Source organism: Methylobacterium sp. J-001, from assembly GCF_022829565.1.
Classification (GTDB): domain Bacteria; phylum Pseudomonadota; class Alphaproteobacteria; order Rhizobiales; family Beijerinckiaceae; genus Methylobacterium.
In genome coordinates this window covers 56,040-112,042 of sequence record NZ_JAKSYN010000200.1, presented here as the reverse complement: position 1 = coordinate 112,042, position 56,003 = coordinate 56,040, and the positions used below count along the sequence as shown (strand labels likewise).

Annotated in this window: 50 protein-coding genes, 1 pseudogene and 1 riboswitch (2 of these 52 cut by a window edge); of the genes and pseudogenes, 19 read left to right on the top strand and 32 right to left on the bottom strand. The window is 69.7% G+C overall.

The window, feature by feature from the left end; translation table 11 throughout:
- The 4 genes from MKK65_RS24845 to MKK65_RS24830 form a co-directional block, all read right to left on the bottom strand.
- Positions 1 to 1,341: the 5' portion of an RluA family pseudouridine synthase gene (locus MKK65_RS24845; protein ID WP_243960649.1), read on the bottom strand. Its footprint begins 72 nt before the window's first position; the window shows 1,341 of its 1,413 coding nt (coding positions 1-1,341); its start codon is at positions 1,339 to 1,341; the stop codon falls past the left edge of the window.
- Between the two features lie 299 nt (positions 1,342 to 1,640).
- Positions 1,641 to 2,102 (bottom strand): NUDIX hydrolase, encoded by a 462-nt coding sequence (locus tag MKK65_RS24840; protein WP_243960647.1) that lies wholly within the window; start codon positions 2,100 to 2,102, stop codon positions 1,641 to 1,643.
- Positions 2,103 to 2,206: 104 nt separating this feature from the next.
- Positions 2,207 to 2,584: a HigA family addiction module antitoxin gene (locus MKK65_RS24835; RefSeq protein ID WP_082643147.1), complete on the bottom strand. Its 378-nt coding sequence runs from the start codon at positions 2,582 to 2,584 to the stop codon at positions 2,207 to 2,209.
- Between the two features lie 899 nt (positions 2,585 to 3,483).
- On the bottom strand, positions 3,484 to 3,825 hold the full coding sequence (locus MKK65_RS24830) for a HigA family addiction module antitoxin (protein ID WP_313902061.1): 342 nt from the start codon (positions 3,823 to 3,825) through the stop codon (positions 3,484 to 3,486).
- Between the two features lie 455 nt (positions 3,826 to 4,280).
- A riboswitch (cobalamin riboswitch) is annotated at positions 4,281 to 4,477 on the top strand.
- A 292-nt stretch (positions 4,478 to 4,769) separates the two neighbouring features.
- On the opposite strand from MKK65_RS24830, the gene MKK65_RS24825 reads away from it, so the two are divergent.
- The gene (locus tag MKK65_RS24825) at positions 4,770 to 6,953 is read left to right on the top strand and encodes a TonB-dependent receptor (protein WP_243960643.1); all 2,184 of its coding nucleotides are present in this window, start codon (positions 4,770 to 4,772) and stop codon (positions 6,951 to 6,953) included.
- A complete protein-coding gene (locus MKK65_RS24820) occupies positions 6,950 to 8,455 on the top strand; it encodes a PepSY domain-containing protein (RefSeq protein ID WP_243960641.1) in 1,506 nt (501 codons plus the stop codon). The genes MKK65_RS24825 and MKK65_RS24820 overlap by 4 nt, the downstream gene beginning before the upstream one ends.
- On the opposite strand, the gene MKK65_RS24815 is transcribed toward MKK65_RS24820, so the two are convergent.
- The 5 genes from MKK65_RS24815 to MKK65_RS24795 all read right to left on the bottom strand — a co-directional run bounded on the left by MKK65_RS24815 (position 8,379) and on the right by MKK65_RS24795 (position 14,622).
- Positions 8,379 to 9,455, bottom strand: coding sequence for an oxidoreductase (locus MKK65_RS24815; protein WP_243960639.1), 1,077 nt, complete (start codon positions 9,453 to 9,455; stop codon positions 8,379 to 8,381). The two genes, MKK65_RS24820 and MKK65_RS24815, sit on opposite strands and share 77 nt — an antisense overlap.
- A 238-nt stretch (positions 9,456 to 9,693) precedes the next feature.
- Positions 9,694 to 11,835, bottom strand: a complete 2,142-nt coding sequence (locus tag MKK65_RS24810; protein ID WP_243960637.1) for a TonB-dependent receptor — start codon at positions 11,833 to 11,835, stop codon at positions 9,694 to 9,696.
- A gap of 284 nt (positions 11,836 to 12,119) precedes the next feature.
- Complete coding sequence (locus tag MKK65_RS24805) at positions 12,120 to 12,749, bottom strand: MarR family winged helix-turn-helix transcriptional regulator (protein WP_243960635.1); 630 nt, start codon at positions 12,747 to 12,749, stop codon at positions 12,120 to 12,122.
- Positions 12,750 to 12,834: 85 nt separating this feature from the next.
- Positions 12,835 to 13,224 carry a response regulator gene (locus MKK65_RS24800; protein WP_058191058.1) on the bottom strand — a complete coding sequence of 130 codons (390 nt, stop codon included), beginning with the start codon at positions 13,222 to 13,224 and terminating at the stop codon, positions 12,835 to 12,837.
- Positions 13,225 to 13,356: 132 nt separating this feature from the next.
- A complete protein-coding gene (locus MKK65_RS24795; protein WP_243960997.1) occupies positions 13,357 to 14,622 on the bottom strand; it encodes an adenosylmethionine--8-amino-7-oxononanoate transaminase in 1,266 nt (421 codons plus the stop codon).
- 126 nt (positions 14,623 to 14,748) lie between these two features.
- Between MKK65_RS24795 and MKK65_RS24790 the strand changes: the two genes are divergently transcribed.
- From MKK65_RS24790 to MKK65_RS24780, 3 genes are all read left to right on the top strand, one after another.
- Positions 14,749 to 15,882: an aminotransferase class I/II-fold pyridoxal phosphate-dependent enzyme gene (locus MKK65_RS24790; RefSeq protein ID WP_243960995.1), complete on the top strand. Its 1,134-nt coding sequence runs from the start codon at positions 14,749 to 14,751 to the stop codon at positions 15,880 to 15,882.
- Positions 15,883 to 15,960: 78 nt separating this feature from the next.
- Entirely contained in the window at positions 15,961 to 16,470 is a 510-nt protein-coding gene (locus MKK65_RS24785) for an OsmC family protein (RefSeq protein WP_243960633.1), read from the top strand.
- A gap of 12 nt (positions 16,471 to 16,482) precedes the next feature.
- A complete protein-coding gene (locus tag MKK65_RS24780) occupies positions 16,483 to 17,340 on the top strand; it encodes a class I SAM-dependent methyltransferase (protein WP_243960631.1) in 858 nt (285 codons plus the stop codon).
- A gap of 12 nt (positions 17,341 to 17,352) precedes the next feature.
- On the opposite strand, the gene MKK65_RS24775 is transcribed toward MKK65_RS24780, so the two are convergent.
- Positions 17,353 to 18,948, bottom strand: a complete 1,596-nt coding sequence (locus tag MKK65_RS24775) for a gamma-glutamyltransferase family protein (RefSeq protein ID WP_243960629.1) — start codon at positions 18,946 to 18,948, stop codon at positions 17,353 to 17,355.
- Positions 18,949 to 19,069: 121 nt separating this feature from the next.
- On the opposite strand from MKK65_RS24775, the gene MKK65_RS24770 reads away from it, so the two are divergent.
- Both MKK65_RS24770 and MKK65_RS24765 read left to right on the top strand, forming a co-directional pair.
- Positions 19,070 to 20,521, top strand: coding sequence for a carbohydrate porin (locus MKK65_RS24770; RefSeq protein WP_243960628.1), 1,452 nt, complete (start codon positions 19,070 to 19,072; stop codon positions 20,519 to 20,521).
- Positions 20,522 to 20,567: 46 nt separating this feature from the next.
- Positions 20,568 to 22,103, top strand: coding sequence for a cation:proton antiporter (locus MKK65_RS24765; RefSeq protein WP_243960626.1), 1,536 nt, complete (start codon positions 20,568 to 20,570; stop codon positions 22,101 to 22,103).
- Between the two features lie 24 nt (positions 22,104 to 22,127).
- On the opposite strand, the gene gshB is transcribed toward MKK65_RS24765, so the two are convergent.
- Positions 22,128 to 23,084, bottom strand: a complete 957-nt coding sequence (gshB, locus tag MKK65_RS24760; protein WP_147938168.1) for a glutathione synthase — start codon at positions 23,082 to 23,084, stop codon at positions 22,128 to 22,130.
- A 46-nt stretch (positions 23,085 to 23,130) separates the two neighbouring features.
- A complete protein-coding gene (locus tag MKK65_RS24755) occupies positions 23,131 to 23,424 on the bottom strand; it encodes a hypothetical protein (protein WP_007560002.1) in 294 nt (97 codons plus the stop codon).
- A 402-nt stretch (positions 23,425 to 23,826) separates the two neighbouring features.
- Between MKK65_RS24755 and MKK65_RS24750 the strand changes: the two genes are divergently transcribed.
- A complete protein-coding gene (locus MKK65_RS24750; RefSeq protein ID WP_058191065.1) occupies positions 23,827 to 24,039 on the top strand; it encodes a hypothetical protein in 213 nt (70 codons plus the stop codon).
- Positions 24,040 to 24,084: 45 nt separating this feature from the next.
- A complete protein-coding gene (locus tag MKK65_RS24745) occupies positions 24,085 to 24,930 on the top strand; it encodes a hypothetical protein (RefSeq protein ID WP_243960624.1) in 846 nt (281 codons plus the stop codon).
- 7 nt (positions 24,931 to 24,937) lie between these two features.
- Here MKK65_RS24745 and MKK65_RS24740 read toward each other — a convergent pair whose 3' ends face one another.
- Genes MKK65_RS24740 through MKK65_RS24730 form a run of 3 tightly spaced genes read right to left on the bottom strand, consistent with a single transcriptional unit; the run spans position 24,938 to position 28,561 of the window.
- Positions 24,938 to 25,564 carry a hypothetical protein gene (locus MKK65_RS24740; protein WP_243960622.1) on the bottom strand — a complete coding sequence of 209 codons (627 nt, stop codon included), beginning with the start codon at positions 25,562 to 25,564 and terminating at the stop codon, positions 24,938 to 24,940.
- A complete protein-coding gene (locus MKK65_RS24735; RefSeq protein WP_243960620.1) occupies positions 25,552 to 26,256 on the bottom strand; it encodes a DUF1214 domain-containing protein in 705 nt (234 codons plus the stop codon). Before MKK65_RS24735 ends, MKK65_RS24740 begins: the two co-directional genes overlap by 13 nt.
- 4 nt (positions 26,257 to 26,260) lie before the next feature.
- Positions 26,261 to 28,561: a transglycosylase domain-containing protein gene (locus MKK65_RS24730; RefSeq protein ID WP_243960618.1), complete on the bottom strand. Its 2,301-nt coding sequence runs from the start codon at positions 28,559 to 28,561 to the stop codon at positions 26,261 to 26,263.
- Positions 28,562 to 28,800: 239 nt separating this feature from the next.
- On the opposite strand from MKK65_RS24730, the gene MKK65_RS24725 reads away from it, so the two are divergent.
- Positions 28,801 to 29,292, top strand: a complete 492-nt coding sequence (locus MKK65_RS24725; RefSeq protein WP_243960617.1) for a YcgN family cysteine cluster protein — start codon at positions 28,801 to 28,803, stop codon at positions 29,290 to 29,292.
- A gap of 3 nt (positions 29,293 to 29,295) precedes the next feature.
- On the opposite strand, the gene MKK65_RS24720 is transcribed toward MKK65_RS24725, so the two are convergent.
- The 6 genes from MKK65_RS24720 to MKK65_RS24695 form a co-directional block, all read right to left on the bottom strand.
- Positions 29,296 to 29,952 carry an NrsF family protein gene (locus MKK65_RS24720; protein ID WP_243960615.1) on the bottom strand — a complete coding sequence of 219 codons (657 nt, stop codon included), beginning with the start codon at positions 29,950 to 29,952 and terminating at the stop codon, positions 29,296 to 29,298.
- Positions 29,952 to 30,623, bottom strand: a complete 672-nt coding sequence (locus MKK65_RS24715; RefSeq protein WP_243960613.1) for a sigma-70 family RNA polymerase sigma factor — start codon at positions 30,621 to 30,623, stop codon at positions 29,952 to 29,954. The genes MKK65_RS24720 and MKK65_RS24715 overlap by 1 nt, the downstream gene beginning before the upstream one ends.
- The gene (locus MKK65_RS24710) at positions 30,620 to 31,336 is read right to left on the bottom strand and encodes a DUF1223 domain-containing protein (RefSeq protein WP_243960611.1); all 717 of its coding nucleotides are present in this window, start codon (positions 31,334 to 31,336) and stop codon (positions 30,620 to 30,622) included. Before MKK65_RS24710 ends, MKK65_RS24715 begins: the two co-directional genes overlap by 4 nt.
- A 70-nt stretch (positions 31,337 to 31,406) precedes the next feature.
- The gene (locus tag MKK65_RS24705; protein WP_243960609.1) at positions 31,407 to 32,201 is read right to left on the bottom strand and encodes a creatininase family protein; all 795 of its coding nucleotides are present in this window, start codon (positions 32,199 to 32,201) and stop codon (positions 31,407 to 31,409) included.
- Between the two features lie 109 nt (positions 32,202 to 32,310).
- Complete coding sequence (locus MKK65_RS24700) at positions 32,311 to 32,844, bottom strand: protein phosphatase CheZ (RefSeq protein WP_058191072.1); 534 nt, start codon at positions 32,842 to 32,844, stop codon at positions 32,311 to 32,313.
- A 110-nt stretch (positions 32,845 to 32,954) separates the two neighbouring features.
- On the bottom strand, positions 32,955 to 33,338 hold the full coding sequence (locus MKK65_RS24695) for a response regulator (protein WP_007560016.1): 384 nt from the start codon (positions 33,336 to 33,338) through the stop codon (positions 32,955 to 32,957).
- A gap of 292 nt (positions 33,339 to 33,630) precedes the next feature.
- Here MKK65_RS24695 and MKK65_RS24690 point away from each other — a divergent pair, with 292 nt between their 5' ends.
- Positions 33,631 to 34,617: a bifunctional riboflavin kinase/FAD synthetase gene (locus MKK65_RS24690; protein WP_243960607.1), complete on the top strand. Its 987-nt coding sequence runs from the start codon at positions 33,631 to 33,633 to the stop codon at positions 34,615 to 34,617.
- Between the two features lie 52 nt (positions 34,618 to 34,669).
- Complete coding sequence (locus MKK65_RS24685) at positions 34,670 to 34,888, top strand: DUF2093 domain-containing protein (protein WP_058191074.1); 219 nt, start codon at positions 34,670 to 34,672, stop codon at positions 34,886 to 34,888.
- Here the strand turns inward: MKK65_RS24685 and lpxK are convergent.
- From lpxK to MKK65_RS24670, 3 genes are read right to left on the bottom strand one after another with little or no spacing between them, the layout of a single operon-like run.
- Positions 34,866 to 35,864, bottom strand: coding sequence for a tetraacyldisaccharide 4'-kinase (gene lpxK / locus MKK65_RS24680; protein ID WP_243960605.1), 999 nt, complete (start codon positions 35,862 to 35,864; stop codon positions 34,866 to 34,868). The two genes, MKK65_RS24685 and lpxK, sit on opposite strands and share 23 nt — an antisense overlap.
- The gene (locus tag MKK65_RS24675) at positions 35,864 to 37,195 is read right to left on the bottom strand and encodes a 3-deoxy-D-manno-octulosonic acid transferase (protein ID WP_243960604.1); all 1,332 of its coding nucleotides are present in this window, start codon (positions 37,193 to 37,195) and stop codon (positions 35,864 to 35,866) included. Before MKK65_RS24675 ends, lpxK begins: the two co-directional genes overlap by 1 nt.
- Positions 37,192 to 37,977 (bottom strand): lysophospholipid acyltransferase family protein, encoded by a 786-nt coding sequence (locus tag MKK65_RS24670; RefSeq protein ID WP_058191077.1) that lies wholly within the window; start codon positions 37,975 to 37,977, stop codon positions 37,192 to 37,194. Before MKK65_RS24670 ends, MKK65_RS24675 begins: the two co-directional genes overlap by 4 nt.
- 287 nt (positions 37,978 to 38,264) lie before the next feature.
- On the opposite strand from MKK65_RS24670, the pseudogene MKK65_RS24665 reads away from it, so the two are divergent.
- Positions 38,265 to 38,756, top strand: a pseudogene (locus MKK65_RS24665) (VIT1/CCC1 transporter family protein); the annotation flags it as partial.
- 65 nt (positions 38,757 to 38,821) lie between these two features.
- A complete protein-coding gene (locus MKK65_RS24660; protein WP_243960993.1) occupies positions 38,822 to 39,730 on the top strand; it encodes a metallophosphoesterase family protein in 909 nt (302 codons plus the stop codon).
- Positions 39,731 to 39,803: 73 nt separating this feature from the next.
- On the opposite strand, the gene MKK65_RS24655 is transcribed toward MKK65_RS24660, so the two are convergent.
- Positions 39,804 to 39,965, bottom strand: a complete 162-nt coding sequence (locus MKK65_RS24655; RefSeq protein WP_201025715.1) for a hypothetical protein — start codon at positions 39,963 to 39,965, stop codon at positions 39,804 to 39,806.
- 319 nt (positions 39,966 to 40,284) lie between these two features.
- Here MKK65_RS24655 and MKK65_RS24650 point away from each other — a divergent pair, with 319 nt between their 5' ends.
- Together MKK65_RS24650 and MKK65_RS24645 are read left to right on the top strand one after the other, a co-directional pair.
- Complete coding sequence (locus MKK65_RS24650) at positions 40,285 to 41,679, top strand: amidase family protein (RefSeq protein WP_243960602.1); 1,395 nt, start codon at positions 40,285 to 40,287, stop codon at positions 41,677 to 41,679.
- Between the two features lie 76 nt (positions 41,680 to 41,755).
- Complete coding sequence (locus MKK65_RS24645; protein WP_201025716.1) at positions 41,756 to 41,920, top strand: hypothetical protein; 165 nt, start codon at positions 41,756 to 41,758, stop codon at positions 41,918 to 41,920.
- A gap of 2 nt (positions 41,921 to 41,922) precedes the next feature.
- Here the strand turns inward: MKK65_RS24645 and MKK65_RS24640 are convergent, their stop codons facing one another.
- Genes MKK65_RS24640 through MKK65_RS24620 form a run of 5 tightly spaced genes read right to left on the bottom strand, consistent with a single transcriptional unit; the run spans position 41,923 to position 49,393 of the window.
- Positions 41,923 to 42,828: an NmrA family NAD(P)-binding protein gene (locus MKK65_RS24640; RefSeq protein ID WP_243960600.1), complete on the bottom strand. Its 906-nt coding sequence runs from the start codon at positions 42,826 to 42,828 to the stop codon at positions 41,923 to 41,925.
- A gap of 11 nt (positions 42,829 to 42,839) precedes the next feature.
- Positions 42,840 to 43,982, bottom strand: a complete 1,143-nt coding sequence (locus MKK65_RS24635; protein ID WP_243960599.1) for a M20/M25/M40 family metallo-hydrolase — start codon at positions 43,980 to 43,982, stop codon at positions 42,840 to 42,842.
- On the bottom strand, positions 43,979 to 45,460 hold the full coding sequence (locus MKK65_RS24630) for a M81 family metallopeptidase (protein WP_243960598.1): 1,482 nt from the start codon (positions 45,458 to 45,460) through the stop codon (positions 43,979 to 43,981). Before MKK65_RS24630 ends, MKK65_RS24635 begins: the two co-directional genes overlap by 4 nt.
- A gap of 34 nt (positions 45,461 to 45,494) precedes the next feature.
- Positions 45,495 to 47,852, bottom strand: coding sequence for a penicillin acylase family protein (locus MKK65_RS24625; protein ID WP_243960597.1), 2,358 nt, complete (start codon positions 47,850 to 47,852; stop codon positions 45,495 to 45,497).
- Positions 47,849 to 49,393, bottom strand: coding sequence for an acetolactate synthase large subunit (locus MKK65_RS24620; protein ID WP_243960991.1), 1,545 nt, complete (start codon positions 49,391 to 49,393; stop codon positions 47,849 to 47,851). The genes MKK65_RS24625 and MKK65_RS24620 overlap by 4 nt, the downstream gene beginning before the upstream one ends.
- Before the next feature lie 208 nt (positions 49,394 to 49,601).
- On the opposite strand from MKK65_RS24620, the gene MKK65_RS24615 reads away from it, so the two are divergent.
- Positions 49,602 to 51,203, top strand: a complete 1,602-nt coding sequence (locus MKK65_RS24615) for an ABC transporter substrate-binding protein (RefSeq protein WP_243960596.1) — start codon at positions 49,602 to 49,604, stop codon at positions 51,201 to 51,203.
- 5 nt (positions 51,204 to 51,208) lie between these two features.
- Entirely contained in the window at positions 51,209 to 52,600 is a 1,392-nt protein-coding gene (locus MKK65_RS24610) for an amidase (RefSeq protein WP_243960595.1), read from the top strand.
- A gap of 12 nt (positions 52,601 to 52,612) precedes the next feature.
- Here the strand turns inward: MKK65_RS24610 and MKK65_RS24605 are convergent, their stop codons facing one another.
- Positions 52,613 to 54,943 (bottom strand): FdhF/YdeP family oxidoreductase, encoded by a 2,331-nt coding sequence (locus MKK65_RS24605; protein WP_243960594.1) that lies wholly within the window; start codon positions 54,941 to 54,943, stop codon positions 52,613 to 52,615.
- Positions 54,944 to 55,062: 119 nt separating this feature from the next.
- Here MKK65_RS24605 and MKK65_RS24600 point away from each other — a divergent pair, with 119 nt between their 5' ends.
- Positions 55,063 to 55,311: a hypothetical protein gene (locus MKK65_RS24600; RefSeq protein ID WP_243960593.1), complete on the top strand. Its 249-nt coding sequence runs from the start codon at positions 55,063 to 55,065 to the stop codon at positions 55,309 to 55,311.
- Positions 55,312 to 55,417: 106 nt separating this feature from the next.
- On the opposite strand, the gene MKK65_RS24595 is transcribed toward MKK65_RS24600, so the two are convergent.
- On the bottom strand, positions 55,418 to 56,003 hold the 3' portion of the coding sequence (locus MKK65_RS24595; protein ID WP_058191087.1) for a sigma-70 family RNA polymerase sigma factor. Its footprint extends 116 nt past the window's final position; only the last 586 of its 702 coding nucleotides appear in the window; its start codon lies off the right edge, out of view; it ends in the stop codon at positions 55,418 to 55,420.

Sequence of the window (56,003 nt, the reverse complement as noted above, 5' to 3'; positions counted from 1 at the left end):
CATGTGAGGCGGCAGCGGCGCGCTGACATCCACGGGCCGGCCGGTGCGGGGATGCGGGATCACGATCCGGCGGGCGAGCAGGTGCAACCGGTTCTGGATGCCGCCGGGCAGCTCCCAGTTCTCCACGGAAAAATATTTCGGGTCGCCAACGATCGGGTGGCCGATATGGGCCGCGTGGGCGCGCAGCTGGTGGGTCCGCCCGGTCACCGGCTTGAACGACAGCCAGGACAGTTTCTGGGCGGCCTGATCGACCATGGCGTAATAGGTGAGGGCGTGGCTCGCGCCCTCGTCGCCGTGCTTGGCGACCCGCATGCGCGCATCGGCATCGGTCGGCTCGTCCTTGGCGAGGTAGGTCGAGATCCGGCCCTGCCGGACCCGCGGCACGCCCGCCGTGAGCGCCCAGTAGATTTTTCGCGCCGCCCGCGAGCGGAAGCTCTTCGCGAGCGTGGCTGCCGCCAGTCGGGTCTTGGCGACGATCAGGCAGCCGGCCGTATCCTTGTCCAGCCGGTGGACGAGGCGCGGCTTCTGCCCGTCCGGCGCGGTCAGCGCCGTGAGCAGCCCGTCGACGTGGCGGACCGTGCCCGACCCACCCTGGACCGCGAGGCCGAAAGGCTTGTTGAGGATCATCATGTCGGCGTCCTCATAGAGGATCAGCGAGCGGATGAACTCGGCGTCGTCCTGCTCCCGGGCGGCACTGCGCGGGCGCTCGGTCGGCTGGTCGAGGCGCAGGGGCGGCACGCGCACGCTCATGCCCGGCTCCAGCCGGTCGTTCGGCTTGGCGCGCTTGCCGTCGACCCGCAACTCGCCCTTGCGGACGATGCTCTGCACCCGGGTGAAGGGCAGCAGCGGGAAGCGGGCAGTGAGGAAGCGGTCGATGCGCATGCCCGCCTCGTCCGCCTCGACCGTCAGGGTCTGCACCCCGGAGGCAAGGGTCGCGGAGGCAGCGGCGCGCTGCTCGCGCCGGGTCGGGCCGGCGGGCGGTGCGGAGGTCTCCGGGCGCGACTCGACAGGCTTGCCGGTCTGGGTCTTCGCGGCCGGCCTGGTCGCGGGCCGGGGAGGCGCCTTGCGCGGGGGCGGAGCCTCGTCGCGCGCGACCCGTTCCGGCCGCGGCTTCGGCTTTGCGGCAGCGGCGGCGGCCGCCGCGACGGCGTGGGGCGTGCCCGGGGCGGTCCAGGGATCGCGGGTGCCGGCATCGTCGCCGCGGTTGCGCGCCGCGCGCTCGGCGGCGTCGCGGGCGCTGGTGCGCGGGCCGGTGCGGGCGCGCTCCCCATACGCCGGAAACTTACCGGACGGGGGCTTGCGTCCCTTCGGGCCGCCGCGTGGGGGTGGTCGTGTCGTCATGATTCCGCCAGCACCCGTCTCCGCTTCGGACGGAACGTCCGGGCGCATCGGCCGCGGCGTCGCGGAGGACCCGGACCGATGGGGTCACCCGGCTCTAGCATCGCGGGGGCGCAGCGGCAAAGGCGGGGATGGCCGACCCCACAACCCTCAGTACTTGAGCCCGGTGTCGCACAGTACCGTCACGGCAACCGCGTCGGCCGGCAGGCGACCGGAGGCGACCAGAGCCGCGGCCGCGCAGACATTGGCGGCAGCCGAGTAGCCGACATGCAGGCCCTCCCGCGTCGCGCTGGAGCTCGCGTCTACCTCCGCCCCTCGGCCAGCAGCCGCGCCTTGAGCCCGACCGGATAAAGCTCAGGCCCGCCGTCGCGATCGAGATCCTCGAGGTCATACCAGCGGGCCACGCAGGGCGCGCCGGAATCCTCGTGGAAGACGACAGACTCGAGCGTATCGAGTGGGCTGGGCGGCAGGGCGACGGGGAACAGGAACAACACCTCGTGCCCGGGGCTGCCCTCATGCACGTACAGATTCTCCATGATGAACGGCGCATCGAGAATCCGCACGGTGAGGCCGAGCTCCTCCTCGAATTCCCGCAGGAGCGCCTGCTCCGCCCGCTCGCCGAAGGCCACGCTGCCCCCGAGCGGCCGCACGCCCTTGAGGCGTCCGGCGTCGGTATAGACTTCGGCGACCAGCAGCCGAGGGCCCCGCCAGGGCAAGCCCAGCGCCTTCACGCGGATTTCCGGAGGGGGACGCCAGACATGCATGCGGTCTGGTAGTGCGCGGCTCGCAAACCGACAACGGCCCGGAATGCCGGCGCCGCGGCTTCCGGCGGATCGGATGCCCGGCCGCGATCCGCAGCGCCGGAACGTTACGCGAAGGCGTGCTTACGGTCCGGCACCTGAGCCCGTGTCTGGGCAACATGGAGCCGTGTCGCGGCGACCTGGGACCAGGCCGTGGCGACCGAGTCGTTCCGCACGTTTCGCTCGCGCCTGCGGACTGCGGCGATGTCGAACTGCTTCTGCATCTCCATCAGCATTTCCATGCTGTATCCGAACGCCTTCTCGATCTGAAAGGCCAAGTCGGCCGTCAAACCGGTCTTCTCGGTCAGAAAGTCCGAGAGCACGTGACGCGTGACACCCAGAAGGCCGGCCGCCTCCATGATCGTCAGGTTGCGCGGCTCGAAGACCTTGCGGCGGACGAACAAACCGGGATGGCACGGACTTGTCGCTTGATGGACAACGTTCACCTGGGTCTCCTTCACCAACGGATCGAGTCAAGGTCGCAACGGCGTTCAGGTCGACCGATCACCGCAGCGGCAGACCTGTCGCTCCACACGCGCGCAAGCAGCGCTCCGCCCGCGTGATCGGAACCAAACGATTAGCTTAGCCGGCCATGATCTGTTTAATTTTGCCGGTATAGAAACTGTATTGTCCAGCAATCAAGACGTAACGCCCATATCAACTGATTTGCCGGCCGTCAATCTTCGCCATGAACGGAGATTTTTCTTGAAAATCTTGTCTTTATTCTGAAAACCGTTGTAATATACATCGAGCTTGGTGCATATGTGTTGATCATCAGGCGATCGATACAACAATCGTCGCCGAGACAATAACAGGATCGTGTGCACGCGACGCCGTCCGTCGACGAAGAATGCCGGCCCGCTTCAGTCCGTAACAACCAACGGTATCGCGCGGCGATATCTGCTCCACTTGGCATCCCTGGCCCGGCATCGGCAGGAAGCACCGGGACGGTTTTCTCGGAACCGCAGCTTTCCGCGCGTCGGCAGCCGACGAGTCGTTTCTCGCCCGATCACGGCGGGGCGGGCCGGGACAGGTTACCCGGGCAGCGCGGCGGCTACGCGACGATGTGCCGGCCATCCGATCCGCCCCGGGCCGATGCGCCTTCATCCCGCGTCGCGCCCGGGAATACCATCCGCCTCGGCACGGCCGTCATGGGGCCAGGACAGGGATCGAATGTCACCGGGTCCGACTGAACCCTGGCACGTCTCAGGCGCGATAAGGCCCGGCATTCGCGCCGAATCATGGCAGAGGACGAACGGCAGCGGCGGAGGGACGAGACCTCTCGTCCCTCCGCCGCTCTGGTCCCGATGCGGCATCCCGGACGTTCGGTCACCGCGAACCGGCCTCACCCGAACGCGTAGAGGCGCTTGACGATGGCCAGAGTCCGTCGGGTCGGAGCCTGAACCTGAATCCGCGCCGCAAGCTCGCTCGCGATCTGCCGCTCGCGCTTCCGAGCGCGGGCGATATCGAAGCGGGTCTGCATCTCCATCAGGGTTTCCATGCGGCACCCGAAGGCTGTCTCGATACGCAGCGCCAGCTCGCCGGTGAGAGGCGACGTCTCATTGAGGAAGTCGGACAGAGTCTGGCGCGTTATGCCCAACTGGCTGGCCGCGGACATGACGGTCAGGTTGCGTGGCTCGAGGATATTACGACGGACGAACCCGCCAGGATGGCCGGGGTTCTCCAAAACATAATTCGTTCTCATTACGAACTCCTTCCTGGATATTGAACTTCGACAGGATACAATCCTGATCGAAGTCCGTTATTTTTGGAAGATACCACCTTCGTTCATCATTCTTCATGAAGGCTATCATGCTTACGCTCCAGATCACAAAAAGTTCCGCAGCCGTATTTTGCATGAGTTAGGCATACGCTTTGGCGTTATCACACCATTATTCGTCGATTTCGGCAGAATTTATTTTATTAGCCCGCAGATTAATTGCCATATCTCCCTGAATACCGCGGCGTCTGATCGAAAAATACCAAATTCATGGCCTATTTGGCCGTGCGATACGCAAGGCTCGGAGCATCCAGCAATGCGGTCCTCCCGCTGATGCCGGATTGCCGGAGGCCTTCGCGATCCCACGCGCGGTCCGCTCGCCGGACGAGATATCCACACGCTTGACGTTCAACTGGTCTACAGCCAAGCTATTCAGTGACGGTTCCCTTTGGGGATCAAAAGGGAACGCGGTGAGGGGTCTTTTCCCGAAACCGCGGCTGTCCCCGCAACTGTGAGCGGCGAGCCCTTCACCACCACGTCACTGGGCCTCGGCCCGGGAAGACGGTGCGAGGGCGGCGACCCGTGAGCCAGGAGACCTGCCGTCAGCCGTGGTCACACGCGAAACGCGCTGGGCGGGGTGTCCTGGCGGGTGTCGAGACGGTCGTTGCGCGAGCGCGGTCGGCGAGGCTTCGTTCGCGGTGACGTGCCACAGCAAGCGCGCCCGCGTTCCGGTTCCTGATGCTCTCTCTTGTCGTGCCGATCCCGGCCGCGCCTTCGCGCGGACCGATCCACCGCCCGGGCCACTGCGCCACGGCGGAGCGGATATCGGCACGAAACGGTAATTGTAATGTTATTACGTTGCTTGTAGAGCGTCCGGGCCGGTTGCCGCCGCGCATGGACCGTCTCCAACCATGTCCCTATCAAAACAACCGCTCTACAGCTGGAGCGTGCCGATCTGCGGCGCCCTGCTCACCGTGCTGGCGAGCCAGGCCGGGGCCCAGGACGTCGTCGCCCTCGACCAGCTCTCCGTCGAGGGGGAGGGCGGCGTCAGCCTGACCCGGGCCGCCCCGATCGGGCTGAACCTGCGTACCCCCGACCGGACCGCGAGCCGGCTCGGCCTGACACCGCTGGAGACGCCCGCGAGCGTCGACATCGTGTCCGGCGAGACCGCGCGGCTGCGCGGCCAGGACACGATCGCCGAGGCTGTGACCCAGGACGCCACCGGCATCACCACGATCGCGGCGCCGGGCAACGGCAACGGCGCGTTCACCTCCCGCGGCTTCGCGGGGCCGAACTCGATCCAGCAGCTCTATGACGGCACCCGCTTCTATGTCGGCGCCAACACGGTCACGTTCCCGTTCGACACCTGGAACGTCGAGCGCATCGAGGTGCTGCGCGGGCCGTCCTCGGTGCTCTACGGCGACGGCGCCATCGGCGGCGTGATCAACGTCGTGCCCAAGAAGCCGGTCTTCGTGCCGATCAACGTGGCGCGCGCGGTGATCGGCACCGACGGGGTCGCCCGGCTCGCGCTGGATTCGGGCGGGGCGCTCGGCCGGGAGGAATTCGGCGAGACCTTCGCGTATCGCCTGAACGTCAGCGGCAATCGCGCGGACGGCTGGATCCGGCCGGAGGGCGATTTCCGGAACCTCGCGGTCTCGGCCGCCCTCCTGTTCCAGCCGAGCCCGGACCTCGCCTTCACAATGAGCCACGATCTCGGCTACCAGGAACCGGCGCGCTACTGGGGCACGCCCCTGGTCGAGGGCAGGATCCCGGACCTGATCCGGTTCAACAACTACAACGTCCGCGACGCGAAGATCACCTGGGCGGATAACTGGACCCAGTTCAAGACCGAGTGGACGCCTTCGGCCGACATCATCGTGCGCAACACCGCGTACCGGCTCACCAGCCGGCGCCACTGGCTCGATACCGAGCAGTATATCTACAATCGCGGTACCGGACTGGTCGACCGCGGCGATTACCTCGAAATCTATCACAGCCAGGAACAGGTCGGGAATCGCCTGGACGCCAGCTTCAAGGGCAGCCTGTTCGGCCTGCCGAACGCGTTCGCGGTCGGGTTCGACGTGAACCACATCGACTTCCGCCACACGAACAATTTCTATTTCGACCAGACCACCAGCGTGCCGCTGACCGGCTACGATCCGGGCTACTTCCCGCAGAATGGTCGAGCGCGGCCGGCCTACGCCACACAGACCAGCCAAGCGTCGGTCTTCGCCGAGGACCGGGTGATCCTGTCGGAAAAACTCTCGTTCCTCACAGGGGTGCGGCTCGACGTGCCGACGCTCCATCGGCAGGACCTGCAGGCGGGCACGCAGTTCGAGAAGACCTATCAGGCGCTCGGCTACCGGTTCGGCCTCGTCTACAACTCGACGCCGGATAGTGCGCTCTACGCGCAGTACAGCTTCGCCACCGACCCGGTGAACAGTCTCATCACGCTGACGCAGTCGCTCTCCAACTTTCAGTTGGCCACCGGCACGCAGGTCGAGATCGGCGCCAAGGGGCTCGCCTTCGACGGCGCGCTCGAATGGACGGTGGCCGGCTACCGGATCGTCAAGGACAATCTGATCTCGGCGGTGCCGGGCCAGCCGACGCTGTCGACCCAGGTGGGGAGCCAATCCTCGCAGGGCTTCGAGCTGGCGCTGGGCTGGCAGTTCAGCCCGGGCTGGCGGCTCGACGGCAACCTCGCGCTGCTGCACGCGCAGTACGATGCCTTCGACCAGAACGTGAACGGCGCCACCGTCTCGTATGCCGGCAACCAGCCGATCGACGTGCCCGAGCGGATCGCCAATCTCTGGCTGACCTGGGATTTTTCGCGGGACTGGACCGCCCGTGCCGGGCTCCAGAACGTGGGGCAGGTCTATAGCGACTTTTCCAACACGGCCCGGCGCCCCGCCTACAACCTCGTCAGCCTCGTGCTCGACCATCAGGTCACGGCCGAGTCCCGGCTGAGCCTGCGGGTCTACAACCTGTTCGACAAGGTCTACGCGATCAGCGGCAATGCCGTGAACGGCGTCGGCACCAACTGGCTGCTGGGCCGGCCGCGCTCCGTGGAAGTCGCCTACACGGTGACGTGGTGAGGCGCTGGATCGGCAAGGCGGGCCGCCGCTGGCTGCTCCTGTTCCACCGCTGGGCCGGGATCGCCACGGGCCTGTTCTTCGCCCTGTGGATCGGCTCCGGGCTGGTGATGCTCTACGTGCCGTTCCCGGCGCTCACGCCGCCTGAGCGCCTCGCACGCCTGGCGCCGATCGCCTGGGATCAGTTCGGTGTTTCGCCGGATGCGGCGCTCGCGGCCGGCGGCGTCGCGGGCGTGCCGGCCGCGTTCGCCCTGGAGATGCGCGGCGACGAGCCGATCTACCGAATCACCGGGCGCGACGGCGCGCGGGCGACGGTCTCGGGCCGGAATGGCGCGCGGCTCGGCCCGGTCGACGCGGAGGCGGCCCTGCGGCTTGCCGCGGGAGATCGGCCGGGCGCCCGCGTCGAGCCGGTGGGGCGGGACCAGTGGACCGTCACCGCCCGCTACGACCCGCTGCGGCCGTTCCACAAGGTCGCCCTCGGCGATCCTGCGGGGACCGAGCTCTACGTCTCGCAGGTCACCGGCGAGATCGCGCTCGACACGACACGGTCCGAGCGTGCCTGGAACTGGCTCGGCTCGGTGCCGCACTGGATCTACCTGACGCCTTTGCGCACCCGGGCGGAGCTGTGGCGCACGGTGCTGCTGTGGCTCTCGGGCTTCGCCGCCCTCGGGGCGCTCAGCGGCCTCGCCATCGGGATCTGGCGCCTGCGCCTGCGCCACCGCTACGCCAGGGGCGCCGTGACGCCCTATCGCGGGCTGGCGCGCTGGCACCACCTGTTCGGCCTCGCGGGTGGGCTGGGGCTCGGGGCGTTCATCCTGAGCGGCTGGATTTCCATGAATCCGAACCGCTGGTTCGCGTCGAGCGCGCCGCCCTCCGGGCTGCGCGCGGCCTATACCGGAACGCCCGGACCGCTCGGCGTGGCAATCCATCAGATCCGCGATCGCGCCGGACCGGAAACCCGATCCGTGCGCTTCACCGTCATCGGTGGCCGCTGGTGGGTCTTTGCCGATGCACCGGACGGTCCATGCCCCGTCGTGGCGGACGGCAGCTCTTTTCCCGATACAAGCACCCTCGCGGCGGCCGCCGCCGCCGCGATCCCCGACGGACGCCTGCGGGCGACCCAGCATCTGGTTGCCTACGACGCCTATTGGTATCCGCACGGGACGGATCCGCGGCCCCTCCCGATCCTGCGTCTGCGCTTCGACGACCCGGCCGCCACCTGGCTCCATATCGACCCGCGCGACGGCACCATCCTGCAGCGGCTCGACCATTCCGGCCGCATCAACCGCTGGCTGTTCAACGCGCCCCACCGCCTCGATCTTCCGGTCCTGACCGGCCGACCGACCCTGCGCGCGGCGGCGCAATGGCTCCTGAACCTGCTTGCCGCCGGAATCGCGGTCACCGGGATCGTCGCGGGCTGGCGGCGCCTCAGCCGCAGCCCGAGGCGTCCCGTTCACCCGGCGTCAGCGTCAGTGCAACCGACGTCCCGGTCCGTGCCGCGATGAGGGCCGCCTCCAGGCAGGCCATCACGTGAAGCGCTTCCAGAGCCGCCGACGATTCGACTACGCCTTGGACAAGCTGTCGAGCCAGATCCGCATAGTAGCGCCGCTGGTCCCCGACCACCGCAGGCGCATGTGCCACGGCTCCGCTCCCGTCGTGGATGGCGATCCCGTCCGGGTCCTCGCCCCATCCCGGCGCCCCCGGAGCCATGCCGGCCAGGAGCTGCTGCTCCTGGATGTCGCTCCGCTCCTTGATGAGGCTGCCGGCCTCGCCGTGGACGACGAAGCGGGACGATCCGCCGGCGACCAGCATGCTGGCCTGCAGGACCACGCGCAGGTCCCGATACGCCAGCACGACGTGCGCCCAATCGTCGGACAGGGCGCCAGGGCGCAGCCGCGCCAGATTGGCCGTCACCCGGTCGGGCAGCCCGAACAGCTGGAGCGCCTGATCCACGAGGTGCGGGCCGAGATCGTACCAGATGCCGCCGCCGGGCCCGGCGCCCTCCCGCCATCGGTCACGGACCTGCGGGCGGAACCGGTCGAAATGCGCTTCGAAATGCCGGACCTTGCCGATGACGCCCTCGGCGATGGCCCGCCGGACACTCAGATAGTCGCTGTCCCAGCGCCGGTTGTGGAAGACGGACAGCATCCGGCTCTGGCGCCGCGCCAGCGCGACGAGCCCGCGCGCCTCGGCGAGATCGAGGGTGAAGGGCTTGTCGACGACCACGTGCTTGCCCGCCTCCAGGGCGATTTGAGCCAGCGGCGCATGCGTGTCGTTGGGGGATGCGATCACCAAGAGGTCGACACCATCCGAGGCGGCCACCGCGGCGGGATCGGCGACGACGTCCAGGCCGGGCAGGTCGGCCCAAACCTTGGCGGGGTCGCTTGAGGCGACCACCCGAAGGTCGAGCGCCGGAACCGCCCGGATCAGCGGGGCGTGGAAGGTCCTGCCGGCATAGCCGTAGCCGATCAGGCCGACACGGATCCGTGCAGGTGCGCTCGCCATGGTGGTGTCGTCCGGCCCGGCCATCGGGACGGCGTGACTATAGCGGCGTGAGCGTCGGTGTTCACCGCCTCCGCTGCCCCTCTCCGTCATCACGAGCGAAGCGAAGTGACCCAGGGCAGCACGACATCTTCGAGGCTGGCGCCGCACTGGGTTGCTTCGCTGCGCTCGCAATGACGGAGGGGCGCACAGGCCGGCGCATGAGAACCGTATCCGGCGCGTCCGCCGCCCAGGCCCGTCCCTAAAACCGCGCGGTCAGGAACAGCCGCACGTTCCGGCCCGGCAACAAAATCTCGTCCTTCTTGAACGAGGTCGAGTTGCGGATATCGTCGTCGAGCAGGTTCCGGCCCTGAACGCCCAAGGTGATCGCACTCGCCCCATAGATCGCTGGATCGATCGCCTGCGTGTAGCTCAGCTCGGCGCGCAGGTCGTTGTAACCAGGGGTCGGCGTCTCGAACAGGGCGGTCGCCTGGTGATCGAAGGCATGGAGCAGGTTCACCCGGGCGAACCAGCCATCCGCCCGCAGGTAGACGCCACCGCCGAGCCGGTAGGGCGGGATGCGCGGCACGTTGGTGCCGTTGTCGAACTGGGCGCGCACGAAATCGAACTGGGCCTCGACGCCGGCAAAGCCGTTGCCGACCGGCAGGACGTCATACTGGCCGATGATCTCGGCACCGTAGAAGGTGGCGTTCTGCTGCTGGTAGACGATCTGCCGGTTCTCGGTGCCGCCGCCGCAGGAGGCGAAGTCGTCGTCGCAAACCAACCCGGTGAAGTTGCGATAGATGAAGCCGGTATAGCGCGTGTAATACCCGGTGGCGTCGAGGCGCAGCGGGCCCTCGGCCCGCCGGATGCTGGCCTCCACGGTGCGGGCGCGCTCCTTCTTCAGGTCCGGATTGCCGATCTCGAACGTCGCGGTGGCATCGTGCGGCCCCTGCGAGAACAGCTCGTAGCCGGTGGGACCGCGCTCGACATAGGAACCGTTGAGGCTCGCCACGAAGCCGTAGGGCAGATCCTGGAGGGCGCCGATGCTGGCGCTCTTCGGGGCGAAGCGCCGCGTCCGGGCGTATTGGAACGGATCCTGTCCATCGACCGGGGCGTAGTCGGCGGGGAATTGCGCGGCCGTGCTCGACAGCCGGTCGACTTCGTAGCGGCCCGCCGCCTGCAGCCGCGTGCCGGGGCGCAGTTCCAGCTCCTCGAATAGGTAGACCGCGTTGGCGCGGGACTCGGTCTTGGGCAGGAACGATTCGAGCTGGGTGTTGATCACCCGCCGGTCCGACTGGAAGCCGAGCGCGCCGGTGAGCCGGCCGAACGCGGTGTCGACCGGGACGTGCTGGAGTTCCAGCCGCCCCTCCGCCTCGCGGTTCTTGAAGATCGCCTGGATGCCCTCGATCCCATCCTCGCCGATGCCGACCTCGTTGTGGCGGTAGACCGAATAGCCCGCCCAGTAGCGGATCACCTCGAAGGGGCCGTCCAGCGGCCGATATTCGCCCCGCGACAGCACTCGGTCCTGGTTCGGGGTCAGGCGGGTGCGGTCCTGCTCGGCGACGCCGCCCGGGATCGCGTAGATCGCGTCGTAGTGGCTGAACGAGAGGCCGACGAAGCCACGGTCGCCGATCGCCGAGATGCCGACCGCGCCGCCCTGCGACTCGTTGTAGGAGTTGCGCTGGATCCCGCCCGGGATCGCGTAGCTGTCGTTGGCGGTCTTGAACCCGTCGGCATGGACCGCGATCCCGTCGCCGCCGGCATCCACCGTGGCGGCGCCGAGCCGGCCGTTGTCGACGCTGGAGAAGCCGGTGGTGACCTGCCCCTGCACGCCGTTCGCCGGGATGAAGGTCGGCACCCGGTTGTTGTCGGCCGAGACCACGCCGCCGATGGCCCCGGAGCCGTAGCGCAGGGTAGCGGGACCGCGGATCACCTCGATCCGGTCGGCGACCAGCGGGTTCACCGGGACCGCGTGGTCCTCGCCGAGATCCGAGACGCCGCCGTTGACGATGCCGTTCTCCTGGATGCGCACCCGGGCATTGTCGAGGCCGCGGATGATCGGCCGCGAGGCCGCCCCCGGCGCGTAGGTGGTGGCTGAGATCCCCGGCCGGTCGAACAGGGCATCTCCCAGGGTCCGGGGCTGGTCGCGGGCGATCTGGTCCTGGGTCACCACGGTGACGGGCGAGAAGGTGTTGGTCGCCACCGGCAGGATGCCGGTCTGAAGCGGGGCCGCGGAACCGCCCGTGGGCCGGGTCGCCTGGATCGGGCTGGGACTGGTGACGCTGATCTCGTCGAGGGCCACGGATTGCTGCGCCTGCGCCGGAGCGGTGAGCAGGCCGGCGCTGAGGGGCGCCGACAGGATCGTGCCGGCCAGGAACGCGAGGCGAGGAGACGGGGTCATCGGGGCTCACACAGTGTTATATCGTTTCATTCGCGTGCCACGATGATGGGGCGCAAGGGCCGACCAAGGGATTGGAGCGGGAAAGAGGGCAACGTTACATCGTTGCAACATCCACGCGGATGCAGCGTGATGTTGCTGCGCGACCAGGCGCTCAACGCCTGTTCGAAGGCGTTCCTTCATCTGCACGCCGTCGTCGCGCGCGCGGCGTAGCAACCTCGGAAGACGCCGTCATCGGAGATCGCATGCCGCCCGACACGCTACGCTGCGCGCAAGGACGGATCGCGTCAGACCGCGATCGCCTCGGCCTCGTCCTCTTCCGCCTCGATCTCGGCATCGACCTCGGAGACCGGGCCGGAGGCGCCGGCCGCTTCAGCGAGACCGCGGGCGGCCTTGCGGAGGAGCTTGCGCAGTCGGCGACGGTCGGTCTTGTCGAGATGGTCGAGGAGTTCCGCCTCGACCTCCTCCTGGATCCGCTCGATCGCTTCGGCCTTGGCGAGTCCGGATTCAGTGAGTTGCACCCGCACCACCCGCCCGTCACCCGATTCGGCCCGACGCTCGACGATGCCGAGGGCTGCGAGCCGGGTCACCGTCTTCGAGGCGGTGGGGGGCCGCACCCGCAGGAGCGCGGCGAGATCGCCCATCGTCATGGTCCCGGCCGCGGCCAGGGCCTGCACCACCTGCTCCTGCCCGGCGAACAAGCCGAGCTTGGCGAGCCGGTCGCCGGTGCGGGCTCGGTGTAGGCGCGCGGCCTGCACCAGCGCCCAGCCCACGCTGCGCACGCCGGGCGGCCGCATCTTCTTGGCGGATCCCTCCGACGCGCCCGCGTCCTTGATCTCACGATCGCGTTTCTGCTTGTCGCCCACTGGAGCGCCCGCATCTATGCCGGCGGCCGCCGGACCATCCTGAAGCTGCACGATCCATCCCCGTCACACGGCCGCCCGGGATCCTGTGGCGCGGGTGGGTGACGCTGCGATGACGGGGGCCGACAAGGCTGCGCGTTCAGCACTGCATCAGGCGCTTGAGACGGTCCAGAATGTCCTCGCCGGTGCAGGGCCGGGCGATGAAGTCGGCATGGGACGGCATCCGCGCTGGATCGGGGGCCGCCCGCCCTGACACGATCAGAATTGGCAATTGCGGCCGAGCCTCGGCCACCGCGCTCGCCAAGTCGAAGCCGTCGGTCTTTCCCGAAAGCTGCACGTCCGTCACCAGCCCGCAGATATCCGGACGTGCCTGAAGGATGCTGAGCGCCCGCTCGGCGGAAGCACATTGCACCGTGTCGTAGCCACCATCCTCCAGCACGTCCCCGAGGTCCATGATCGTCAGCGCCTCGTCCTCGACGAGGAGGATCACCGGCCGATCGCCGCCCGAAACCGTCTGCTCGCTCGCCACTGTGTACTCCCTCCGGCAGCGTCCGGCCGCACGGGCCGCCGCACGCGATGTCAGCGTGAGCCCAACGGCAGAAACGGTTCCGGGTTGCAGGCCGAGGCAGCGGCGGCTCGCGCGATCGTGTAGCCGCGGCGCTCAGGACAGAGCCGCGGCCTGCCCGGGGATGACGGCGATGACGGACTCGATCAGGCGATCGAGATCCGCCGTCGGGATGGTCAGGGCGGGGGTGAGATAAGCGATGTCGCCGAACGGCCGCACCCAGACGCCCCGATCGAGGAAGGCCGCCTTGAGGGCGGCGAGGTCGGGTGTGCGGGCGAACTGCACCGCCCCGATGGCGCCGAGCACGCGCACATCCGCCACCCCGGGCAGGGTTTTCAGGCTGGCCAGCCCGTCCGCAAGGCGGCGCGCGATGGCTCGGGCCTGATCGAGGCGCGGCTCGGTCTCGAACAGATCGAGGCTGGCATTGGCAGCCGCGCAGGCGAGCGGATTGGCCATGAAGGTCGGGCCGTGCATCAGCGCGGCAGCCGGATCCTCGGACCAGAACGCCTCGAACACCTCCGTCCGGGCGACGGTCGCAGCCAGCGCCATGGTGCCGCCGGTGAGCGCCTTCGACAGGCAGAGGATGTCCGGCACGATCCCGGCCTGCTCGCAGGCGAACAAGCTGCCGGTGCGACCGAACCCGGTGAAGATCTCGTCGGCGATCAGCGGCAGGCCGTGACGGCGAGCGAGGCGCGCGATCGTCGCCAGCACCTCCGGCGGGTGCATCAGCATGCCGCCCGCGCCCTGGACGAGGGGCTCGACGATCACGGCGGCCAACGTCTCGCGGTGGGCCGCGAGAGTCGAGTCGAGCACCGCGACCTCGGCCGGGCTGCGCGGCAGGTCACAAAAAATCTGGCTCGGCAGGTAGGCTCCGAAGCGGCGATGCATGCCCTCCTCGGGGTCGCAGACGGACATCGCCCCCATCGTGTCGCCGTGGTAGCCGCCCCGGAAGGCCAGCACCCTGGTCCGGCCGCTCACCCCGCGATTGAGCCACATCTGGGCGGCCATCTTCAGCGCGACCTCGACGGCGACAGAGCCCGAATCGGTGAAGAAGACGTGGTCGAGATCCCCCGGCAACAAGGCGGCGAGCCGCGCCGCCAGCCGCTCGGCCGGGGCATGGGTCAGGCCACCGAACATCACGTGCGGCATCCGCGCCAGCTGATCCGCCACGGCTTGGGCCATGTGCGGGTGGTTGTAGCCATGCACCGCCGTCCACCAAGAAGAGATCCCGTCCACCAGCTCACGGCCATCGGCCAGCACGATACGGCTGCCGTGCGTCGCCACCGCCTCCAGGGGCGGCGGCGCCAGCCGCATCTGCGTGTAGGGCCGCCACAGGTTTTTTCGGGATAGGTCGGACGTCATGGCGGAGGGATGGGCGGTGGGGCGGGGGTGGTCAAGCGGGGCGCCGCTCAGCTCGCGCTCAGCGCGATGGCAGCCGATCGGCCCCACCTTGACATCCGCCGCGCCCGCGCCCCCATGACCCATCCGATGGACAGCCTCGACGCCTTCGCCCGGACCAAACTCGACACCCTGGAGGCCGGCAGCCTGCGGCGGCGGCTAACGCCCACCGAGCGGGGTGCCGAAGCCGCGGCGGTACGCCGGGGCCGGGCGCTCGTCTCGTTCTCGTGCAACGATTATCTCGGCCTGTCGCACCACCCCCGGGTGATCGTGGCCGCGCAAGCGGCGGTCGCGGCCTACGGGGCCGGGGCGGGCGGGTCGCGGCTGGTCACCGGCGACCATCCGGTGCTCGGGGCGCTGGAGAATCGGCTGTCGCGGTACAAGGGCACCGAGGGCGCCCTGGTCTTCGGCAGCGGCTATCTCGCCAATCTCGGGATCACCCCGGCGCTGGTGGGGCGCGGCGACCTCGTGGTGCTGGACGAGCTGTCCCATGCCTGCATGTGGGCCGGGGCGCGGCTGTCGGGCGCCAAGATCCTGACCTTCCGCCACAACGATCCGGGCGATCTGGCAAAGACGCTCGCGGAGCACCGCCCGCTCCATGCCCGCGCCCTGGTCCTGACCGAGCGGGTGTTCAGCATGGACGGCGACCGGGCGCCGCTGGGCGACATCCTGGGCGTCGCGGACCAGTTCGACGCCTGGACCCTGGTGGACGACGCCCACGGGATCGGCGTGGTCGAGGACGGGCCGCGGGCGCCGCTCGAGATGGGCACCCTGTCGAAGGCGCTCGGCTCCTATGGCGGCTATCTCTGCGCGTCGCGGCCGGTGATCGACCTGATGACCAGCCGCGCCCGGAGCTTCGTCTACACCACCGGCCTGCCGCCGGCCTCGGCCGCTGCGGCCCTCGAAGCCCTGGCGATCCTGGAGGCGGAGCCGGCGCGCCGCGCCCGGCCGCTAGCCCTCGCCCGGCGGTTCACGGCCCGCCTGGGCCTGCCGGAGGCCGAGAGCGCCGTGGTGCCGGTCCTGGTCGGCGACGCGCAGACGGCGCTCGACATCTCCGCGGCCCTGGAGGCTGAAGGCTTCCTGGTGGTGGCGATCCGCCCGCCGACCGTACCGGCCGGGTCCGCGCGGCTGCGCGTGGCCTTCTCGGCCGCCCACGCCGAGGCGCAGGTCGATGCCCTTGCCGACGCGGTGGCGGCGCTGACGGGCCGCGCTTCCCGTCCCTGAGCGCCGACCCTATACCTCGTCGCCGACGCTCCCGCCCAAGAGGGGCCCGGACCAGAGCAACCGAGAGGACGACGCCCGATGGACGCCAGCGCATTGCGAGCCCTCCAGGCTCCGATCAAGGACCAGTACCGCTCGGCCCCGGATTCGGCCGTGATCACCTTGAAGGCCCGGGGCACGCTCGACGACACCAAGATCGCCTGCAAGGTCGAGACCGGCCGCGCCATCGCGGAAGCCGGGCTGCACCCGGCCACCGGCGGCTCCGGACTGGAATTGTGCTCCGGCGACATGCTGCTCGAAGCCCTCGTGGCCTGCGCCGGCGTGACCCTGAAGGCGGTGGCGACGGCGCTGGAGATCCCGCTGCGCTCCGGCACGGTGAGCGCCGAGGGCGATCTCGATTTTCGCGGAACCCTCGGCGTCGACAAGGAGGCGCCGGTGGGATTCCGCAGCATCCGTCTGTTCTTCGCGCTGGATACGGACGCGCCGGAGGACAAGCTCGCGCAGTTGCTCAAGCTGACCGAGCGCTACTGCGTCGTGTTCCAGACCCTGAATCACAAGCCCGAATTGTCGGTCGCCACTACGACGGCCTGAAGGAGGACGGCCATGGCCAGCGGCATCACCCAGGCCGAGTACTGGAACGGCGAGGTCGGGACCCGCTGGGCCCGCAACCAGACAGTTCTCGATGCGGTGTTCGCACCGCTGACCGAGGCTCTGTTCGCCCGCGCGGCGCTGCGCACCGGCGAGTCCGTGCTCGATATCGGCTGCGGTTCCGGCGCCACGACCCTGGAGGCCGCCCGCAGGGTCGGTCCGGAGGGAGGCGTGACCGGTGCGGACATCTCAGTACCGCTGCTCGCGGTCGCCCGGGGCCGCGCCGAGGCGGAGGCGGCCGGGGCTGCGCCGATCCGGTTCGTCGAAGCGGATGTCGAGAGCGCGGATCTCGGGACCTATGGGCAGGCCCTGTCGCGGTTCGGCGTGATGTTCTTCCCGGATTCGGCCCGCGCCTTCGCCAATATCCGCCGGATGCTGCACCCGGAGGGCCAGCTGACGTTCCTGTGCTGGCGTGCTCTGGCGGAGAATCACTGGGTGACGGTTCCCCGCGAGGCGGTGGTCCCGCTGCTGCCCGAGATCCCGCAGCCGCCGCCAGCGGATACACCCGGCCCGTTCCGCTTCGCCGCAGCGGACCCGCTGGTCGCGTTGCTGCGCGGCGCGGGCTTCGGCACCGTGACTTGCGACGCGATCGACCGGGACGTGGAGCTCGGCCGCGGCGACACCGATGCGAAGGCCGCCGAGGCCGCCGCCCATGTGGCGCTCAATCTCGGGCCGACCGCGCATCTCGTACGCGAGGCCGAACCCGATCTGCGCGCCCGGGCCGCGACTGCGGTCACCGCCGCCCTGCGCCCGCACGCGACCGGCGGTTCCGTTCGCCTGCGCGCCGCCTGCTGGCTGGTTCAGGCCCGCTAGGGCAGAGCGACTTCAGAACCCCAGCGCCCCGCCGTCGGAGCGCGGGTCGTGCATCGCCTCGATCCGCCCGTCCCGGGCCCGGCGCACCAGCATGCCGGCATGGCCCAGCGTGTCGCTGTAGGGCACACCGACCGGCTCGATCTGGTGGCCCATGCGCTCCAGCGCAGACAGGATCGCCGGGTCGAACCGGTCCTCAACCTTCACGCTCAGCGACGGCGCGCCCCAGGTCCGGCCGTAGAGCAGCCGCGGCGCCTCCACCGCGCCAGCGACGGAAAAACCGTAATCGGCGTAGCGGCAGAAGATCTGGGCCTGGAATTGCGGCTGGCCGTCGCCGCCCATCGCGCCGTAGGCCATCACTCGGCCGTCGTCGAAGCAGGCCAGCGCCGGGATCAGGGTGTGGAACGGACGCCGCCCCGGCTCCAGCGGGTTCACGGCGGACGGGTCGAGGGAGAACGAGACGCCGCGGTTGAGCCAGTCGATCCCGGTCCGCGGCAGCACCACCCCGGAGCCGTATTCCCAGTAGACCGACTGGATGTAGGAGACGGCCAGCCCATCCCGGTCGATCGCCCCCATCCAGACCGTGTCGCCCGGGGAGTCGCGCAGCGGGACCGAAGCCGCCCGCTTCATGTCGATGCGGGCGGCTTCCGTGGCGAGGAACGCGGGGGCGAGGAAATCGTCCGGGTCGTGGCGCAGGCGGCCGAAATCGGTCACCACCCGGTCGCGGATCGCGAAGGCCCGCTTCGTCGCCTCGATCAGCCCGTGATAATGCGCCACGCTCTCCGGGGCTGCGATGGTCAGCCGGTCGAACAGGCCCAGGATGATCAGCGCCGCGAGCCCCTGGGTCGGAGGCGGGAAGTTGAACAGGGTGGCGTCGCGCCGGCGCAGGGCCAGCGGCCTGCGCTCGGCCGCCTGATAGGCCTTGAGGTCGGCCCGGGTCACCGGCGCGCCGAGGCGCTCCAGATCGGCGCCGATCTCGTGCGCGACGTCACCCCGGTAGAAATCGTCGAGCCCGGCATGGGCAAGCTGCTCCAGGGTCGCCGCGAGGGCCGACAGCTTGCGAATCTCGCCGGCCCGATAGGGCTTGCCATCCTTGAGGAAGGTCGCAGCGAAGTTCGGAGCCTCGTACAGGGTGTCGCCCGGCTGCGGCTTGTAGCGCTCCTCGCTGGCTGAGACCGGCACGCCGTCGCGGGCCTGGGTGATCGCGTCGGCGAGCAGCACCTCCAAGGGCAGGCGGCCGCCGAGCGCCTTGGACAACGCCAGCGCGAGCTCCCAGCCGCCGACCGCACCGGCCACCGTCACCATGGCGTCGGGGCCCCGCGACGGGATCGTGTCATAGCCCTTCTCGCGGTAGCGCTGGATCGTAGCGAGGCGCCCGGCCGGTCCGCAGGCCTCGATGCCGCGCACCCGCCCACCGCGCTCGCGCACCAACCAGAAGCCGTCGCCGCCGATGCTGTTCATGTGCGGGTAGACCACGGCGATCGAGGCCGCCATCGCCACCATCGCCTCGATGGCGTTGCCCCCCTGCGCCAGCACGGTCCGGCCGGCCGAGGCGGCGAGATGGTGAGGGGCGGCGACGGCGCTGTCGGAAAAGACGGGGGTCTCGGGCATCGACGATCCTGTGGTGTTCCGGTCGCAGCGTTAGGCAAGTGTGCGGCTGCTGCAAGGTCCCGCCGCTCGCCAGGGCTATGCCATGCTAGGAAGGCCGATGCCCGTCGCGCGGAAGCGGCCGATGTCGTTCAAGATTTGGCCTCGGTTGGCCATCGGCCTCACCCTGACTGCGGCCCCGGCCGCGGCGCAGCAGCGGGTACGGACCGTATACGAGGGCGCGGGGGCCGATCCGCGCATCTCGGTCGCGCAGCCGGAGAGCACCAGTCAAGCGTCCGGCGGCTACGTCCGGTCGATCGAGCCGTCCCTGGGCCCGCTCGGCGATCCCTTGGGCATCCGCCCCGGGCTGAAGGCCCGCGGCATCGAATACAGTCTGACCTATGTGGCCGATCTGCTCGGCAACCCGACCGGCGGAATCCGTCAGGGGGCGATCGTCGAGGACCGCCTGAATCTGCGGCTCAATCTCGATCTCGACCGGCTGGCAGGCTGGGAGGGCGCGACCATCCACGCCAACGCCTATTTCATCCACGGCACCGGTCTGTCGCGCTACTATGTCGGCGACCTGCTGACCACGAGCGTCATCGAGGCGCTGCCGTCGACCCGGCTCTACGTGCTGTGGTTCGATCAGAGTCTGATGGACGGGCAGCTCGGTCTCCGGATCGGCCAGCAGGCGGCCGATACGGAGTTCTTCGTCAGCCAGACCGCGACCCTGTTCGTGAACTCCACCTTCGGCTGGCCGGCGATCACCGGGCTCGACCTGCCGAGCGGCGGCCCGGCCTATCCGCTCTCGGCACCGGCGATCCGTGCGAAATATACGCCGGGCAACGGCGTCTCGCTCCAGGTCGGCCTCTATGACGGCGATCCGGCGGGTGCGAACCGGCCGGGCCAGGATCCGGAGGCGCAGCGGCTCAACCGCACCGGCACGAATTTTCGCACCAACGACCCGGCGCTCGTCGTCGCCGAGGCGACCTACGCGTACAACATCGAGCCGGGGGCCAAAGGCTTGCCCGGGGACATCACGCTGGGCGGCTGGCAGAATTTCGGCCGGTTCGACAGCCTGCGCTTCGACATCACCGGTGTGCCGCTGGCCGACCCGAATGCTACGGGGATCGGCCGCCCCCTGCGGGGCAATGCCGGCCTCTACGCGATCTACGACCAGACCCTGTTCCGGGAATCCGGGAAGGACGACGAGGGCCTCGGCTTCTTCGTACGCGCGGCCTATTCGCCGACCCGTTCCAGCCTGATCGAGTCCTATCTCGATACCGGCCTCGCCTATAAGGGGCTGTTCGAGGGTCGAAACGACGACACGATCGGCATCAGCCTCGCGCAGGCCCGGATCAGCGACGATGCCCGCCGGGCCGACCGGGACACGATTTTCTACACCGGCGTCCCGATGCCGCGACGGCGGGCCGAGACGGTGCTGGAGGCGACCTACCAGGCGGTCGTGGTTCCGGGCTTCACGGTGCAGCCCGACGTCCAATACGTGCTCCATCCGGGCGCCGGGGTGGCTGGCCCGGACGGGCGTCGCCTGCGCAATGCAGCGGTGCTCGGGGTGCGGGCGACCGTGCAGTACTGAGCCGGGCGCCCTGGAACGGTCACGGTGCCCGCCCTCTTTCCGCAGTATGGTGATCTTCGAGTGGGTTGTCGGCGTCCTGTTCGGCGCGGTCCTGTTGGCTGCGTTGGCGCGACGGCTTGGCGCGCCGTACCCGGCGTTCCTGGCCTTGGGCGGCGTCGGCCTCGCCTTCGTGCCCGGCGTGCCGAACCTGCGGCTCGATCCCGAGCTGGCGCTCGCCCTGTTCCTCGCCCCCGTCCTGCTCGATGCCGGCTTCGACGCCTCGATCCGGGACATGAAGGACAATTGGCGCGCGGTGTTCGGTCTCGCGGTCGGCGCCGTGGCGGTGACGACGCTCGCCGTCGCGTTCGTGGCGCATCTCATCGTGCCGGACATGCCGATCGCGGCCTGCATCGTGCTGGGCGCCGTGGTCGCGCCGCCCGATGCCGTGGCGGCCCTGGCCGTCCTCAAGCACGCGCCGATGCCGCACCGCCTCGCCACGATCCTGCGCGGCGAGAGCCTGCTCAACGACGCCGCCTCGCTGATCATCTACCGGCTGGCGGTGGCGGCCGCGATGGCGGACGGCTTCCATCCGGCCGAGGTGGCCCCCGCTTTCCTGCTCGGCGTCGTGGCGAGCCTGGCGGCCGGCCCCTGCCTCGGCCTCGCCTTCGTCGCCCTGACCCGCCGCGTCACCGATCCGGCGAGCACCATCGTAATGCAGTTCGTCGCCGCCTTCGGGATCTGGCTCGCGGCCGAAAAGCTGGAGATGTCGGGGGTGCTGACCATCGTGACCTTCGCGGTCACGGTCGCGCGCCGGGCGCCCGGGATCACGGCGCCGCGCACCCGGGTGATCTCTTACGCGGTCTGGGACACGGCGGTGTTCGTGCTCAATGTCCTGGCCTTCATCCTGATCGGCATCCAGATCGACCCGATCCAGGACCGGCTGACCGGTGCGGATGCCTGGCAGGCGGCGTTCCTGGCCGCCGCGATCTTCGCCACCGTGGTGGTGACGCGGCTCGCCTGGGTCCTGCCCACGACCGGCCTTAAGGGCCTCGGCCTGCGTCAGGCGGGCTCACGGGCGCGGTACGGCCCGGGGCTCGCTTTGTCCTGGGCCGGGATGCGCGGCATCGTCACGGTCGCAGCCGCCCTGGCGCTGCCGATGGAGTTCCCGCACCGGGACCTCGTGGTGTTCACCGCCTTCTTCACGGTGCTCGGGACGCTGATCGTCCAGGGCCTGACCCTGCGACCGCTGCTCGCCTACCTGAAGCTGGAGGATGACGATCCGGTCGGGCGCGAGGTCGGCTGGGCGCGGGCCGCCGCATACAAGGCCGCCCTCGAGAGCCTGTCCGAATCCGGGGACGAGCCGGCGATCGATACGTTGCGGGCGGAGTTCCGCTCGGCGCTCGAGGAGGCCGAGGCCCATGACGAGGGTCGCGCCCCCGAGAGCCTGCCTTCGGACGCCGCCCGTCGCCGCTCGGTGGAGGCCGCCCGCAACGCGGTCCTGACCCTGCGCCGCCAGGGCCGGATCGGCGATGACGCGTACTTCCTGCTGGAGGAGGAGTTCGACTGGGCCGAGCTCAACGCGACGCCGAAGGCCGAAACCTAAAGCTCAGCCGACCAACGCCCGTGTTCAGACGCCCTTGCGCGCCGCGACGCGGGACTCGATCGCATCCCACACGGCAACCGACAGGTCGGGACCGCCGAGACGCTGGATCGCCCGGATACCGGTGGGGGAGGTGACGTTGATCTCGGTCAGGTGACCGTCGATCACGTCGATCCCCACAAGGATCAGGCCGCGTCGGGCCAGCTCCGGTCCGATCGTCGCGCAGATCTCGCGCTCGCGCTCGGTCAGCTCGGAGGCCGAGGCGGCACCACCGCGGACCATGTTGGAGCGGATGTCGTTGGCCGCCGGCACGCGGTTGACCGCGCCCATCGCGACGCCGTCGACAAGGATGATGCGCTTGTCGCCCTCGGTCACCCGATCGAGATAGCGCTGGATCACCCAGGCCTCCCGGAAGGTGGTCGCGAACAGGTCGAACATCGAGCCGAAATTCGGGTCCGTCTCCGTGACCTTGAACACCGCCGCGCCGCCATGCCCGTGCAGCGGCTTCATCGCCACGGTGCCGTGCTCCAGCCGGAACGCCTCGATCTCCGCCTTGTCGCGGCTGATCAGGGTCGGCGGCATCAGCTCTGGGAAGTCGAGCACGAACAGCTTTTCGGGCGCGTTGCGCACCTCAAAGGGATCGTTGACCACCAGCGTTTCCGGGTGGATCCGCTGCAGCATGTGTGTGGCCGTGATGTAGGCCATGTCGAAGGGCGGATCCTGACGCATCAGCACCACGTCCGCCTCCGCGAGGTCGATCCGCTCCGGCGGCGTGAGGGTGAAATGCGCGCCCTCGACATCCTGTACGGTCAGTCGCTCGACGCGAGCGGTGACCCGCCGGCCCTGCATCGAGAGCCGGTCGGGTGTGTAATAGATCAGGTCATGGCCCCGCCGCTGCGCCTCGAGCAGCAACGCGAAGGTCGTGTCCCCCGCGATCCGGATATTCTGGATCGGGTCCATCTGGACGGCGACGGTCAAGCCCATCGGAAATGCCCTTCGCACACGGCGGGTGTCTCGACCGGACGGGTCTTCAATCGTCGGACAGCGACTTGCTGCCAGTGCGCTTGTCGTAATCGCCGATCGCCGAGCGGCACTCGGGCGAGAGACGCTTGCGGTTGCGCATCATGCACTTGTCGGCGTCCTGGCTGTTCGGATCGACACCGGCGCAGAGACGGAAATAGTCGTTCGCGCAGCCGAGCTGCAGGCCCTGGTCCTCGCGCTGAGCGTAGGCGGGGCCGGCAGCGAGCGTCACGAGCGCGAGGGCTGCAGCGGCGAGGCTGCGCCGACGGTAGGCGTGCAAGGTGCGTTCCGGAACGAGTCGCATTCAGCGGTGTCCTCAAATCTCGATCGCGCGGAAATTCGATGCGGCGGTATCCCGTCCGCTTGGGTCCGCCATATCGGTCGCGCGGGGCGGTAGGCAAGCGCCGCAGCTGCGCATGGGTTCCCCGCGCGGAACGCTGCGCCAACACCCTGCCCGGGTGTGTCTCAGGGGCCGCACGGAGCCGACGCTAAAAAAGGCCCCGTCCGCGATCGGACGGGGCCTCAGTCATAGGGAGGAAACGCCCGCCATGGGCGAAAACAGCGTCGCAATTCGCGCGCCACATACGCCGGATGGCCGGCAAGACTCCGTTAACCACGTCATGCTGAATGGTTTCTGTAGCCCTTGCCGACCCCCTCTGCAGGGCCCGGGCACTGACGCTCGAGCCGCCGACAGGAGCCGGAGACGATGACCCCATTCAAGCCGCAGGTGACCAGCGCGCTCCGACCGCCGATGCCCGCCAACGATGCGACGTACGACGCACGGCCGGACGCTTCCGCGATCCTGATCCCGTTCCCCGGCCAGGAGGCGCGGCGGACGCGCCGCCTGCCGCGTACGGAGGAGCAGCGCGGCGAAATCTTGTTCTTCCTCGGCGTGCGCTACGAGCGCCTCGCTTCCTGAACACGTCGACCGGCCCGGCCGCGCGACGTTTCCGACGGTTTGATCATGCCTGTCCCGGACCGCCATCGGCCGCCCCTCATCCATGACCGAGGCACGCGCGCGCGCCGCGCCCTCAAGGCTTCTCTTCTCCTGCCCACCGGAGCGGCCCTGGCGCTGCTCGCTGCCTGCACCCAAAGCGGCGATTTCGGACGGCCCCGGACCGGCGTCTGGAATGGCCTGATCGACACCACCGGCAGCTTCTCGGTGCGTGATCGGGGCCGCTTGCTTCTGGATTCCGGCCTGACCGACGACGAGCAGGCCCTGCGCGACCGCGCCTGGCGGTTCGTGCAGCCGGCCAGCACCTTCGCGGCCTTCCAGGATGCCCTGTTCGGGCTGGCCAGCGCGCACGCGACGCCGACTTGGCGGTTCGACGAGGTCGGGGCCTATTATGACGTGCTGACCGCCGAGCCCACGCGCTCTCCCGTGTCCCGCTACCGCCAACTCGCCGACGACGCCACGGCCGATGGCCGCCTGATCCCGATCTTCGTAGCGTTGGCAGCGCGGGTCATCGATGCGGATGCCGCGCGGCTGCGCAGCCTGCCCTTCGCCAAAACTCTCGACGACGCGGATATCCGTCTGGCCGCGCAGCGCGTCGCCGAGAACCGGTGCCTGATCGCCTGGGTGCGGATCGAGACCGGCCTTCGGCTTGCGCGCTATCGGTTCGCCCTGGAGCACCTCTTCGCCGCGGCTCCGTCGCCGGAATCCGTCTCGGCCGAGCGGTCTCTGGCCATGCTCGCCGCCCGCCGCAACCTGCTGGTGCCACTGCTGCCGCCGGATGCCGGGGCGCGCTGCGGCCTCGAAGCCGCCCTCGTGCCGGTTGCCGAAGCCCCGCCGCTCGTCGTCAAATACTGATGCGGCGCTACCGCCCCGCCGGCTTCGCGATGAGCTCCTTGCCGGCAGGCTCGTCCGCGGGCGTGTCGGTGGTGCAGGAGACCGCCTGGACCGCCGCGTTGGCGCCAGGCCGCTGACTCGGCAGGCCGGCGATCACCCGCACGACCACGACGCCGCGCGTGTCCGGCGCGACGATGCGCACGTCGCGGCTCGGATCGTTCTCGTCGTCGTCGGCCAGGGCCTCGTCGTATTGGGCGCGGGTCAGGATCACGAGGTCGAGGGCGCCACGCACGGCGGCTTGGTCGGTCACCGCGTAGAAGGCCCCGCGCCGGGCATGGGCGGCCAGTGACAGCGACAGCGGCCCTGTCCGGGCCGAGACGCGCATCGGGCCATCGGCGAGATCATAGGCACAGACGCCGACCGCCACGGCCGGGTCGGGGATCGGCAGCCACGCCTCGGGCGGGGAGGGGTCGTCGCCGGTCGCCACCGTGTAGATCGGCTGCGGGTGATCCAGGTTCTCGCTCGTCCGGGCGCGCGAGACGGCGTCCGTCTCGGACAGGCGCGGGATCGCGAGCACCGCCGCGATGTGCACCATCCCGGCGAGCACCAACCCGATCAGCGTGGCATAAACGAAGCGCAGGTTCACGATGCGCATCCCAGGCGGGTGATGGCCGGCACGGAATCCCGATCCAGCGATCCGACGCTGGCGGCGGCCGGCGTATCGTAGAGACGCAACGCCAGGCGCACCGGACCGCTGTCCCGGGGGCTCGGCAGCCAGTTCCCGGGCTGGACCTCGGGCGCGAGCACCACCAAGAACCGCCCGTCGGCCGCGCGCAGCACCTCCGTAGAGGTGAAGCCCTCGCGCACCGTCGGCCGGCCGGGCTCGCGGGCGCCGCGACCGGCGACCGTAAGGGTCCAGGCCCGGGCCGGCGGCGTCCCGCCGCCGATGCGATACGTACAGGTGGCGTCGAGCGCCTGCCCCTGGTCGTCGACTGCGGCGGTCAGCAGCAAGCCTTCGCCCACCGCCAGCGGGATCTCGCCGCGTCGGGCGTTGACGGCACGGGTATAGGGGTCGGCATTCGCAGAGCCAGCCCGAGGCCACGCCGTCCAGGCGCCGACCTGCACCCCGCCGAACGGGTAGCCGCCCCGCGTCGCCCAATCGGCGCTGGCGAGGCCGAGCACCCCGCCGAGCGCGAGGGCATAGACCGCGAGACCCGCGACCGAACTCTTGCGCCAGATACGCGCGAGGAGCCGCCCGGCACCGCTGAGGGAGCGTACCTCTGCCGCGGGTCGATCATCTCCGGCCGCGGATCTGCGGCCGGGGCTTCCAGGGATCGCGAGCCTCATCGGGTCACCGCAGCTCGATGCGGCCGCCGACAGACCGGGCGCCCTCGGCCACCTCCCGCGGCTGGGTCGGGGATGCTGCAGCCCGGTCGCCCGGCTTCCGGTCGGTCTTCTGCGTGGCCTTGTCCGCGCTGCCGGCGTCCGGCCGCGCCTCGCCCGCGGGGGCGCGCTCCACGGTGCGGAACAGCCCGTTGAGGCCGCCGATCACCTCGAAGGAGCGGCGCGAGAGCTTGCCGTAGGCGCTGGCATTGGGATCGATCGGGGCGGTGGGGCCGCCTGCGGCCTGCTGCTGGGCGGCGCGCGGGCTGTCCTTCAGGCCCGGCAGGCCCTTGATCTCGATGCCCTGGTGAGCCGGCTCCATCACGTCGTGCCAGAGCTGGGCCGGAAGTGAGCCGCCGGTCAGCTTGTTGGTCGAGGTGTGGTCGTCGTTCCCGAACCAGACCGCGCCGACGTAATTGCCCGTGTAGCCGACGAACCACGCGTCCCGGTACGCGTTGGTGGTGCCGGATTTGCCGGCCACCTTGACGCCCTCGAGTTGGGCGCGCTTACCGGTGCCCTCCTCGACGACCTTGTTGAGCATGAAGTTCATATCGGCGACGACCTGGGGCGGCAGCACCCGATCGGGCGCCTCGTCGGCATGGCGGTAGATCACCTCGCCGGACGAGTTCTTCACCTCCATGGCCGCGTAGGGCTTGGCCTTGAAGCCGCCATTGGCGAACACCGCGTAACCGGCCGCCTGGTCGATCACCGTCACCTCGTCGGAGCCGATCGGCATCGAGACCGTGTCGATCAGGTTCGAGGTGATGCCCATCTTGTGGGCCAAGTCGGTGATCTTCGCGCGGCCCGCCTTGGCCGCCCGGGCCTCGTGGCTGATGCCCATGGCCTTGCCCAGCGCGATCGAGATCTTGATCGGGATCGTGTTGATCGACTTCGCCACGGCGAGCCACATCGGAACGCGGCCGGCATAGGACCGGCCATAATTCTGCGGGCACCAGTTGCCGATGCAGACCGGGCTGTCGACCACCGCGGTCTCGGGCTTGAACAGGCCGGAGAGGAGGGCGGCGGAATAGACGTAGGGCTTGAACGACGAACCCGGCTGACGCAGCGCGTCGGTGGCGCGGTTGAACTGGCTCTCGCCGTAATCGGCGCCGCCGACCATGGCGCGCAGCGCGCCATCGGGATCGAGGATGACCATGGCGGCCTCATCGACGTCGAAGGCGTCGCCGGACTTGCGCAGGATGTCGGCGACAACCTCGTCGGCCCGCTTCTGGATCGCGAGGTCGAGGGGCGTCTTCACCGTCAGCACCCGGTCGCTGCGGAGCTTGCCCGCATCGGCCATGCCTTTGATCTCGCCGAAGGCCCAATCGAGGTAGTAATCGGCGGTGATGTCGCGGGTGCGGGTCACCGGGGTCGCCGGATTGCGCAGGGCCGTCTGGATCTGCCCCTCCGTGACGAAGCCGGCCTCGACCATGTTGTGCAGCACGTCCGCCGCGCGGGCGCGGGCTGCGGGCAGGTTGACGTGCGGCGCGTATTTCGTCGGCGCCTTGAACAGGCCCGCCAGCATGGCGGCTTCCGCGAGGCTGATGTCCTTGAGCGGCTTGCCGAAATAGTAATCGGCCGCCGCCACGGCGCCGAAGGTGCCGCCGCCCATATAGGCCCGGTCGAGATAGAGCTTCAGGATCTCGTTCTTGGTCAGGTGGCTCTCCAGCCACAGAGCCAGGAACGCCTCGTTGATCTTGCGCTCCAGCGACCGCTCGTTCGTCAGAAAGAGATTTTTCGCGAGCTGCTGCGTGATCGAGGAGCCGCCCTGCGTGCCGCCGCCGCCGCGCGAGTTGTTGACCAGCGCCCGCAGGGTGCCGATCGGGTCGATGCCCCAATGCTCATAGAAGCGCCGGTCCTCGGTGGAGACCAGTGCCTTGATCATGATGTCGGGAAACTCGTCGAGCTTGAGCGAGTCGTCGTGCTTGATGCCACGCCTTCCGACCTCGGTGCCGTACCGGTCCAGGAACGTGACGGCGAGGTCCTGCTGCTTCAGCCAATTCTCGCTGGTGAGCTGGAAGGCCGGCTGCGCGAAGGCGAGCATCAGCACCGCGCCGCCGGCCCCGAGGGTCACGGCCTCGCTGGTCAGATCGAGGGCGATCCGCTTCCAGCCATGCACGGCGAACCGGCTCATCACCCGCTGGAAACGCTCGTAGACCGCCCCGGTGGAGCGGCCGCTGTCGTAGAGGCCGGCATTGACCCAGGCGTCGAACGCCAGGGCGGCGCGCTCGATGCGGATCTTGATCTCGGTGAGCGTCGGCAGGCGCACGATGTCGGACCCGGCTTGTCGAGCGCCTCTGCGGCGAATCTTTGCGGCGGAGGATCGAGCGCCCGCGCCGCGGGCAAGGATCCCGCGGCCAAGACCCCGCGCGGCGTGTCCATCCTTAGCAGGATCTGCAACGGTCGGCGAGGCTCTGCGCAGTCTCGTGATTCGCCGCAGGGACTCCCGCTTGCCCCGCGGCGCCGGCTCGGGCAGACACACGCTCTTCCCGATCGTGAGATACCCCGATGTCCAAGCCCGAGGCGCTGCGCCGCGGGGTCGCCGAGCCGTTCTGGCGGACCAAGACCCTCGAAGCCATGACGCCGTCCGAGTGGGAGAGCCTCTGCGACGGGTGCGGCCGGTGCTGCCTGATCAAGCTCGAGGACGACGAGACCGGCGAGGTCCACCACACCGATATCGGCTGCACCCTGCTCGACGGCCTGACCTGCCGCTGCCGCGACTATGCCCGGCGCCAGAAGCGCGTGCCCGATTGCGTCCGGCTGACCCCGGAGGCAGTGCGCACGATCCCGTGGCTGCCGCCAACCTGCGCCTATCGCCTCGTCCGCGACGGCGAGCCGCTCTATCCGTGGCATCCCCTGGTCTCGGGCCGGGCTTCGAGCGTGCACGAGGCCGGCATCTCCATCCGCGGCCGGCTCGCCGGCAACGAGGAGGAATTTTCCGACGACGAGCTGCCGGACCGGATCGTGGCCTGGCCAGGCGCGGATCCGGACGCGCGCTGAAGACTAACCGATGCCGCGGCCGAGCAGCCGGCCGCCCGCAAGGCCGTTGAGGCCGATTACGCCGACCACCGCGACGGCGTGGATCAGCAGGTCCGACGCGGTCGCGTCGTGCGGGTGGAACGGCATCAGCAGCGCGGCGGCAGCGGCGGCCGCAGCGAGCCCGCCCAGGGCGGCCGTCAGGTTCGGCCGCAGCGGACAGGCCCGGCGCAGCATCACGACGATCAGCACCGACAGCGGCACCGAGACGCAGACGAGGAAGCTGAAGCAGCCGGCGACCTCTTGCGGGTGTGGCTGGCCTGTGCCGGGGGCGATCCAGTCGCGCAGGCAGCCGAAGCCGCTCGCCCCGACCCAGAGGGCCAGCGGCGGCAGCGGCAGCAGGGCCCAGGCCTTGGTACGGCCAGGCACGCTGGTGGCGAAGGCGGCGAAGGCGGCCGCCACGGCCGTCAGCACCGCTCCGAGCGCTGCGCAGGCGAGATCCGGCACACGCATGCGCAGCATGAAGCCGGCGGTGTCGATCCGACTTGCCAGGATTAGGCCGATGAGCACGGCCACCCCGAGCCAAAGCGCCGCGCGCAGGGCCGGGGAGGGCAGTGGCCGAACCGGCTCCAGGCCGCCGGCGAGATCCTCGACGAGCCGCTCGTAGCGGGCCAGATCGGCCATCAGCGCCGCTCCTGCATCAGGTTGGCGCGCAGGGCCTTCAAGGCCCGGTGCAGATTGACCTTGAGCGCGCCCTTGCTGCGCCCGGTGAGGGCCGACGTCTCGTCCAGCGACAACTCTCGCAGGCCGAGATGCTCGACCGCCTGCCGCTGCCCGTCCGGCAAAGATGCGACGGCACGCGCAAGCGCGGCAGCCCGGTCGCGCGCCTCCAACCCCTGGCCGGGCTCGGGACCGGGATCGGCCTCGGCCTCGTAGGCGAGGGGATCGTGGACCTCCCGGGGCCGGCGGCCGGACCGGCGCAGGCGGTCGATGGCCCGGCGTTGGGTGATGGCCCGCAGCCATGGCAGGAACGGCCGCGCCGGATCGTAGCTGGCGCGCGCGCGATGCACGGTCATCAGCGTATCCTGAACGACATCATCCACCGCCTCGCCGCGCACACCCTGCGCGCGGGCGATCGCGGACACGACCGGCAGGCACGCCTTCAGAAGGGCGCGGTACGCCACCGCGTCGCCGTCCTGTGCGGCCGCCATCAGAGCGGCCAATTCTCCTTCGAGCGCCATCCGGGCTCCGCCGCCGATCCGTTCCCCGGCCTGGGCTGAGTCTAGCGCGGGGCGGGAGTCCGGCGCCAGCGCCCATCCGCGCCCGGCGACGCCGCCCGGCATAGCCAGCATCATCGCGGGCTCCCCTCGGCCGAGGCGAGGCGCTCGCCTAGCCGGGCCGCACCCAAAATACGGCCGTCCTCGGCCTGCAAGAGGAGGGCGGCGGTCTCGCCCGCCGGCGCGGCGGCCTCGAAGGTTGTGGCTGCGCCGGACCAGGGACCGAGATCCTGGATCGACCGGACCACGTTGGCCTGCTCGATGGTGCGGCCGGCATTCTCGCCGCGCAGGACCCGGCTGGTATGGCTCGGGTCGAAGCCGATCAGCAGGACCCGGCCGGCCCCGCTCCCGGACCCGACCCGGGCGGCCAAGCGAGCGCCCTCGCGGGCCAGGCTCACCCGAACGGACGGCCCGACGCGCCGCGCCTGCGCGATCGCCGCCCGCAGGCCTGTCTCGTCGGAACCGACCAGACCTGCCTGCCCGTCGATCACCGCCTGCGGCGTGTAGCTCGGCCCACAGAATTGAGCCGCATAAGTGTTCTGGCGGGCGGTGGCGGCCGGGAGGGAATAGGGGTCGCGCCAGTCGAGATGGTTCCAGTAGGTCACGTGGAACGCCAGAGGCAGCACGTCCGCGCTTTCTTTGGCGAGCCGGCCGATCAATGCCTCCGCGGGCGGGCAGGACGAGCAGCTCTGTGAGGTGAACAGCTCGACGACGACGGGGCGCTCCAGCGCCGCGGCCGGGCGGATGGCGGCCAGCATCAGGGCTGCTGAGATCAACGCGACGATTTTCATGGCCGGGCCTCCCGGCGCTGGCGAAGGATGCCTGCGCGTGACCGATCTTTCGGCCGGACGCGCGGGCCGGTTACGCCGGATCGGATTTGTCGAGCTCGAAACGGTCCACGTCCCGCAGCAGCGCCACGAAGGCGGCGGCGCCGTGATTGAGTGCCGTGAGCCCGGCCTCCGCGGATCCCAGCCGGGCATCCCCCATCGCCCCGGAGGGATGCAGGTCACCGGCCTTCCAGGCGAAGGCGGCTGGGCGGCCGGCACGCAGATGGGTGTAATCCCGGGCCATCGTGAGGCTGCGCGGCGGGAAATTCGCGATCTGGTCGGCCCGCACCAGATCCGGCCGCAGGGCCAGCATCAGCGCGGTCTCGACGCCGCCGGCATGGATGCCGTGCGCAATCTCCTCCGGAGGGAAGAGGCCGTCCGGATATCCGAACCGGGCCCAGGCGGTCGTCACCGCGACCAAGCCGAACCGGGCGCGCAGGTCGCCAGCCACGAGATCGATGAGGGCGCTGTTGCCGCCGTGGCTCGTGACGATCACCAGCTTGCGGCAACCCGTCCTGTGGATTGCGGCGCCGATCCCGGCCCAGGCGGCCAGGGCCGTCCCGGTGTCGAGGGAGAGCGTGCCGGGAAAGGCATCGTGCTCGTCGGATTTGCCGACAACCTGAATCGGCAGCAACAGTATGTCGAGGTCGTCCGGCACAAAGGCGCGGACACGGGCGAGATAGCCCTCGGCGATGATCGCATCGGTGCCGAGCGGGAGGTGCGGGCCGTGCTGCTCGATGGCGGCCACCGGCAGCACCGCCACCGTACGCCGCATGTCGCGCCATGCCAGGTCGTCCGTGGTCAGATCAGACCAGAGCCGTGCCACCATGCTTCGAGCCCGCCCCTCATCCGACGCGACCGCCGCAGGGCGGGCGGTCGCCGAGGGCGATCTACACCGCCCGCCCGGCCGCCGTCGACGGCCGGGCGATACAGGGCTCTCAGGCGAAGAGGGCGTCGATGTCGTTCTGGGACGGGGTTTCCTCGACGGCCTGAGGGCCATTGAGGAGCAGGTCATCGGCACGGGCGCGGCGGGCCATCTCGACCGGATCCGTGGAGGCGGCATCCCGGGCCTTCACGGCGCCGACAAAACGCGCGAGCCGCTGTTCGAACAGCCGCAGGGCCTCGACGACCTTGGCGATCCGCTGGCCGGTGATGTCCTGGAAAGCGCAGGCCTCGAAGATCGTGTTGATCCGCTCCTCGACCGCGTCCCGGTAGCCCGGACCGTCGGGGAGGCTGAGCATCGCCTCCGCGGCCTCCATGATCGTGTTCGTCGCTCCCGCCGTGGCGGCGACGACGCTGCCGAGTTCCTCATGAGCCATGGGAATCCGGTCGCGACTCATCTCGTTCGCCCGGAGTGCGCCGATCTCCTCGCGCAGATGAGCGATGTAATCCGCGATCTCGATCAACTCGGAGATCACGGCGTGCGGTTCGCGGAACCGCATCTCGGGCTGTCGCGCGGCGGCTGACGACATGCTCTCCTCCTGGGATCGGCGACCAGCGATACCGGCGGCATCGCTCTTGGGCGCCTTCCGGCGTGCTGGGGGCTTGGCCGGAGGGCGCATTGGACGTGCCACGGAAGTCATCAGTTCCCGCAGACGGCCTCGATCTTGGATTTGAGCGTCGCCGCATTGAACGGCTTGACGATATAGTTGTTCACGCCAGCCTTCTTCGCAGCGATGACGTTTTCAGTCTTCGACTCGGCCGTCACCATGATGAAGGGCGTCGTCCGAAGATTTTCGTCGGCCCGCACGTGCCGGAGCAGCTCGTAGCCCGTCATCGGCTCCATGTTCCAGTCCGAGATGACCAGACCGTACTTGCGGTCCTTGAGGCGCGCCAGTGCTGCCGTACCATCCGAAGCGTCATCAACCTCTTCGAAGCCGAGCTGCTTCAATAGATTCCGAATGATTCGAACCATCGTCTGGTAATCGTCGACAACGAGGATCGGCATGCTCAGATCGAGAGCCATAGACCAACTGCTCCGTATTGCCCGGCGGGAGGCCGAGGCGGCTCCCGAAAAGATGAACGCTTCACTAACGCTGCAAAATAGCTGCGCTGCTCAGCATTTAAAATAGGGCAGGCGCATTGCGAAGCCGTTAATCTGCAGGTGTGGCATTCGCCGCCGCCCCCTGCGATGTCGCGGACCGGCGCGCTCGCTTGACCCTCCGGGCGCGTTTCGGCAGGGTCCGGCTCCGTCGGGCCTGCCGCGGACAGCGCAGGCGCTCCCATCCGGCCCTTTCCGAGTCTCCGATCCCGAATCGATGGCCCCAGGCGACGAACCGGCCATGCGGCCCTTCACGATTTGCGGCGTGGACGCGCCGGTACCGCCGCCCCTTGCCGGGGCGGTCGCAGCGATCGGCAATTTCGACGGCGTCCATCGCGGCCATCGGGTGCTGGTGGAGAACGTGCGCGCGGCGGCACGCGAGGCCGGCCGGCCGGCCGCGGTGCTGACCTTCGAGCCGCATCCGCGCGCCTATTTCGCGCCGGATGCGCCGATGTTCCGCCTTACCGCGCTGGCCGCGAAGGAGATCGTGTTCGCGCATCTCGGCCTCGACGGGCTGATCGTGCGCCGCTTCGACGGCGCTCTGGCCGCCACCGGCGCCCGCGCCTTCGTGCTCGACTTCTTGAAAGGGTCGCTCGGCCTGTCCGGCGTGGTGGTCGGCCACGATTTCCATTTCGGCCGTGGCCGGGAGGGCACACCCGCGATCCTGGCCGAACTCTGCCAGGAGGCCGGCATGGGATGCCGGATCGTGGAGCCGGTCGCCCTGGCGGGCGAGACGGAGCCGGTCTCGTCGAGCGCGATCCGGGCGGCCCTGGCGGCCGGCGACGTCGCCCGAGCCAATGCGCTGCTCGGCTATCGCTGGTTCGTGCTCGGCCAAGTCCGCCATGGCGACAAGCGTGGCCGCCAGCTCGGCTTCCCGACCGCCAACGTGATGCTGCCCGATTGCGGACTGGCGCACGGCATCTACGCGGTGCGCGTGCGCCTCGGACCCGGTGAGGTCCGGAACGGCGTCGCAAGCTACGGCCGCCGTCCAACCTTCGACGACGGAGCGCCGCTTCTCGAAGTCTACCTGTTCGATTTTTCAGGCGACCTCTACGGGCGGGAGATCGCCGTGGAATGCGTCGGCCACATCCGCGGCGAGGAGCGGTTCGCCAGCGCCGAGGCATTGATCGCGCGCATGCACGTCGATTCCGACGCGGCGCGGGCCCTGCTGGCCGCCGATCAAACGCCCTCGATGCTCGACTGATTCTGCGAACGCCGCGGATCGTGTAGAATGCGGGATCGATCAGGAGGCAAACGTGCTGGGTCGCTATGAGCGTGGACAGAACGGCGAGGCGGTCGTCCAATATGGGGACGGCACCATGCGCGTGGTCAAACCGGGCAGCTTCGTCCGCTGTGCGGTAACCGGCGAGCAAATCCCGCTCGACGGGTTGCGCTACTGGAGCGCCGCGCGGCAGGAAGCCTATGTGTCGCCCGAGGCGATCCTGACGCGGCTCAAGGAAACCGGGCGGCCTTAGAGTCCGACAGGGCCTGTCGGATCTGCCCGTAAAGGGCCTGCGGATCGTTCGGCACCAGGCGCACACGCAGCACGCTGACCCGGGCCGCGAAGGCGGCGGGCAGCCGCACAGCGTCCTTTTCGGTCGTCACAAGTTCCGCACCGAGCCGGTCCGCCTCGGCGACCAGGGCCGCCAGTTCCGTTTCACCGTAGGGGTGATGGTCGGCGAAGGGCCGTTCAGCCACGATCACGGCTGCGGTTTCGCGCAGCGTGGCGAAGAACTTTTCCGGGCGACCGATTCCCGCGAAGGCGAGGAAGCGCCGGCCGGCCAGTTCGATCTTGTCCGGGACAAGCCGGGCCCGGTGGACTGGCAGTCCGCGCCTCTCCGCGCTCTCCGCGACCGACGCACCGGGGGCCCCGTCGCCCACCAGGATCAGGCCGGCGACATGGGGCCATTGCCGTCCGAGCGGCGCCCGCAAGGGACCAGCCGGGAACGGTCGCCCGTTGCCGATGCCGGCTCCGCCATCCACCACTGCCCAGGCGAGATCCTTGGTAAGGGTCGGGTTTTGCAACCCGTCATCCATGACGATCACGTCGGCGCCGAGCGCCCGGCACTGGGCCGCCCCGGCTGGCCGGTCCCGCGACACGATCGTCGGCGCGTGACGGGCAAGGAGCAGCGGCTCGTCGCCGACATCCGCGGCCCCGTGGTGGTTCGGGTCAACCCGGATCGGCCCAGCCAGGCGCCCGCCATAGCCGCGGGACAGAAAAGCCGGGCAGCGGCCGAGTTCGACCAGCAGGGCGGCGACCGCGATCGCGGCGGGCGTCTTGCCGGCCCCTCCAAGGGTGAAGTTCCCCAGGCACAGGACCGGGCAGCCCGCCCGTAGGCCGGGCCGATCCATGCGCCGCGCGGTGAGCGCGCCGTAGACCGCGCCGAGCGGCCCCAGGGCGCGCGCGACAGAGTGATCGGCGCCCGCTGCCCAGAAGCGTGGTGGCCGCATCAGGCCCGCACGAGCGGTCGTGCGAGGTCGCCCCGGTCGAGCCGCTGGAGCTTCATCTGCGCCACGAACGGTTCGAGCACCGCAAGCGTGCGCCCGACCGCGCCCTCGAACGGCCGTAGCGCCCCCGGTCCCGCCTGCACCATGCGGTCGAGACGCACCGGGTCGCCCAAGAGTTCGCCGACCAGGGTGGCCAGCTCGACTCCGTCCCGGACCGGAAGAGCGGCGCCGGCTTGGTCCAGGGCGCGATAGACCACGTCGAAATTCGCAGTGTGCGGCCCGTGCAGGATCGCCGTATCGAGGCGCACCGGCTCGATCGGGTTCTGGCCGCCATGCGGGATCAGCGAGCCGCCGAGAAAGGCCAGCGGGGCGAGCCGGTAGAACAGGCCCATCTCGCCGATCGTATCCGCGACGTAGACCTCGACGGACGGATGGGGACGTCCGCCGCTGGAGCGCCTGGCGCTGCGCAGGCCGTAGGAGGCCGCGCTTTCCGCCGCCTCCGCGCCGCGACTCGGATGCCGGGGCGCGAGGATCGTCAGGAGCCTCGGAAACTGTGCCTTCAGCACCGCGTGGGTGTAGGCGACGATGCTGTCCTCGCCCTCATGCGTGCTCGCCGCGATCCAGACGGGGCGGTCGGCGACCAGATCGCCCAGATAGGCGAGCTGCTGTCGATCGACCGGCGGCACCTGGGCATCGAATTTCAGGTTGCCGGCGACGCTCACCCGGGGGGCTCCGAGCTTGGCATAGCGTGCGCCATCCTCCTGGGTCTGCGCGAGGCAGATCGCGATCCGCGACAGCAGCGCCCTGGCGGTGCGCGGGCAGCGCTCCCAGCCCTGGAACGACCGCTCCGACATGCGACCGTTGACCAGGATCAGCGGGATCTCGCGGGCGTCCAGTTCCAGGATCGTGTTCGGCCAGATCTCTGACTCCGCCACGATGGCGAGGTTCGGCTGCCAATGGGCGAGGAAGCGGGCCACCCAGCGTGGCGCGTCGAGCGGCACGTATTGATGCACGGCGCCAGGCGGCAGGCGAGAGCCGATCAGCTCTGCAGCCGAGCGTGTCCCGGTGGTCACCAGGACGGAAAAGCCGCGGGCGATCATGCCTTCTACGAGCCCGATCAGCGACAGGACCTCGCCGACACTCGCGCCGTGCATCCAGACCAAAGGCCCGACCGGGCGGGCCCGACCGGGCAGGCCACGCCGCTCAAGCAGCCGCAGCGGGTCCTCCTTGCCGTGATGCGCACGCCAGGCGAGGAGCCCGGCCAGAGCGGGCTCGCCGACCCGCAGTCCGGCCCGGTAAGCCAGCAATGGCAGGGTCACGGACGGTCGCTTCACGCGGTGTCTCCCACCGGGGCGGCCGCTACAGCCGGGGACCCAACGCGATAGAGCGCCGCACGGTCGGGGCGCCCGACCAGCGCATAGGCGCGCGCATGCACCCGATTCATCTCCGCTTCGAGGTGGCGCCGGAGCCCCTCGAACTCGTCGCCGGCGCAATCACGCGCGACGTAGATCGGCTCGCCCAGCACCACCGCGCCCCGGCCGAAGGGCAGGCCGAGACAGGCCCGATCCCAGGATTTGAAGCGCAGATGCCGGCTCGTGACCACGGCGGCCGGGACAATCGGACGGCCGGAGAAACGCGCCAGCGTTAGGATCCCGGCATCGCAGCGGCGCGAGACCTTCGGTACGTCCGCGCTGAAAGCCACCGACTCGCCCGCTTTCAAGGCCCGCAGCATCGCCCGCAAACCCTCCGCACCACCCTTGGCGCGCAGATCTGTCGCCCGATCCCGACCGCGGGCGCCGGAGGCCCGGATCACGCGCACGCCGAGATGCTCCAGCGCGATTGTGTTGATGTTGCCGTCCGGGTTCTTCGAGATGATCGTCGCAACCCGGTCGCTCGGCCGGCGCATGAACGGCATCATGATGTGCTGGCCGTGCCACATGCCGGCGATGAGGGGCACCTGTGCGTCGATCCACCGATCCGCAGCACCCGACCCGCCCGCGCCGGCCTGCACCTCGAAGCGGTTCGTAGCCCGCACGAGGCGCAGATACCCGGCCGCCACGCGCCCGAGGAGGCGCTGAACGACGGGATGGCGAAGGATACGCTTGCCGAGATTCATGTGACGCTTGTGGCAGCCGGACCGGCACAGCCCGAATCGACCGGGCGTGATTTCGTCCGCCGATGGTCTAGTCCCCCAGCCTGAGCCGACGCAACTCGCGCGCCGCCGGGCATCGGGATCGAACCGTCGTCGAGCCCCCGATCCGGCCGAGCTTGACCGTGATCCGACGAAATTTGAAAATTGCCTTGTTTAGATCAGTTCTAAATCATAGATTGGAATTCGTCTAAACAGGAGTGTTACCGATGGCAGCCGCCCTCGAGACCGTGGTCGACGCCGCCGCCGAGGCCCGGCGCGTCTTCGCCTTGCGCTATGTGCAGCCCGGGCTGGCCGGCCTGATCGATGGATCGGTCTCGACCCTGGCGCCGATCTTCGCGGCGGCCTTCGCCACGGGCCATAACGGCGCGACCTTCCTGGTCGGGCTCGCGGCCTCCGTGGGGGCCGGCATCAGCATGGGCTTCACGGAGGCCCTGTCCGACGACGGCAGCATCACCGGCCGGGGCGACCCGTGGATGCGCGGACTGGTCTGCGGGGTGATGACGACGCTGGGCGGCCTTGGACATACGCTGCCCTACGCCATTCCCGATCACCTCCCGCCGGGCTGGCCGGATCCGTTCGTCCTGGCCACCAGCCTTGCCGTCCTGGTGGTGATCGTCGAGCTGATCGCGATCGCGGCGATCCGCACCCACTTCATGGCGACGCCGTTCTGGCGCGCGGCGATCCAGGTGATGCTCGGCGGCGCGCTGGTGCTCGCGACCGGCATGCTGATTGGCAGCGCTTGACGCGCGGGCTCGCGACCGCGATGCGGGGCGCGTCCCGTGCCCCTCTCGAGCGTTGATTGTCGGCCTTGACCTTCCGCCTGGCCCATCTGAGCGACCCCCATGTCGGCCCGTTGGGTCGCGTGCGCCTGCACCAGCTCATCGGCAAGCGCGCCACCGGCTACGCCAACTGGCGGCGCGGCCGCTCGCGCAGCCACGACATGACCGTGCTCGAAACCCTGGTCGCGGACCTGAAACAGCAGGGCGCTGCGCACGTCGCCTGCACGGGCGACCTCTGCAACATCGGCCTGCCGAGCGAGTGGGAGACCGCCCGGACCTTCCTGGAGGCCTTGGGCTCGCCCGAGACGGTGAGCTTCGTGCCGGGCAATCACGACGCCTATGTGCGCGGCTCCCTGGAAGGCCTGCTGGCGGCCTGCGGCGGCTACACGGGCGACGATTCGGGCTCATCCGGCCGCTTCCCGTATCTGCGTCGTCGGGGGCCCGTGGCCCTGATCGGGCTCTCGAGCGCGATCCCGACGAAGCCGTTCGTCGCGACCGGGCGCCTTGGCCCGCCTCAGCTCGCCGCCGCAGAGTCCCTGCTGCGGGCGCTCGCCACCGAGCCGGGCAAGCCGTTCCGGGTGGTGATGATCCACCACCCGCCTCAGCCCGGGGGCGCATCGTCGGGGCGGGAACTCAAGGATGCCGCTGCCTTCACGGCGATGATCGCCCGGGCCGGCGCAGACCTGATCCTGCACGGTCACAATCACACCACCACCAGCGCCCGCGTGCCAGGGCCGGACGGACGCGGCATCCCGGTGGTCGGCGCGCCCTCGGCCTCGGCGCGGCCTGACGGACATGGCGGCTTGGCAGCGCGCCGAGCTTCCTACATCTTGTACGATATTACCCGGAATGGCGCTGGCTACGCGATCAGCGCACGGCGGCGCGGCCTCGATGCGGCGGGTGCCATCGGCGACCTGGGTCCGATCGACCTCGACTGACGGCTGCGAGACTCAGATTCGTCGGTCCCGAGGCCGGCCGCGCCCATTCGGGTCGGCCAGCCTCGGGAGGGATTCAATGAGCCGCGGCGGCGAGTTCAGTCCGTTGCTGCTGGCTGATGCTCGCTTCGTAGCGTTCGGCCTGGAGGCGGGTCAGACCGCTGATCAATGCGAGAGTCCCGCGATAGACAGTGTAGGTGCCGTCGTGAGTCGGCTTGACGCGAATCATCTCTGCCATGGAAGCCTGCCTTGTTCTGGAGGTTGCCTGTCTTCGTCGGAGGAGAGCGATCCTTTTTGCTGATCTGGCCGGTCGAACGCCCGAACGAGAAGAGGTTATCAATCACTCTATGTCTGGCAAGGGCCGGCTAAGGCGAAATGCTTAGTTCCGTCTGCTGCAATGCGGCAAACCGTTGCCGCCGCTCGCAATCGCCAAGTGCTCAAAAAAGCGGCCGGGCATTTGCATAAAGAATAAGGCCGCTTCGAACCGTGGTGCCCGCCCCCACGGCTCGGATCCGGAGCGAATCTCGGCCCCGCGAATCTTTGTGAAGGGATCTTTCATGCAGCTTTGGCGTCTGACCGCGACCGACCTCTCGGCGTTGATTCGCACCGGCGAAGTCTCGGCCCGGGAGGCGGCACAGGCGGCCCTCGGACGGCTCGATGCAGTCAACAGCCGGATCAACGCGGTGGTCGAGCACCGCCCGGCGGAAGTGCTGGCGCAAGCCGACGCGGTCGACGCCGCACGTGCTCGTGGCGACGCGCTGGGCCCGCTGGCTGGCGTGCCGGTGACGATCAAGGTGAATGTCGACCAGCGCGGCTTCGCGACCACGAACGGCCTGCGGCTCCAGCGCGACCTCGTGGCTGCCGACGACAATCCCGTCGTGGCCAATCTCCGGCGGGCCGGCGCCGTGCTGCTCGGGCGGACCAACACGCCGGCCTTCTCGCTGCGCTGGTTCACCACCAATCAGCTGCATGGGGAGACCAAGAACCCGCGCGATCCAGCGCTGACCCCCGGGGGCTCATCCGGGGGCGCGGGCGCAGCGGTCGCAGCCGGGATCGGGGCTCTCGCCCACGGGACCGACATTGCCGGCTCGGTGCGCTATCCGGCCTATGCCTGCGGCGTGCACGGACTGCGCCCGAGCCTCGGCCGGATTCCAGCGTGGAACGCCTCGTCGCCAGAGCGCGGGATCGGACCGCAGCTCATGGCGGTGTCGGGCCCTCTGGCACGCAGCATCGCGGATCTGCGCCTCGGCCTCCACGCAATGGCAGCCGCCGACCCGCGCGACCCATGGTGGGTGCCGGCGCCGCTAGAAGGTCCGGCCGTGCCGCGCCGGGCAGCGCTCTGCGTGCGCCCCGGCGGCCTCGCGGTCGTGCCGGCGGTCGAGATCGCGTTGCGCGAGGCCGCGCGACGGCTGACCGCGGCCGGCTGGGCGGTCGAGGAGATCGCCGACACCCCGCCGATCCGCGAGGCCAGCGCGTTGCAGTTGCAGCTCTGGCTGGGGGACGGCTACGGTGCAGCGCGGGCTGCCGCCGAGCGCGAGGGCGACCCGGCGGCCATCGACCTGCTCGGCTATTTCCGCGGGCGGGCAGAAGCGATGGGCCCCGACGCCATCGCCAAGGCGCTCGTCCGGCGGAACACGTTGGCGCGAGAATGGTCATTGTTCCTCGCCGAGTATCCGGTGCTGCTGGTGCCGGTCTCGGCCGAGCTGCCGTTCCCGGACGGGCTCGACCGCACCGGCGAAGCCGGGATCGAGCGCGCCTTCGAGGCGAATCTGCTGCAGGTGGGTCTGGCGCCGCTCGGCGTCCCTGCTCTCACCGTCACCACCGGCCTCGTCGGACGCACCCCCGTGGGCGTGCAGATCGTCGCGGCCCGATACCGGGAGGATCTGTGCCTCGCGGCGGGCGCGGTCATCGAGGCCTCCGGCGTGCCGGAGATGCCGATTGATCCAGTCTGACCCACACCCGCCTGTCGCCAGGGAACAGGATTGCAACGGCCGCGCTTATACAACCTATAGTTGTGTGAGGCCTCCGATGTCCGTGATCGCCACTGCAGGGTGCATCGGTAGTTCCCTGGTCTGCGCGCTGGCTGCGCCCTCGGGGCCGCTGCTGGCCCTGGCCGGATTTTTCGGCGGCGGCACGATCGGGGGGATGGTCGGCGCCCTCGCGGTTGCGTTCCTTGGCTGGGGCCGCGCCTGACCTTACGCCTGACTGCGTGGGCCGGCGGCCGTCGACAGGAACATCCGAGCCGTCGTCCAGCGCAGGTCCGGATAGCGGTCATTGTCGAGGGGCGTGAGCCGGGCACGGCCCTCGAACATGTCGCGCAGGTATTGCATGCCCTGCCAGGCCGGAAACACCGCCCCGCGCCCCGGCGCGAGGGTACGAGCTACGCGGATCATCATCCCCAGAGAGCCTAGCCCGCCGGCACGCAGCGTTCGATAGCGCGTGCCCCGAGCCGCGCTCGCCGCCTCGGCCAAGTCGCGAGCGCTCAAGCTGTCGCCGGCGATGCGCAGCCAGCGCGGCGTTGCGGCATCCAGGGCGGCCCGGGCCGTGAAGGCTGCGGTATCGTCCTTGGTGGTGAAGTCGAGCATCTGGTCGGCGCTGCCCCAATGGAGCACCCGGTGCGGCCGGTGGAGGATCAGCGGGGCCTGTCCGTCCAGCAACTCCATGAAGGCACCGTTGAGAACCGAGGTGGCCTGGATCTCCGCCGCGTCGAGGCGCGCCTGAAAGGCCCGGCGCAGGTCGAGGTTGCGATTTCCGCCCGGCGCGGTCTTGGCGTAGTCGATGGAGAAGTCCGACGGGATGAAGCGCGGTACGCCGGCCCGGACGGCGCCTTCCAGCAGGGCGGTCTGCGCGTCGATCACCGTCGCGCTCAACCCGTTAAAGGCCGAAACCACGCAAGCGGCGCCCGCGCAGGCGGATTGCCAGCTTCCGGGACGGCCGGGGCCGGCTTCGACCACGCGGGCGCCCAGCGCCGCGAGCGGCGCGACCGAAGCCTGGTCCGTCCCGGGCCGGACGATGGCGGTCACGGTTGCGCCTTCGCGCCGGAGCGCCCGCACGATCCGCAGGCCGAGATCGCCGGTGGCGCCGGCGACCGCGACCGTCACGGGCTCCGGACTCATGATCGGCCCGCGGTGCCGAGATTGGCAAGCAGCGCTGCGAAGAGCCGCGCTCGCTGCGGCAGCGTCTCGATCAGCACGTGCTCATCGAGGGTGTGGTAGCCCTGGCCCAGCGGCCCGAGGCCGTCGAGGGTCGGGATGCCGTTGGCGCCGGTGAAGTTGCCGTCCGAGCCGCCGCCGGCGCTGCGGTGGGGCAGGGGCTGGCCGAGCGCCTCGCTCAGGCTCCGCGCCTGATCGTAGAGGGCCATGCAACCGGCATCGGGCTCCCAGACCGGCCGGGTGACGCCCCGCGCCACCGAAAAGCGGACGCCGTCCTGATCGCCCGAGAGGGCCAGCATCCGCTCGACGCCGCGGTCGAGATCGGCCTGCCGCTTGGCCATGCTCAGGGCTTGGCCGCGGCACAGGGTCGGGACGCAATTGACCCATTGCCCACCCGAGACGATCCCGGTGGAGAAAGTGCAATCCGCGTCCGACATGCCGTCGATCGCCAGGATCATGCGCGCCATGGCACGGATCGCCGAGCGGCCCTCATGGGGCGAGGCGCCGGCATGACTCGGGCGGCCCACGGCTTCCAAGTCGAAGCGCGCGATGGCGTAGCGGCCCGTGACGACGCCGTTGTCGGACTGGCCGGGCTCGGGCACCAGCACGAAGGCGTGGCGGGCGGCCTCGGCCTCGATCAGATCCCGGGTCGCGGGACTGCCGACCTCCTCGTCGCCGGTGAACAGGAACGTCACCGGTAGCGGCGTCTCAATGCCGGAGGCGACCAGAGCGCGCATCGCCGCGAGCGCGATGACGTTGCCGCCCTTCATGTCGAGGATGCCCGGCCCGTAGGCGCGGTTTCCCTCAATCCGCCAGGGTAGGCTCGCCAGGGTTCCGACCGGATGGACGGTGTCGAGATGCCCGAGCACCAGGATGCCGGGTGTATCACGGTGCCGATGGGAGAAGCGGGCGCGCACGCAATCGCTGAGACCCATCCGCCCCGGGATGATCTCGACCGCAGCCCCGGCGACCGCGAGGTCGCGAGCGGCCAGACCCATCATCCGGTTGACCGCGGACGCGTCGTGCGTCGGGCTCTCACACTCGACCCAGGGGCGCAGCGTCGTGAGGATCGCTTCAGCGTCGAGAGGCAGGTCCGGGATCATCGGGCGGTCTCGGCGGAGGAATTGGCAAAGGGATCGGCGACCTTGGGCCAGTAGCGGCCCGAGCGCTTGGTGTAGGGGATCGCGCCGTAATCGGGCGGGACCGCGCCCGGCGCCGCGACGTAGCGGATCTCGCTCGCGATCGGCGCGAAGGCGGCGTAGAAATGCTGCATCGACTTCACCACGACGATCCGCTTGTCGTCGAGCGTCAGCCCCAGCCCCGTGAAGGCGTCGGGCGCGAAGGCCTGCTGGCGAATATGGGTGAGGATCACGTGGATCCCGTCGGCCTCGACCCAGGCGGCCGGGCCAAGTCGAGCCCGGCCGCCGCTGAGGCCACCCTGGCTGTGATCCTCGGAGAGGCCGCGCACGGTGATCCGCAGATCCACCGGATCGCCCGAGGTGACGCCGCACTTCCCGCCGATGCGCAGCACGAAGGTCGCGCCGAGCCCGGCCTCGTGGCAGATCCCGACCGCGCCGGGATCCCAGATCAGCCCGAGCGCCACATCCGTGATGCCGCGCTCGGCGAGGCGCGCCAGGATGGCGGTGTTGTCGGAGGGCGCGCCGGCGCCGGCATTGTCGGCGAAATCGGCCAGCACCATCGGGCGGGGGTCGTCGGAGGCGAGCGCGGCGTCGATGGCGGCATCGATGCTGTCGCAGCGGCTCGCCGCTTCCTCGCGCATCGCCCAGACCTCCCGGGCCAGGTCGTCCGCCAGCGCCTGCGCCTTGGCGGCATCGCCGTCGGCGACGACCAGCATCTTCGCGCCGACATCCGGCACGTCGCCCCAGGGGAAGCCATGCCCGAAGGAGACCGACAGGATGCCGTCCCGGCCCTCCAGCGCCTCCATCCGGCGCACGAAGCCGGCGACCGGCTCGCGGGTGGTGCGCCACATGTTGATCATTCGGCAATCGGCATAGGCCATCACGGGCCGGATGTCCTTGGCGACCGTGCGCATCACCAGCGGGTAGAGGTCGCGGGCACGGTCGACGATGTCGGTGTGGGGGTATTCCTTGTAGATCACGATGATGTCGGCGCTCTGCCGCATCGCCTCGGTGAGGTGGCAATGCAGGTCGAGCTCGACGCCGATCGTCGCGTCCGGTCCGACGATGGCGCGAACCCGCTCCAGGGTGTCGCCTTCGCAATCGTCGGTGCCCTCGGCGACCATGGCGCCGTGCATGAACAGCAGGACGGCGTGGACCGGCATGGCCGCCCGGAGATCGTCGAGCAGGGTGTCGCGCAACTCCTCGTAGACGGCGCGCAAAGTGATCCCGCCCGGCTGCGCGAAGGTCGAGAGGCTCTCGACAACATTGTGCCCGTCCGTCTCGGCCTGCTCGCGCCAGGCCTTGAGGGCGATGTTGCTGAGTCGGGGCGGGTTCTGGCTGCCGTCGCGGCGGGCATAATCGGCCAGGAACGCAGCACGGCCCGTCGGCAGCGGCGCGAAGGTGTTGGTCTCGGTGGCCAGTCCGGCGATGAAGATCTGCAAGGTCTTTTGGTCCTCGTCTTCGGCCGGCCACCGGTCAGGCGGAGGCCGGGCTCAGCGTGATGATCGTCTCGGTGGCCGTCTCCACGGCTGCGCGACCGTAGAGCATTGGCACATGGTCCCGGCGGCCCCAGACGGGGGCCAGGTCGGCGTAATGCGGGCTGCCCGGGTCCCCCGACTGGCCCGGCACGTTGATGAAGACCGATCGGTCCCAGTCGCCCACATCCACGACCATGCGGAACGAGGCACCGTGGGTCAGCTGGAACGTGTCGGTCCGATACTCCGCGTGCATGACCGATGCCGCGGCGCCCCCGACGGCCAATGGGCCGATATCCCAGCCTGCATCCGGTCGCAGGGCCGAGAGCGGATGCGCGAAGTGCGCATGGTGCAGCTGGCCCCAGGACCAAGCTCCGGTATCCGGCCCCATCCGCGTGCGGCACTCCCGGAACGCAGCACCCAAAGTCTCCGCAAGGAGGCCGTCGCGGGTGGCCGGATCAACGGCGTCCGCCAGCCGCTCGATCAGGCTCTGTGTATCGCCGGGCGGCAGCAGGCGCCGGGTCCGGGTGTCCGGTACCAGGGCCTCGAGCAGAGCCGGGCGCAGGTGGCGGACCCAGAAGACTTCGATCAGGGCAGCGGCAGCCAAGTTCTCGTGCAGCGACCCGTCGAACGGGGCCAGCAGGGCGATGGCCGCATCGAAATCCGGATCCGTCACCGCCGGCAGCGCTCGCACGAGCCCGGCGAGACGCAGGGCCGGCTCGGAGATGTCGTCGCCCTGAAGCGCCCGGGAATCGGCCAGGCTGTGCCGGCTCTGGCCGTCGAGCAACACCTGGATGCGCCGCGCGCGCCAGGGTTCGGCCCATTCGAAACCGACCTTACGGGTCTTAGCGGGAAAGTCCGCGGGCAGATTCATCTCGTTGGCGGTGGCGAGGTAGCCCTCCGGCGGGTCGATGCGGTGGGGCAGGGCGCCGGGATCGTGGAACCCGGCCCAGTCGTAGCGGCCGTCGCCCGGCACCGGCAGAAGCCCGTCATGGGCCGGCCGCACGGGCGCCTTGCCGGCCATGAACCACGCGATCCGGCCGGTCACGTCGGCGTAGAGCTGGTTGACCGAGGGCGCCGACCAGTGGCGCAGAGCCTGCCCGAACGCCTCCGGGCTCGTGGCGCCGAGATAGGCGAGGCTGCCGAGATACGCGGCAGCGCCCGGCTCAGACCAGACGGTGCGCAGAGCGAAAGCCCGCCCGCCCGTCTCGCGGATCACCGGGCCGTGCCGGGTGAAGCCGAGCATCACGGTCTCGTCCGGCCCGCCGCGCACCGGGATGGTTTCAGTGACGCGCTCGATCGGCGCCCAGTCGCCTTCGTAGCGATACCGATCCGGATCCCCGGGATCGGTCTCGCACACAAAAAGATCCTCCTGATCCATCGGCGCGATGGTCAGGCTGAAGGCGGCGTGGCCGTTATGGCCGATGGAGATGCCCGGCAGGGCCGGCTCGCCCGCGCCGATCACGTCGAGGCCCGGGGCGGTGAGGTGGACCGCGTAGCGCAGCGACGGCTGCAGGTAGATCCGGTGCGGATCGCTCGCCAGGATCGGGCGGCCGGTCTCGGTGCGGGCGGGTCCCACCACCCAGTTGTTCGAGCCCTCGACCGGCTCCGTCGGGGCGGCGCGCGGCCCCCGCGTGACTGCGCCATGGGCGTCGACCTTGGTCCAGTCCCAGGCCTCCTCGCGCCGGGCCGCCATCCGCTCGGGGGTGAACCCGACCGGGGCGGTGGCGAGCCGGAAATCGTCCAGGAGATCGTCGGGCCAATTCGCGGCGTCGATGCCGTCCGGGACCGACGGATCGTGCGGTGGGTTGATGCGCTTGCGCAGGTCGTCGGTCAGAAACCCGGCCTCGCGGGTCTCGGCCCGGGCCAGCACCCGGGCGCGGGCAACCTCGGACAGGACGTTGCGCACCAGTCCGTGACTGCGGATCCGGACCACATCCTCGGGCAACCACCGGGCCGGGCGCGTGTCCGTGAGGGTGAATTCCGGGGGGCGCAGCTCCGGCTGCGTCTCGGTCAATGCGACGAAGGCGTTGATCCCGTCCACGAAGGCCGTGACGATGGCCTTGGTATCCTGCGGCCCGTAGGCGGCCCATTCGGCAGCCATGTCGCCGCGATACAGGAACAGACGCGCGGCCCGGTCCTGGGCGAGGTAGCCCGGCCCGAAATCCGCCGCCAGCAGGCCGAGGCCGCGCTTGCGCCAGAGGTCGAGCTGCCACAGCCGGTCCCGGGCGGCGTTGAAGCCCTGGACCCGGAAGGCGTCCAGCGGCTTCGCGGCCCGGATATGCGCTAGGCCCCAGCGGTCGACCCGGATCTCGGCCGGCCCTTCGAGCCCAGGAAGCGCGTAGGCGGCCCCGCTCACAGGGCGACTTCGATAAGGTGCGGCCCGGGATTGTCCAGCCCGTGCCGGAACGCCGCGATGAAGTCCTCCAGCGTCTCGACCCGCCGGCCCTCGACCCCAAAGCCCCGGGCGAGGCTGACCCAATCCACCGCCGGGTTGTCGAGGCTCAGCATGCCGAGCGCCTTCGGGCCGGGATTGTGCGCGCCGACATTGGCGAGTTCCGCCCGCAGGATCGCGTAGGAGCGGTTCGACCAAATGAGCGTCACCACGTCGAGGCGCTCGCGGGCCTGGGTCCAGAGGGCCTGGGCGGTGTAGAGCCCACTGCCGTCGGCCTGCAGGTTGATCACCTTGCGGCCGGGGCAGGCGATGGCCGCACCGGTGGCCATCGGGATGCCGAGGCCGATCGAGCCGCCGCTGAGCTGCAGCCAGGCATGCGGCGCCGCATCCCGGGTCAGGGCGAAAAAGTTGCGGCCGGTGGTGATCGACTCGTCGCAGATCACCGCGCCCTCCGGGATCAGCGCCCCGAGCACCTGACCGATCGCATCCTGGTCCAGCGCGCCCGAACGCGGCAGGCTCGGCCGCGGCTTCACCGCGATCGGCTCGGCCGGCGGCGCGGCGACCGCCTCCGCGAGCCGCTCCAGCGCGTCGATCTGATCCTCCTCGGGGGTGGCGAGGGTGAGGGTCGCGCAGCCCTCGGGGGCGAGCAGGCTGGGCTTGCCGGGATAGGCGAAGAAGCCGACCGGCTGGGTCGCGCCGATCAGGATGATGTGGCGGAAGCCCTTCAGGGCCTCGATCGCCTGGTCGATCGGGTAGGGCAGGCGCTCGATCGGCACCGTGCCGGCGCCCCGGTCGATCCGGGCGTTGGAGGTCATGGCCATCAGCGTCGCGCCGGTCTTGCGGGCGATCCGGTCGGCGATCACCCGGCCCTCGCCCTGCACCGCCCGGTCGCCGAGATGGAGCAGCACCGGCTCGCCGCTGGCGAGCGCTGCCACGGCGGCCGCGATGGCCGAATCGGCGGCTCGCGCCCGCTCGGAGATCGGCGGCACCGGGGCGATGCCCGTGCCCGGGTCCCAGGCGGTGTTGGCCGGCAGGATCAGGGTCGCGACCTGCCCCGGCGCGGTGCGGGCGGCCGCGATGGCGGCGGCGCCGTCGGCACCGATCTCGGCGGCGCTCATGCCGGTATGCACCCACGACGACATCGGGCGAGCCAGCCCCTCGATGTCCGAGGTCAGCGGCGCGTTGTACTCCCGGTGGTAGGTGGCGTGCTCGCCGACGATGTTGACGACGGGCGTGCGCGCCTTCTTGGCGTTGTGCAGGTTGGCCAGCCCGTTGGCGAGGCCCGGTCCGAGATGCAGCAGGGTCGAGGCCGGCTTGTCGGCCATGCGGGCATAGCCGTCCGCCGCGCCGGTCGCCCCGCCCTCGAACAGGAACAGCACGCAGCGCATCCCCTCGACCCGGTCGAGGGCGGCCACGAAATGCATCTCGGACGTGCCGGGATTGGTGAAGCAGACCTCGACCCCGCCGGCGACGAGGGTCCGGACGAGGCTCTCGGCCCCGTTCATCGTGGTTTGCGTCCCATCGGTCACGGGCGGCTCCCTCTCGATCCGGCCCAGACGGCCGGCGAATCGCATTCTTTATTATCGTGGCGCAGCCCGTGACGAGCGCAAGGGCCGAAACGCGCCGCCGCCCGGTCATCGAGCGCCTGGACTATCGCACGATCTGGCGCGAGTTTTGCCGTTGGCATCCCGCAACCTCGACGAACGGGATCCGATGAAACTTCGCCGCCTGCTTGCCGCTGCCGTCGCCGGCTCCTTCGTCGCGGCCGCCCCGGCCAACGCCGAGAGCGTCCTGCGCATTGCCATGACTGCCTCCGATATCCCCACCGCCACGGGGATGCCCAACAACGGCTTCGAGGGCATGCGCTTCCTCGGCTACCCGATCTTCGAGGGGCTGGTGCAGTGGGACCTCAAGAGCACGGCCAAGCTCGCCGGCATCGTCCCGGCCCTGGCGGAGCGCTGGGAGCAGGATCAAACCGACAAGACGATCTGGACCTTCCACCTCCGCCGGGGCGTCAGCTTCCATGACGGTACCCCGTTCAACGCCGACGCGGTGATCTGGAACCTCGACCGCTACTTCAAGAACGACAGCCCGCAATTCGAGCCGCAGGGGGCCGGCATCTCCCGGGCCCGAGCGCCCCTGGTCGGGAGCTACAGGAAGATCGACGATGCCACCGTGCAGATCACGACCACGCAGGTCGCGTCGTACTTCCCCGACATGGTGGTCTACCTGCTGTTCACTTCGCCCCAATCCTTCGAGAAGGCCGGGCGGGACTGGGCCAAGGTCGCGGCGCTGCCAGCAGCTGGAACTGGCCCGTTCAAGATCACCCGTGTCGCTCCGCGGGAATCGGTCGATCTGGCCAAGTTCGACGGCTACTGGGACCCGGGCCGGATGGCCAAGGTCGACAAGGTCCGGCTGATGCCGATCCCCGAAGCGAATGCCCGGGTCGCGGCACTGCGGTCGGGGCAGGTCGACTGGATCGAGGTGCCGGCGCCCGACGCGATCCCGTCCCTGAAGCAGGCGGGCTTCGCCATCACCACGGGCTCCTACCCGCATGTCTGGCCCTACATCTTCAACATCGGCGCCAAGGACAGCCCGCTGAAGGACGTGCGCGTCCGCCAGGCGCTGAACTACTGCGTCGACCGGGCCGCCATCGTTGAGCTGCTCAACGGCATGGCCGAGCCGGCCTCGGGCTGGCTCAACGACAAGGACCCGAATTTCGGTGCGCCGAAGAACCGGTACGTTTTCGACGCCGCCAAGGGCAAGGCGCTGCTGGCCGAGGCGGGCTATTCCGACAAGAAGCCGCTCAGCCTCAAGGTGATGATCTCGTCCTCGGGCTCGGGCCAGATGCTGCCGATGCCGATGAACGAGTACCTGCAGGAGAACCTGAAGCAGGCCTGCAACGTCGAGCTGAGCTTCAACGTGGTCGAGTGGCAGGTGCTGCTGAACTCGAGCCGGGCGCTGCCGGATGCGTCGAGCCTCCAGGGTTCGATGGCGCTCAACGTCTCTTCGCCCTCGTCGGACGCCAGCGTCATGGCGCGCTATTTCGCGGGCGACCGGTTCCCGCCGGGCGGCTTCAACTTCCCGAACTGGAAGGACGACGCGTTCGACGCCGCCCTCAAGGCGCTGGCCGAGACCGACGACACGAAGGTGATCGACGCGCAGACCGCGCTCGCCCACGAGCGGCTGGTGGACAATCCGCCCTGGTTGTTCATCGTGCACGACCTCAACCCGCGCGGGATGTCGAAGAAGATCCACGGCTTCGTCTCGCCGCAATCCTGGTTCGTCGACCTCACCCTCGTCAGCGTGCAGTGATCCCGATGGCTGATCTTGATCTCGTCGACGCGTCCGCGGCCGAACTCGCCAGGGCGATCGGATCGAAGACACTGTCCCCGGTGGACGCGGTCGACGCGCTGCTCGACCGGGTTGCGCAACTGGAGCCGAAGCTCCAGGCCTTCACGGAGGTGTTCGCCGCCGATGCGCGTCTGGCGGCCGAGGGCGCCGACCGGGCGATCCGTGCCGGGCACGCGGTCGGGCCGCTGCACGGCGTGCCGGTGGTGCTGAAAGACCTGATCGACCTGGAGGGCCGGATCACCATGGGCGGCTCGGCCGCCCACCGGGCGCGCCGGGCCGAGCGCACCGCGACCATCGCCCGGCGGCTGATCGCGCAGGGGATGATCGTGCTTGGCAAGACCCACACAGTCGAGTTCGCCTATGGCGGCTGGGGTACCAACCAGCATCTCGGCACCCCCTTGAACCCCTGGGATCCGGAGACGCCGCGCACGCCGGGCGGGTCGAGCAGCGGCACCGGGGTCGCGGTGGCGGCCCGGATGGCGCCCTGGGGCATCGGCACCGATACCGGCGGCTCGGTGCGCCTGCCCGCCGCCTTCTGCGGGCTGACCGGCCTGAAAGTCACGGTCGGACGCGTCTCGACCTGGGGGATCGTGCCACTCTCGACGACGCTGGACACGCCCGGCCCGCTGGCGCGCACCGTCGAGGATACCGCGCTCCTCTACGAGGCGATCTCCGGCCCCGACCCGCTCGATCCGACGACCCGCGGGATCGCCCCGGACGCGCCCTGGTTGACCCTGAACCGCGGCGTGCGCGGCCTGCGCCTTGGGCGGATGCCGGAAGCCGAGCGGGAGGGCGTCGCCGCCGACATGCTGGCGGCCTACGATGCGGCCCTCGATCTCCTGGCCCGGCAGGGCGCCGAGATCGTCGACGTCGCCCTGCCGTTCCGGTTCGCCGACTGCGTGGCGATGAGCGGGATCACCAACGCCGAGGCCTATTTCGTCAACGGCGCCCTCGCCGAGGACCCGGCCTCGCAGCTCGGCGACGCGGTGCGGGCCCGGATCCTGGCCGGCGCGACAGTCTCGGCCCAGGAGTATCTCGGTACGCTTCAGCGCCGCGCCGCCATGAAGGTCGCCTATGCCGCCGCCCTGGAGGGGATCGACGCCCTGCTGACGCCGACCACCGAATGCGCCGCCGTGGCGCTCACCGAGGTCGACGAGGCGCATCTGCCGTCGCGGTTCACCCGCTTCGGCAACCTGCTCGATCTGTGCGCGCTGGCGCTGCCCAACGGGTTCACATCCGCCGGGCTGCCGCTGTCGCTGCAGATCACCTGCCGGGGCTACGACGAGGCGATGGCCCTGCGGATCGGCCAGGCCTACCAGCAGGCGACCGACTGGCATCGGCGCCGCCCGCCGGTCTGACGCGTCGGGGGTTCAGCCGGCCGCGTATTCGAGCTGCGGCTCAAGCACGCGGGCGCTGTCCGCATGCATCGTGACCGGGATCATCTTGGCCGCCGGCGTCTTGCTGCCGGTGGCGTAGTGCCAGATCGGCATCAGGACGTTGCATTCCGGATAATAGCCACCGATGCAGCCGATCGGGATGTCGTAGGCGACGACCAGCAACCCGGCGAGCCGGCGGTCGATGCCGTCATGCGCGACGGTCTTGAGCGTGACCGCCTGCCCGACCTTGAGCCCCAGCCGGTCGATGTCCGACCGGTTCATCAGCACCACCTTACGGGTGTTGTTGATGCCCCGGAACCGGTCGTCGTAGCCGTAGACGGTCGTGTTGAACTGGTCGTTGCTGCGCAGGGTCATCAGGCGCAGCACGTCGTGCCCGATCGCGGGCATGTCGGCATCCTCGTCCAGCGCGTTCGGCGTGACGAAGTTGGCGCGGCCGGTATCGGTGCACCACTCGCGCCGCTTCACCGGCATGTCGCGCTGGAACCCGCCCGGCTCCCACATGCGCCGCTCGTAGTCCCAGAACGAGTCCGGCAGCGTCTCGCCGATCTCCTTCCGGATCTCGGCATAATCCTGCATGTAATCGTTCCATCGCACCCGCGGGTTGGGTTCGAGCACCGCCCGGGCGAGTTCGCAGATCAGCCGGATCTCGCTGATCAGGTGCGGCGAGGCGGGTTTGCGCAGCCCGCGATTGCCGTGCACGCAGGCCGAGGTGTCCTCCATCGAGAGCACCTGCGGGCCGGCCTTGGTCTCGTCGATCTCCAGGCGCCCGAGCACCGGCAGGATGTAGCTGATCTCCCCCGGCAGCAGGGCGCTGCGGTTGAGCTTGGTGATGACGTTGACGGTCAGGCGGATCCGGCGCCAGGCCGGCTCCATCTGGCCGTGATCGGGGATCGCCCGGACGAAGTTGCCGCCCAGCATGATGAAGGCGCGGACCTCGTCCTTGAGAACCGCCTCGCAGGCCTCGACCGTGTTGTAGCCGGCCTCGCGCGGCGGCTCGAAACCGAACTGCGCGCCCAGCCGGTCCAGCGGGAACAGCTCGGGCTTCTCGGTGATCCCGACCGTGCGCTGCCCCTGGACGTTGGAATGGCCCCGGACCGGGCAGATACCGGCGCCGCCGCGGCCCATATTGCCGCGCATCAGCAGCAGGTTGACCAGCATCTGGACGGTCTCGACGCCGGCCTGGTGCTGGGTGAGCCCCATGCCGTAGACGGCGATCACGGCCTTCGAGACGCTGTAGACCTTGGCGGTGGATTCCATGTCAGCCCGGTGCAGGCCCGAGCGCCGCTCGAGTTCGTCCCACTCCCGGGTCTCGAGCCAGGCAAGGAACTTGTCGAAGCCGTGGGTGTGCTCCTGGATGAAAGCCTCATCCAGCACCGGCTCACCGCCCTCGGCGAGCGACGCGTCGTGGAGGGCCAGCACCGCCTTGCAGATCCCGGCCAAAGCCGCGAGGTCGCCGCCCGCCTTGACCTGATGGTACTGCGAGCTGATCCGCGTCGCCTTGCGGCTCAGCATCTCGGCGGGGGATTGCGGGTTCAGGAAGCGTTCGAGCCCGCGCTCGCGCAGGGGATTGTAGGTGATGATCGGAACGCCGCGCTGGCTCGCCTCCTGCAGCGGGTGCAGCATGCGCGGGGAATTGCTGCCCGGGTTCTGGCCGAAGAACAGCAGGCAGTCGGCCTTGCCGAAATCGTCCAGCGCCACCGTGCCGATGCCCTGGCCGATGCTGGCCGGCAGCGCCACCGAGGTGGTCTCGTGGCACATGTTGGAGGAATCGGGCAGGTTGTTGTTGCCGTAGAGCCGGGCCAACAGCCCGTAGAGGTAGCTCCCCTCGTTCGAGAGGCGGCCGGAGCTGTAGAACACCGTGCCCTTCTTGCGGTCCTCCACGGCGCGCAGCTCGCGGGCGATCTCCTCGACCGCATGGCCCCAGGAGACCGGCACGTATTTGTCGCTCGCCGCGTCGTAGCGCAGCGGATGGGTCAGCCGGCCGGGCTGCTCGAGGTGGTAATCGTCCCAGTCCAGAAGCTCGGTAACCGTGTGCTTGGCGAAGAAGTCCGGCGTGCAGCGATGCGCGGTCAGCTCCCAGGCCACTGCCTTGACCCCGTTCTCGCAGAACTCGAAGGGCAGGGGGCTCGCCGGCTTCACCCAGGCGCAGCTGTTGCACTGGTAACCATCGACCTTGTTGTGACGTGTCAGCGCGACCGGAACGCTCGCCAGCACGCCCTCACGCCGCAGGATGTTGCCGACGGAGAGGGCTGATCCCCAACCGCCGGAGGGTAGACGGTACGGCTTGAAGGTGGGCTTTTCCAACGGGCGAACTCCGGGCCTGTAAGGCTGGGAAACACCTGCCGCCCACCGGTGTTTCCTAAAAGAGTTTCCGCATCCGGAAATTTATGTGCTGCTAACATACATCATTGATAGAGGTTAATATGGTCATCGGCCGCGATTACATGCTGAAAAAGCCGTCCGGCCCGTCAGTGTCGAAGCATTTTCTTCACACGCAGCTTGTGCCGCGTGCCGTCAATATTTCCGGAGCGCTGGAAGTGGCATTGAGCCGGGCCTCGGCACGGACCGGCATTCGCCCGGCCGTCATCCTCACCGGCATCGCGGCTGCGGCGGTGATGACGGTGTTCCGGCTCCGGCAAAGCCGCGCCGGAGCGGTCGAACGGAGGATGTGAGGTGGTCGCCGGGTGATCGCTTCGGCGCCGACGCGACTTTGCGACGGAAGCGTTGCACGACGCGGGTTGATCGGTCGGATTTCTGCCCTCGCCTACGAGCCGCGAGTCACGGCGCCGGAGCTTGTCCCGCCACCACCACGCCGAGCGTATCGAGCAGCGAGGAGCGCGCCCGGCTGACCCGACTCTTCACCGTACCGACCTGGCAGCCAAGCTTGTTCGCCGCTTCCTCGTAGGTGTGGCCCTCCGCACCGACCAGCAGCAGCGCCTGCCGCTGCGCGGCGGGCAAGGTCCCGAGCTGCTTCCAAACGACCTTGAGGGTGCTGGCATCCTCCTGGTCGGACAGGCTGGTCATCTGGCCGGCATGGGCGCCGTCCACATCCTCGACCTCGCGCCGGTTCTTGCGCAGCTCCGAGTAGAACTGGTTGCGCAGGATCGTGAACAGCCAGGCGGTGAAGTTCGTCCCGGGCCGGAACCGTGCCTGGTTGGCCCAGGCCTTCACGAAGGTTTCCTGCACGAGATCGTCGGCCCGGCTCACGTCGCCTACGAGCGACAGCGCGAAGGTCCGGAGGGACGGAAGCGCCGTGATGATATCGCTGCGGAAATCGAACGCCACGACTTGGCCGTACGCCGCCACGGCGGCCTCGAAGCGTGCGACGAGGCCGGCAAGCGGGGCCGGAAGCGGCTCTTGCTCG

What these genes read in the sequence shown, in the direction of transcription:
- MKK65_RS24825 (WP_243960643.1), top strand. Translation starts at nt 4,770, where the DNA reads ATGTCCCTATCAAAACAACCGCTCTACAGCTGGAGCGTGCCGATCTGC.
- lpxK (WP_243960605.1), bottom strand. Translation starts at nt 35,864, where the DNA reads ATGCGGCCACCACGCTTCTGGGCAGCGGGCGCCGATCACTCTGTCGCG.
- MKK65_RS24745 (WP_243960624.1), top strand. Translation starts at nt 24,085, where the DNA reads ATGCCTGTCCCGGACCGCCATCGGCCGCCCCTCATCCATGACCGAGGC.
- MKK65_RS24620 (WP_243960991.1), bottom strand. Translation starts at nt 49,393, where the DNA reads ATGAACGGGGCCGAGAGCCTCGTCCGGACCCTCGTCGCCGGCGGGGTC.
- MKK65_RS24700 (WP_058191072.1), bottom strand. Translation starts at nt 32,844, where the DNA reads ATGTCGTCAGCCGCCGCGCGACAGCCCGAGATGCGGTTCCGCGAACCG.
- MKK65_RS24710 (WP_243960611.1), bottom strand. Translation starts at nt 31,336, where the DNA reads ATGAAAATCGTCGCGTTGATCTCAGCAGCCCTGATGCTGGCCGCCATC.
- gshB (WP_147938168.1), bottom strand. Translation starts at nt 23,084, where the DNA reads ATGGGCTTGACCGTCGCCGTCCAGATGGACCCGATCCAGAATATCCGG.
- MKK65_RS24705 (WP_243960609.1), bottom strand. Translation starts at nt 32,201, where the DNA reads ATGGTGGCACGGCTCTGGTCTGATCTGACCACGGACGACCTGGCATGG.
- MKK65_RS24775 (WP_243960629.1), bottom strand. Translation starts at nt 18,948, where the DNA reads ATGCCCGAGACCCCCGTCTTTTCCGACAGCGCCGTCGCCGCCCCTCAC.
- MKK65_RS24840 (WP_243960647.1), bottom strand. Translation starts at nt 2,102, where the DNA reads ATGCATGTCTGGCGTCCCCCTCCGGAAATCCGCGTGAAGGCGCTGGGC.
- MKK65_RS24695 (WP_007560016.1), bottom strand. Translation starts at nt 33,338, where the DNA reads ATGGCTCTCGATCTGAGCATGCCGATCCTCGTTGTCGACGATTACCAG.
- MKK65_RS24780 (WP_243960631.1), top strand. Translation starts at nt 16,483, where the DNA reads ATGGCCAGCGGCATCACCCAGGCCGAGTACTGGAACGGCGAGGTCGGG.
- MKK65_RS24670 (WP_058191077.1), bottom strand. Translation starts at nt 37,977, where the DNA reads ATGAATCTCGGCAAGCGTATCCTTCGCCATCCCGTCGTTCAGCGCCTC.
- MKK65_RS24755 (WP_007560002.1), bottom strand. Translation starts at nt 23,424, where the DNA reads ATGCGACTCGTTCCGGAACGCACCTTGCACGCCTACCGTCGGCGCAGC.
- MKK65_RS24690 (WP_243960607.1), top strand. Translation starts at nt 33,631, where the DNA reads ATGGCCCCAGGCGACGAACCGGCCATGCGGCCCTTCACGATTTGCGGC.
- MKK65_RS24795 (WP_243960997.1), bottom strand. Translation starts at nt 14,622, where the DNA reads ATGACGTCCGACCTATCCCGAAAAAACCTGTGGCGGCCCTACACGCAG.
- MKK65_RS24815 (WP_243960639.1), bottom strand. Translation starts at nt 9,455, where the DNA reads ATGGCGAGCGCACCTGCACGGATCCGTGTCGGCCTGATCGGCTACGGC.
- MKK65_RS24610 (WP_243960595.1), top strand. Translation starts at nt 51,209, where the DNA reads ATGGCTGATCTTGATCTCGTCGACGCGTCCGCGGCCGAACTCGCCAGG.
- MKK65_RS24770 (WP_243960628.1), top strand. Translation starts at nt 19,070, where the DNA reads ATGTCGTTCAAGATTTGGCCTCGGTTGGCCATCGGCCTCACCCTGACT.
- MKK65_RS24645 (WP_201025716.1), top strand. Translation starts at nt 41,756, where the DNA reads ATGTCCGTGATCGCCACTGCAGGGTGCATCGGTAGTTCCCTGGTCTGC.
- MKK65_RS24750 (WP_058191065.1), top strand. Translation starts at nt 23,827, where the DNA reads ATGACCCCATTCAAGCCGCAGGTGACCAGCGCGCTCCGACCGCCGATG.
- MKK65_RS24600 (WP_243960593.1), top strand. Translation starts at nt 55,063, where the DNA reads ATGGTCATCGGCCGCGATTACATGCTGAAAAAGCCGTCCGGCCCGTCA.
- MKK65_RS24810 (WP_243960637.1), bottom strand. Translation starts at nt 11,835, where the DNA reads ATGACCCCGTCTCCTCGCCTCGCGTTCCTGGCCGGCACGATCCTGTCG.
- MKK65_RS24715 (WP_243960613.1), bottom strand. Translation starts at nt 30,623, where the DNA reads ATGATGCTGGCTATGCCGGGCGGCGTCGCCGGGCGCGGATGGGCGCTG.
- MKK65_RS24790 (WP_243960995.1), top strand. Translation starts at nt 14,749, where the DNA reads ATGGACAGCCTCGACGCCTTCGCCCGGACCAAACTCGACACCCTGGAG.
- MKK65_RS24740 (WP_243960622.1), bottom strand. Translation starts at nt 25,564, where the DNA reads ATGCGCATCGTGAACCTGCGCTTCGTTTATGCCACGCTGATCGGGTTG.
- MKK65_RS24650 (WP_243960602.1), top strand. Translation starts at nt 40,285, where the DNA reads ATGCAGCTTTGGCGTCTGACCGCGACCGACCTCTCGGCGTTGATTCGC.
- MKK65_RS24785 (WP_243960633.1), top strand. Translation starts at nt 15,961, where the DNA reads ATGGACGCCAGCGCATTGCGAGCCCTCCAGGCTCCGATCAAGGACCAG.
- MKK65_RS24720 (WP_243960615.1), bottom strand. Translation starts at nt 29,952, where the DNA reads ATGGCCGATCTGGCCCGCTACGAGCGGCTCGTCGAGGATCTCGCCGGC.
- MKK65_RS24735 (WP_243960620.1), bottom strand. Translation starts at nt 26,256, where the DNA reads ATGAGGCTCGCGATCCCTGGAAGCCCCGGCCGCAGATCCGCGGCCGGA.
- MKK65_RS24615 (WP_243960596.1), top strand. Translation starts at nt 49,602, where the DNA reads ATGAAACTTCGCCGCCTGCTTGCCGCTGCCGTCGCCGGCTCCTTCGTC.
- MKK65_RS24635 (WP_243960599.1), bottom strand. Translation starts at nt 43,982, where the DNA reads ATGATCCCGGACCTGCCTCTCGACGCTGAAGCGATCCTCACGACGCTG.
- MKK65_RS24725 (WP_243960617.1), top strand. Translation starts at nt 28,801, where the DNA reads ATGTCCAAGCCCGAGGCGCTGCGCCGCGGGGTCGCCGAGCCGTTCTGG.
- MKK65_RS24655 (WP_201025715.1), bottom strand. Translation starts at nt 39,965, where the DNA reads ATGGCAGAGATGATTCGCGTCAAGCCGACTCACGACGGCACCTACACT.
- MKK65_RS24765 (WP_243960626.1), top strand. Translation starts at nt 20,568, where the DNA reads ATGGTGATCTTCGAGTGGGTTGTCGGCGTCCTGTTCGGCGCGGTCCTG.